The organism is Aquimarina sp. AU119 (assembly GCF_900312735.1).
GTDB lineage: Bacteria > Bacteroidota > Bacteroidia > Flavobacteriales > Flavobacteriaceae > Aquimarina > Aquimarina algiphila.
In genome coordinates this window covers 748565-806235 of sequence record NZ_OMPF01000001.1, presented here as the reverse complement: position 1 = coordinate 806235, position 57671 = coordinate 748565, and the positions used below count along the sequence as shown (strand labels likewise).

Below are 57671 nucleotides of genomic sequence, written 5' to 3'. Positions count from 1 at the left end.
AAAAAAACCTTAAAACAGAAAGTAGTATATTTATAACCTATTAATTAACTATAGAATAAGACTTAGAACCTTGTGAAGCTAAAAAATCCATATACCTTTTTTGACAAATTTTGTCTTAGGACGCCACTTTTATCACTAAACTTTTATCATCATCTCACTAAAGATCAAGAGATCTCTATTGACAGTTTTAAAGATATTTGGAAAGATGATAGTATAAGAGAAGCCATTTTTCTGGCCTCACCAGAACTATTTTCCGAAATAGAAAAATGGTTGTCTGGTCAGTTAAAGGATACAAAAAAGAGTAAGCGCCTAGAATCTTCTTTATTAAAGTATATATCCAGAATGAGTTCTCGTTGTACTCCGTTTGGGTTATTTGCAGGATGTAGTATTGGAGAGTTTGGAGAAGCTAATAAAATCGAATTGACCGATTATAAACATCATCAAAGGCAAACCCGTTTTGATATGAATTTTTTGGTGGCCTTTTCACAGAAACTAGCCAAAGAAGAAGTTATAAAAAAACAGCTATTATGGTATGCAAATAATAGTCTCTATAAAATTGGAGATCAATACCGATACATAGAATATAAGTACAATCAACACAATAGGCGAGAACATTCTATTGAAGCTGTAGCCTATGCAGAATATTTACAAACAATAATTGAAAGTGCCAGATCAGGTAAAAAGATTAAAGAGTTAGCTAATTTATTGGTTGATGATGAGATTACTTATGAAGAGGCAGAAGAATTTATAGGTGAGCTAATTGAAAATCAGATTCTGGTAAGTGAAATAGAACCCTCTGTAACTGGGGAGGATTTTTTAATGCAGTTAGAAAAGTGTCTTAAGGCATTAGACGGTACAGAATCTATCTTAAAAGAGATCAAACATTATCAGGTGTTCTTGGACCAAGTAGATCAAAAATTGGGTAATACAGCAGAAGACTATTTACAGTTAAGTGAACGGGTATCACAACTAGAGACCCCTTTTGAACTGAAATATCTATTTCAGACTGATATGTATACCAAGATACAATCTAATCAACTGGATAAGCGATGGGGGTATAAATTTAAAAGGGCTTTAACACTTTTAAATAAAATAAGTACTGCTCCTTCAGAAACCCATTTACAGCGATTTAAAGATGCATTTACAAAACGATATGAAACCCAGGAAATCCCTTTGGCTACAGCATTAGATACCGAAGTAGGGGTTGGTTATCTGCAAAACCAAAATGCTGGAGATTCTACTTCTTTTTTGGATGATTTGTATATTCCTTTAAAACCTGTATCTCGTCAGGAAATATCATGGAGTCCTATTCAGGAAATCCTAAATCAAAAATTGCAGCATATTCATAAAGAAAATAAATATACATTACACTTTGAAGATAAAGATGTAGAACACCTGGAGCTTGATTGGAATGATTTACCTGATACTATGTCATCTATAGTACAGATTGCAAATGTTGATGGAGAAGAAAAAATGATGTTTTCCTCTGTAGGAGGGTCTTCTGGAGCTAATCTTTTGGGTCGATTTTCGACAGGTAATGATAGTATTCTTGATCATGTTCAGCATATTGCAGCAGTAGAGCAAGAAATGTATCCCAATCAAATTCTGGCAGAGGTAGTTCATTTGCCAGAGTCCAGAACCGGTAATGTGATTCGTAGAGCTACGATTCGAGAATATGAAATTCCGTATTTAGGAAAATCTAATGTACCCAAGGAGCAACAGCTTGATATATCTGATCTGATGATATCTGTTCGATATGGTCGTATTATTTTACGATCTAAGACGCTTAATAAAGAAATTATACCACGATTGACCAATGCTCATAATTATAGTGCTAATGCATTACCTGTATATCATTTTTTATGCGATGTACAGAAACAGGGAGGACGATCTGGTTTAGGGTTTTATTGGGGGGAGGCATTAGATAAACACGCTTTTCTACCCAGGGTAGTATATAAGGATTTTATATTGGCAAAAGCCAGATGGAAAATTATTACAGCAGACCTTCCTTTTCTAAAGGAACATATAGACAAAGGCAACATTAAAGTTATACAGGGTTGGAGAGAAAAACACAACATGCCTGCATTAGTTCAGCTTATTGATGGGGATAATACGTTATTAATTAACCTAGAGAATAGTAATTCTGTACGTATGTGGTTAGATGCTATTAAAAATAAGAAAGGATGTATTCTTGAAGAGTTTTTCTTTGCCGAAGAAGGTCGGCCTGATGGACAAAAAGGTGTAGTACAACAACAAGGTAATAGTTATACCAATCAGTTTGTTATATCACTATACAATCAGGAAAAACTAGAGCATGCTCAATCACAAAATCAAGTGTCAAAGGCAGTTGAGGTTTAGAAATTTCATTTTGCACATTCAGTGATCCGATGGCTTAATAGGAAAGAAAAATTAGAACAAAGAAAAGACTACATGAGTACAAAACGAACATATATATTAGGAGATGAATGGGTATACTATAAAATCTATTGTGGTGCCAGAACCTCAGATGTGCTCCTTACAGAAACCATAAAACCTCTTACAGAGCAGTTGCTGCAGCAAGGATTGATAGATTCCTGGTTTTTTATACGGTATGGGGATCCTGATTTTCATATCAGAATACGATTTCATTTACCAGATATAAAAGCCATAGGAACGGTAATTTTACAAATGAATGCAGCATTACAGGATTATGTAGAGCAGGGTGTAGTATATAAAATACAGACTGACACCTATTTGAGGGAATTAGAGCGATATGGCACCCGCACAATGGATATATCTGAAGAATTGTTTTTTTATGACAGTGAAATGTTATTGAATGCCATAGCATTGATAGAAGACGAAGAATTGTATTTTTTGTTTGTGGTAAAGGCAATAGATCGATTGTTAGAAAGTTTTAACTACGGACAACAGGAAAAATTAACATTGGTACATCGAAACAGTCAGTCTTTTAAGAAAGAATTTCATGGGGATAAGACTTTAAACAAACAATTAGATAAAAAATACCGAGGCATAAAAAGCAAGCTTTCTGCATTTTTGGAGACTACAGAAATGCCAGAAGAATATCAGGTTTTGGATGACTTAATAGATCACAAAACTCAAAAATCGACCGCTGTGGTACAAATGATCATGAAAATGCAGCAAGACAACAGTTTAGAAATGCCACTGGATGATTTGATGAGTAGTTATATCCATATGTTAGTAAATCGAGCTTTTCGATCCAAACAGCGTTTTTATGAATTGGTGTGTTATGATTTCTTATTACGCTACCAAAAAACAAAAGTAAGCTATAGCAAAGCATGAAAAGAGTACTACTTGTCTTTAGTATCATTTTTCTAACTATTATCCATGGATTCGCTCAGGATAAAGGGTTTCAAATCCCTGATTCATTGAAAGCAAAGAGTTTTGAGGAGATAGATAGTGTGTTTCTAAAATCTCTTGGAGATTCTATCAAACAGCCTTTTTATTCACAAGTATTATTAGCTAAAGCAAAGCAGGATGACTATGAATTAGGATTAGCCAAGGCGTATCGATATATGTCCTTTAATTATATAAAAGATTTTCCTAAAAGAATATTATACCTGGATAGTTCTATTTCCATTGGTGAAAAAATTAAAAAGAACGATTATCCTGAGGTTTCGTATTCGAATTTAGGATGGGTATATTATCATACAGGAAGTTATAGTAAATCAATTGAGAGTCATCTTTTAGCATTAAAGTATGCTGATATATCTAATAATAAAAGGTTGTCTTTTGTTGCAAAACATAACGTAGCCTTCATGAAGACAAAGATTGGAGAATATGAAGATGCGATTAGAATACTTAGAGAAGTGATGAAGTATTATGATGAAAATGAGAAGACTAATCGAACTAAATTGTTAGTGGTTCTTACATTAGCCAATACATATAGAAAAGTCAATATTTCTGATTCAGCTACTTTTTACAATAAAAAAGGCGCTTATTTGGCAAACAAAAATAATTTAAAAATTCGCAATTTTTTCACCTTGAATGAAGGTGTAAACCTGTTTCAAGAAAAAAAATATCAAGCGTCTTTAGATAGTATTCTTAAAGGAATCCCTGGAGTTCTAAAGGATGATACAGTGGATAGAGAGTTTTTAATTAGTGGATATTTGTATTTAGGGAAACTTTTTAAAATATTTAATAAAGACGAAAAGTCTCTTCAGTATTTACTCGAGATAGATAGATTTTATGAAGAAACCAATTTTACATCTATCGAAATACGGGAAGGATATGAGATGTTGATTAATTATTATAAAAAAGAGAACAATAAGAATAAGCAATTATATTTTATCAATAAATTATTTACGATTGATAGTGTTTTGGATCTTAATTATAAAAATCTGAGTAAAACAATTGTTACGGAATACGATACACCAAAGTTATTAAAGGAAAAACAAAATTTAATAGATGATCTAGAACAAAAGGAAAAAAAGACGAATATAAAATTTTGGATAGTATTGGCAATTGCAGTCATACTTATCTTTTTTATGATGTTGATTTACACTAAAAATATAAGGTATAAAAAACGTTTTCAAGAATTAATGAATGTAGAAACTAATGTGGTTTCTATTAAAAAGGAAAATATTAATAAAAGTTCATCAACTACAGAATCTATAGGAATTTCCGAAGAAATAGTAAATTCGGTATTAGAAGGACTTCAAAAATTTGAAAAGAAAGAAAGTTTTTTAAGTTCTAATATTACCACAGGAGATTTAGCAAAGCAATTAAAGACAAATTCTAAATATTTGTCTAAAATTATTAACACTTATAAAAAGAAGAGTTTTAGTGTTTATATAAATGAATTGCGTATCGATTATGTAATAAATAAACTCAAAAACGATTCCAAATTTAGATTATACACTATTAAAGCAATTTCTCGTGAGATTGGATTTAATACAACTGAAGCTTTTTCTAAATCCTTTTATAAAAAGACAGGGATTTATCCATCTTATTTTATTAAACAAATTGGCAGGTAAAATGTTGTTTATTAGTTGTTTGCTGGTCTGTTTTCTTAGAAAGCAGACCAGTACTAAATTTTTCATTCACATTTCTTTAAGAGTAATACCTATATTTGTTTCGAACTCAAAACAAAAAACTCATGGAAAATAAAAAAGGGAAAAAGAAATTGGATTTAAAGAAACTTAAGATTACTAAATTAAATATTGAAGCACTTCAACAGGTAAAAGGAGGAAGTGACCGTACAGTATGTAACTGTACCAGTGATTTAATCGAATGTTCGCCTACTACTGGTAGTGGTGCTTTGTTTTTTGAAGGCAATATTCAATAGAATTACTTTTGAAAGATGGGATTAAAAGGATCAATATGAGAGTCTCTGTTTATGCTCTTCTTGTTTTATTAATAGTAGGAGATGTGAATTTGAGCTAATTCTTCTTGATTGGTTGATTTTTATTCTGTTTTCTGAAAAATGAGATGTGAGCCCATTTTTCTTTATATTTCGTTAAGAGTAATATTCATAGAGAACAAAAAACGAAATTATTTTTTGGAGGCAGACTTTAAGTAGTGACCTAATTGTATCTGGCGATGATTTAACTTTAGAAGGAACTTGTTAAAATCAAAAAAAATCCATTTAGGAAACTTAAATTAAAGATTAACATAATTGAAAAACTCAACTTAACTAAGTTGGGTTTTTACTTTTTAGAGGTTTGCTAATATTTTCAATACTTTTGATCTTTAACTCTAAGAACTACCTATGCGATCGGTTTATCTTACGGCACTATTTCTTTTACTATCCTATTTTGGTTTTGGACAAAAATTTCAAATCCCTGATTCGTTGAAGACAAAGAGTTTTGAGGAGCTTTTTAAATTGTGTATATCGGATAAACCAGACTCTCCTACTTTTTTTACATATACAAGCACATTGCTTAGTAAAGCAAAAGAAGGAAAAGATAATATTGAAATAGCAAAAGGTTATATGTCTATATCTTATAATTACTTAAATGATGTTCCGGTGAGATTGGCTTATTTAGATAGCTCTATTTCAATTAGTAAAGGTCTGAAACATAAAAGATACCCCGCAATTTCTTATTCTATTAAAGGAGGCGTATACAAACAAACAAAAGAATACAATAAATCAATTGACAGCTATCTAGAAGCTTTAGAGTACTCCAGAAAGGCGAATAATCTATTTTTATATTATATAACTAAACATAATATTGCGACTTTAAAACAGCAAATTGGAGAATTTCAAGAAGCGGCAAAAATATTTAAAGAGGTATTAAAATATGAAGAAGAGAATAATATTAAACGAGAAGAGCATTATACTTCGATGCTACAATTATCAATTACTTTTAGACAACTTCAACTTATTGATTCATCTTCATACTATAATAAAAAAGGAATTAAACAGTCATTAAAGGATAGTATGGATATATATTATTATTTCGTACTAAACGAAGGAATAAACCTATATCATAAAAAACAATATAAAGCCTCTTTAGACAGTATTAATAAAGGGATGTTTTTTCTTGAAAAATATTATCCAAATAGTATATTAAAAGTTAGTGGTTATTTGTATCTAGCGAAACTGAATCGAAAATTTAATGACAGCAAAAATTCTTTAAAATATCTAAGAATACTTGATGAAACTGCAAAAAGTGGATATGTGTATTTAGAAATGAGAGAGGGGTATAAGATGTTGATTGATTATTATAAATCAGAAAATGATAAGGATAAACAGTTGTATTACATTAATAAATTACTTAGCGCAGATAGTATCTTAGATAAGCAATATAAAAATCTAAACAAAAAAATCATAAAAGAATTCGACACTCCCAACCTGCTTAGAGAAAAAGAAGAACTTATTGTTTCTTTAGAAGCAGAAAAAGGTGTCAGTGCTAAGACCATTGCAATCATCTCATTGTTATTGGTTCTAAGTCTGGGAGGAGTGAGTTATTATTACTATAACCAACGACGCTATAAAAAACGATTTTTGCAATTGGTGGAGACCAATGCCCGGCAAAGCAAGTTTAAAGAAAAACCACCAAAAAATAAGACCGAGATATCCTCAATTAATCCAGAAACGCTAGAGCATTTACTTAGTCAATTACAATTATTTGAGGAGCGACAAGGATATCTAAGCTCAAAAATCAATTCTAAAGACCTGGCAAAGAGTTTTGGGTCTAACTCCAGTTACTTGTCGCTAGTAATCAATACCTATAAGAAGAAAAGTTTAAGTCAATATCTTAATGACCTACGTATCGATTTTGCGGTAGAAAAACTACAATCAGATGCTCGATTTAGAAAATACACTATCAAGGCCATTGCACAAGAAGTGGGGTTTAAAACAGCAGAGGCTTTTGCTAAGACATTTTATAAGAAAACAGGGATATATCCTTCATACTTTATAAAAAAACTCGAGAAACAAAGTTCAGGGACTAGTACGTAAATGAATATTTAGCTTCACCATCTTTATCATGAACATGATATTCTAAATACGTGTAAGCGTCTCTAGGTACAATCTTAACCCATGGTTTATGATTCATTCATCACTTTGTAATTCATTTTGATAAAATCCAAACCTAAATCCTACCGCTTCGGCATAGATAAAATTTTGAGAATGTAAATCATATAGTATAGGAGCATCAAGGTCTTTCATAAATTTGATGATACGATAGACTTTAGTTCTTGAGATACCTAATCGCGACGCTAACTGATCTGGAGTACCTGTTGCTTGTAAATGGATCAATTGATCAATACGTTGAATAAGTTGCATAGTTTGGATTAGAATTTTCATAATCTTTATATTCTTAATTAATAGAGAATATTTATTCTTTTTTTGACCTTGTTTTATGTTGTAGAACATTGTTTTTTGATAGAAACAAATATATCCCCAATATTAAGGAAGAAACAAGGAGAGTATTCTGCAATTCGGGAAAACACGGCATAGATTCTTAGAATAACAAGATTCTTTTTTGTATTAAAGTGCTGTTTTTTAAATATTTAGATTTGTTTTTTTAAGAAGTCGAATAAAAAACAGAAAATGGTATATTTACTTCTTGTTTTGGAAGAAGATGAAGTGTAAATCATAGTATTTTTAATATAGCATTCATAAATTTTGAAGAGAATAATGTGCAAGAGTTTTTATATCGTAGCGATTCTTTTATTTTATCAAATACAAAGTATCACTGCATATCAAAACACCGAGAAAACCTTAGATGATAGTTATAAGTTTTTATTAAATAAATTTTATGAAAATGAAGTGGATTCTGTAATTGCTGTTGGGTATGCCAATAAATATCTTTCTAAAGCAAAAAAAGAAAAGGATACGTTAAGAATTGCAGATGGATATTATTTCTTATCCAGCATAAGTACAGGGGAGACATCAATCAAATATTGTGATACTATAATAGCAATTACAAAAAATCACCAGACAGAAAGCTACCCTACCTATGCCTATTTAAATAAAGCGCTTAAGTATTTTGACATGGGAAATTTTAAGAAGGCTTTTGATTATTATTTAAAAGTATATGACGAAACAGAAAAATATAATAATATATTTCTCCAATATTCTTGTAAGAAAAATATAGGTATTCTGAAGGCTATTCTGGGAGAAAATGAAACAGCTTTAGTGACCTTACGAGAATGTTATGCATTTTACTCAAAATATAAAGAAAAAGCTCCCAATGACTATTTAACTACACTTTTTGCTTTGTCAGAATCTTATAATTTTAATAAAGTGCTAGATTCTGCTTCTATGATAAATAGAATAGGGTACAAAGAATCTATAGAATTAAAAGCAGAACAGTTTACATGTTATTTTGTACTAAACGAAGGAATAAATCAATTTAGTAAATCGAATTATACTGTAGCCAAAGATAGTTTAGCAAAAGCAATTAAAGATTTAGAGTTAAATGGTGATAAAACTAATTTGGGGCAAGCCCATTTTTACTTAGGAAAAACATTATCATCATTGGATTTTGAAGAAGAGGCTATAGAAGAACATAAAAAAGCAGATAAAATTTTTCAGGAAGTTACCCAGATTATTCCAGAAAATAGAGAAAATCATGAGATTTTGATTAGTTATTATAAAAGCATAAATGATACGGATAGCCAATTAGAATATATTGAAAAACTTCTTAGAGTGGATAGTATATTAAATAGTAATTATAAATACCTTATCAAGAATGTGGTCCAAAATTATGATACCCCGAGACTTCTTTCTGAAAAGCAAAAAATTATAGATTCATTAAAAGGGGATAAAAAATCATCTACAATAATTATCATTTTTTTGGTTATTCTAAGTATGATGTCATCTGTTTTTTTGGTTTTTAATTATCGAAAAAAGAAGAGATATAAACAAAGATTTGACGAATTATATAATTCTAGTTCTGCTAATAAAAAGAATCAGAAAACCTTAAGTACTACATCGGTTGATTCGATTGGAATTTCTGAAGATATTGCGAATAAAATTTTGAATGATTTAGACGAATTTGAACGAAAGCAAGATTTTTTAAAGCCAAGCATTACCACTAATGAATTGGCAAAAAAAATGAATACAAATTCAAAATATTTATCCCGAGTGATTAATCACTATAAGAAGAAAAGCTTTATTGTATATATCAATGAATTAAGAATAGATTATTGTATTGAAAAACTTAAAACAGACAAAAAGTTTATGAATTATACCATTAAAGCCATAGCAAGAGAGATAGGTTTTAATTCTACAGATGCTTTTTCTAAATCTTTTTATAAAATAAAAAAGATACAACCTTCATACTTTATTCGAGAGTTAGAAAAACAACAGCGTAATTGATTTTTGTTAAAAAATTGGTTATTAAGATCTTATGTTCAGTGATTCTGGAAAACAGGGTGATAGTTAAATAAAAAAGTAACATTTCAGAATTATTCTATTTATGTTTGCCAACGGAAACAAATAAAAAAAGAGAATTATGAAAAAAAAGTCAATCACAAAAAAATTAGGATTAGAAAAGTTGGAGATCACAAAATTAACAAACCCGAGAGTGATTATGGGAGGAAGTGAGCATTGTCCTTTAACAGACCCACCTAAACCTGAGCCTTCAGGTGCTTTTACTTGTACATTAACAGTTACTGATCCAAAAAACAATGGAGGGACTAACAGACCTACTCAAGGATGTTTTGGCCTATAAATAGTGAGTATTAAATCTTTAATATAAGAGGAGATTATAAAACCAAAAAGCCCGGTACTTTTACAAGTCCGGGCTTTATTTTATTTTATCACTTCACCATCTTTATCGTGAAAATGATATTCTAAATACGTGTAAGCGTCTCTAGGTACAATCTTAACCCATCGTTTATGGTTAAAATACCATTTGGATCGGGTGGATGGAAATCCTTTTGTTAAAAAAGCTGCAATAAAAGGATGCGCACTTAGCGTTATCTTTTTATGTTCTTTCTTAATTAATTTTTCTAATTCGACCTTTATTTTTTCTACCAAAACTATAGGTGCCTCAACTTCACCATTTATTCCGCTTGGATCATCCTCGCGGGTTTTGATATTCATTTCTGGTCGTACGCGTTGTCGCGTAATCTGAATCAAGCCAAACTTACTTGGCGGTAATATTTTGTGCTTCGCTCGGTCGTCTTTCATCTCTTCTCTCAATTGATTAAAGAGAGTTCTACGGTTATCAGCATTATTCATATCGATAAAATCGACTACAATAATACCTCCCATATCTCTTAGACGTAGTTGGCGAGCTACTTCAGCTGCACTGATTAGGTTAACTTCTAGTGCAGTATCTTCTTGGTTTTTGGCTTTATTAGACCGGTTGCCACTATTGACATCGATTACGTGCATCGCTTCTGTATGCTCGATAACCAAATAGGCGCCCTTACTCATAGATACCGTCTTGCCAAAACTTGTTTTGATTTGCCGTTCAATACCATATTTTTCAAAAATTGGTATTTTAGGATTATGAAGTTTTACAATTGATTCCTTTTTTGGAGCAATTTCTTGCAGATATTCTTTAATTCTACTGTAGAGATCTTCATCATCTACAATAATAGAAGTAAAAGTGTCATTAAACACATCTCTTAATATAGAAGATGCTCTGTTCATTTCACCTAATACTTTAGACGGATGATGCGCTTTGTACAATTTCTTGCACATGGTTTCCCAGCGTCCCATCAGATTTTGTAAATCTTTGTCTAGTTCTGCTACTTTTTTGCCTTCTGCTACAGTACGTACGATAATACCAAAACCTTTGGGCTTGATACTTTTAACAAGCCTTTTTAAACGTTCTTTTTCTTCTGAAGATTCTATTTTTTGAGAAATAGAAATTCGGTTAGAAAAAGGAACTAATACAATATATCGACCAGCAATCGATAGCTCTGAGCTAATTCGAGGGCCTTTGGTTGATATAGGTTCTTTAACTATCTGTACTAACAGTGATTGATTTGATTTTAACACATTGGTAATAGTACCGTGTTTATCAATATCGTCCTCTACAGGAAAATCCTTTAGAGAATAATTTCTTAATTTACCTGTGCTTACACGTTTTATGAATTTAAGTAAGGAAGACACTTGAGGACCAAGATCATGATAATGCAAAAATGCATCTTTTTCATACCCTACATTTACAAATGCAGCGTTTAAACCTGGGACGGATTTACGGATTTTGGCAATAAAAATATCACCTACCGAAAAATCACTATCGTCTTCTTCCTTATGTAACTCAATTAGTTTTCCATCCTTTAGTAAGGCAAAATCTGTAGAGGAACCTGACCTAATGATCAATTCGTTGTTCACTCTGATTAGATTTTTATCCCGATAAATCGGAATGGATTAAACAATTTTTTTCACAGGAATTTTGCAATTCCGTTGAAATAAAATAATCCTATCGGTAGTAGATAGTATATTTTATTTCGATTTCAAAGAACATTACTTTTAAACAAAAAAAGTAGTTAGAAACTACTTTTTCTTGTGGCGGTTGGCTCTTCTGCGTTTTTTACGCTTGTGCGTAGCTACCTTGTGTCTTTTACGTTTTTTACCACTTGGCATAGTGTGTGTATTTTATTTATTGTTATTAGTTTATTTTACTTCTACATTAGTTTTTACGCCTTCTACAAAAACTTTTGCTGGCTTAAACGCTGGTATATTGTGTGCAGGAATTTTGATAGTAGTATTCTTAGAAATGTTACGACCTGTTTTTTCTGCTCTGGTTTTGATAATAAAACTACCAAATCCTCTAAGATAAACATTGTCTCCACTTTCTAGTGAACTTTTTACTTCTTCCATAAATGTTTCAACAGTTGCCTGAACATCTCCTTTTTCTATTCCCAGTTTTTCTGAAATTTTTGCTACAATATCTGCTTTAGTCATTATAATACCTATTAAGGGGTTTTTAAATTTTCAAGGGGGCAAATATAACAATTTAAAATCCAAAATATCAATACTTAAGATGATATTTTCATCTTTAAACGTTTAATTTTGTAAAACTTATAATTTTATTATGATTTTTTCTAAAAAACTCATTTCGTGGTACTTACAAAACAAAAGATCAATGCCATGGAGAGAAACCAAAAATCCATATCATATTTGGCTTAGCGAAATTATACTTCAACAGACCAGAGTTGCGCAAGGATTACCATATTATATGTCATTTACAACTACTTTTCCAACGGTATTTGATTTGGCAAATGCAAGTGAAGAAGAAGTGCTTAAATTATGGCAGGGATTAGGCTATTATTCTAGGGCTAGAAACCTGCATGCTACAGCAAAATATGTGGCCAATGATTTAAAAGGTGTTTTTCCAGCTACATATAAGGACTTATTGCAATTAAAAGGAGTTGGTGATTATACGGCTAGCGCCATTGCTTCTATATGTTATAATGAAGCCGTACCTGTAGTCGACGGAAATGTGTATCGCGTATTATCCAGGTATTTTGGAATTGATACTCCTATTAATAGTACAAAAGGAATTAGTGAGTTTAAAAAACTGGCAATAACATTAATGGATCATGATGAGCCTGCAGAATACAATCAGGCAATTATGGAGTTTGGAGCATTGCAGTGTAAGCCCAAAAGTCCGTATTGTATTGTTTGCCCTTTACAAGATAGTTGTGAAGCACTTAAAAAAGGTAACGTACCTTCTTTACCAGTAAAACTTAAAAAACTAAAAGTCAAAAAACGGTATTTTAATTACCTGGTATTTTCTTCATCAAATCAGGAAACCATATTACAACAAAGAGTAGGGAACGGAATATGGAAAGGCCTATATGAATTTCCTTTAATAGAAGGAGAAGTTGTAGGTGTTGATGAAATAGTGTTAAATGATATTTTTCAGAAAATAGTAAATACTAAGGAGTATGAGATTACACCCTATAAAGAGGAGTTAATAGTGCATAAATTATCTCATCAACATTTATACACTAAGTTTTACATTGTAAAATTAAATGATAGTCTAAATGGTAGTGAAGATCAGAAAAAAGTAAATTTTAAAGATGTACATTCCTATCCGGTTCCTATTTTGTTAGGTAATTTTATAGAAGCGTTTTTTAAGAAAGATTTAGTTTAAAAAAAGATACGTTAAGACGATTCTAAGAGTATTGTATTTATTGATTTTTTATTACATTTACTAGATAACAATGTTATTTTAAGGTATAGAAGAAAATAAGAACTATTCTGATAGCGTTATTTATAAAGGTTTGTTATTTCTTTGCAAGTATAAACCCTAACAACAAACTATAATTAAAATGTCTGGAACACTAAATAAAGTAATGCTTATTGGGCATACAGGAGATGAGGTTAAGATGCATTATTTTGAAGGAGGTAATTGTATTGGTAGATTTCCACTCGCAACAAATGATTCTTATGTGAATAAAAGTACAAATGAACGAGTGACTACTACGGAGTGGCATAATATTGTTGTGAGAAATAAAGCGGCAGAGATTTGTGAGAAATACCTTAATAAAGGAGATAAAATATATATAGAGGGGCGTTTAAAGACCAGAAAATGGCAAGATGAACAAGGAAAAGATAGATATAGTACAGAAATACAGTGTACTGATTTTACTTTTCTTACCCCCAAAAATGAGAACCCATCTTCTGAGCCAAGACCTCAGAATACAACTCAGCAAGTGACCCCTTCTGTGAACAATCCGCAAGAGGCTTCACCTGATTCACCAGCAATGGAAGACGACGATCTCCCATTCTGATACGTTTAACTAAACAGAGATAATTTGGACCCTGATCCTGAACCTTTATTTATTTTACTATTCGCTTTTGATCCAATGCAAACCGTTAATTTGGTGGCACTTGTAGTTTTACTTGTTTTTTCTGCATTAATATCCGGAAGTGAAGTGGCGCTGTTTTCATTAACTCCTGCTGATCTAAAAGATGAAGAAAATGGATCTAAGAACCTTAAGACGATATCCAGATTATTAGATAATCCCAAGAAATTACTAGCAACAATATTAGTAGCGAATAATTTTATCAATATTGCGATCATATTACTTTTTGATACTTTGGGGAAAGTATATTTTAGTAGCCTTGACTATGTGTGGTTTGGCTGGATTAGTGTGCGGTTTTTAGTAGAAGTCGGACTAGCAGCTTTTTTGATCTTATTATTTGGTGAGATCTTGCCAAAAATATATGCCAGTAGAAATAAAATGAAATTTGCCATGTTTATGGCACGTCCTCTTAGGGTTTTGGATTGGATTATCACTCCAATCAGTATCCCTATGCGTAGCGTTACTATTGGGATTCATAATAGATTGGGAAAACAAAAATCTAATTTAAGTGTAGATCAATTGTCACAAGCACTAGAACTAACCTCTGATAAGGATACTACTGATGAAGAAAAGAAAATCCTGGAGGGAATAGTGTCCTTTGGAAATACAGATACAAAACAAGTGATGCGACCCAGAATGGATATTTTTGCATTGAATAACCAAGCGTCCTATAAAGAAATTCTGCCAGAGGTTATCGAGAATGGATATTCACGTATTCCTGTTTATGAAGATAATATTGATAAAGTGATCGGGATTTTATATGTAAAAGATCTTTTACCGCATATTAATGAAACCAATTTTGATTGGATACCGTTATTAAGAGATCCCTATTTTGTGCCAGAGAATAAAAAACTCGATGATCTGCTTAATGATTTTAAAAACAAAAAGAATCATCTGGCTATCGTGGTAGATGAATATGGAGGGACCAGTGGATTGATCTCTTTAGAAGATATTATCGAAGAAATTGTTGGTGATATTAGTGACGAATTTGACGATGAAGATTTGGTGTATTCTAAACTCGATGATCAAAATTATGTTTTTGAAGGAAGGACGGCGTTAAAAGATTTTTACAAAGTATTAAAGCTCGAAGACAATGAAATTTTTGAAGATAAAAAAGGAGATGCAGAAACCATCGCGGGATTGTTGCTGGAAATATCAGGAAGTTTTCCAAGACGAGGTGAAATGATTAATTTGAACCAGTATACTTTTAAAGTAGAATCATTGGATAATAAACGAATAAAACAAGTGAAATTAACCATTAATGAAAAGGAAAATAGTTAGATTTTGTTTAGTAATAGGTGCAGTGTTATTACTTTCTTGTGGTGGTGAAATCCTACCTAAACCAGAAGGAATGTTGCGATTAAGTTATCCTAAACCAGAGTATAAAGAAGTGATGCTACCTTGCCCTTATTCTTTTGAGAAAAATGATTTTTCAGAATTTCAAAAAGCCAGAAGGAATAATCGATGTTGGTATAATCTGGAGTATAAGAAATTAAAAGCAACCATGTATATTTCTTATTTTAAAATTAATAACAACCTTGATTCGTTGCTACGGGATGCTCAAAATCTTACTCAAGAACACGTGATTAAGGCAGATGGTATTTTACAAGAACCTTATATTGATGAAAAAAATCGTGTGTTTGGTATGTTTTATGAGGTGTCTGGCAATGCGGCTTCACAGTCTCAATTTTATGCTACTGATAGTATTAATCATTTTGTAGTGGGGTCTATGTATTTTAAAGTAAAACCAAATTATGACTCTATTCTTCCGGCTGCAAATTATTTACGTAATGATATGAAACAATTGATGGAAACCCTTCGTTGGAAAGAATAGTTAATTTTCTTCCAAAACTACACTCATACATTTATAATTTCATCACTTTTGCAGTTTACTTTTTGAAAGATGCAAAACACAAAATTAAAATGGTTATATCTTGTTATACTCTCTCTGGTTTGGGGTAGTTCATTTATTCTTATTAAGAAGTCGCTTATTGGTCTTACCCCACTGCAACTAGGGGCGTTAAGAACTCTTTTTGCAGCTGTGTTTTTATTTCTAATAGGTTTTAGGAGCATGAAAACTATAGCAGCATCTGATTGGAAATGGATTGCGATATCAGGCTTTTTGGGGACGTTTATTCCAGCTTTTTTGTTTGCTTTTGCCGAAACAGAAATTGATAGTGGGATTGCATCAATTCTCAATTCCACAACACCACTTGTAACACTTATTTTGGGAGTACTAATTTTCTCTATTCGATTTAATAAAAACCAGTTGATAGGGGTGATAGTGGGATTTGTAGGTTGCCTCGCATTAATTTTGGAAGGAGCTTCAGTAAACCCTGGTCAAAATTATTGGTATGCTTTATTAGTGCTTTGTGCTTCGGTTTGTTATGCAATGAATGTAAATATCATAAAACGATATATGCAGCATATTTCTCCTATGGCTATTGCAAATGGAAATTTTATTGTGCTTGTTATCCCAGCATTAATCGTGTTATACGGGTCTGATTTTTTTAAAGCTGAAGTAATTTCTAGCCCAAAAGTACATGCAAGTTTGATATACATATCGATACTTGCAGTAGTAGGAACAGGTATTGCCAAGGTTTTGTTTAATAAATTGGTGCAGATTAGTACCCCCGTCTTTGCAACTTCTGTGACTTATACAATTCCTATTGTAGCGTTGTTATGGGGTGTCTTAGATAATGAACAATTTACTTTTTATCAGGTATTAGCTTCTGGAATTATTATTTTAGGAGTTTATCTGGCGAATAGGAATAGGTAAGCTCGTATTCTTCTGTTAAACAACAAATTAACAACCTTTTAAGGTTAAAGAACTCTTAAATTTCATATTTTTAAGTAAGAATTTAAAAGAGAGAAGTTATGAAAAAGTCAACCATCCCAGTTAAATATGGAGTCTTAATTGCAATCGGGCTCATCATATATTTTTTAATTCTTTCGTTAATAGGAGTACAAACTAATCCTGTTTTTAGCCTTGGTAATGGTGTTATTGTTGCTTTTGGGTTATATAGTGCAATGAAAAATTTTAAAAAAGAAAAGGGAGGTGACTTTGATTATCAAAAAGGCTTCATGGCCGGACTTTTTACTGGTTTTAATGCAACACTTATTTTTACAATTTTCTTTGCTATATATGTAACCAATATTAATACTACTTTTTTACCAGAAATGCTTGCGAACTGGAGTTCCCACTATCATGTTGGTGTGGGTATAGTGGTTTTCATTGCTGCAATTATGGGGTTTGCCACTACTTTTGTACTTACTTTATCCTTTATGCAATTATTCAAAGAAAGTTGGAATCCGAAGAAAAATGGAAATTCTCGTCCTGTAGAAGCATAAAATGTTTGTCATTTAATTAATTAGCAGTATATTTGCACCCGCCTATTGAGAAATAGGTACAGTTCTTTATTTACAAAATAATTAATTAAACGTTACGCTATGTACGCAATTGTAGAGATAGCAGGGCAGCAATTTAAAGTTGCAAAAGACCAAAAAGTATTCGTACATCGTTTAGCTGGAGAAGAAGGAGACAAAGTTTCTTTTGACAAAGTTCTTCTTGCAGCAGATGGTGAAAAAGTTACTTTAGGCGCCCCAGCTATAGATGGAGCTCAAGTAGGAGCAAAAATCACAAGACACCTTAAAGGTGATAAAGTTATTGTTTTCAAGAAAAAGAGACGTAAAGGATACCGTGTTAAAAATGGTCATCGTCAATCTCTTACAGAAATTGTAATTGAAAGCATTGTAACTTCTGGAGCAAAGAAAGCTGCTCCTAAGGCAGAGGCTAAAAAAGCTGAGCCAAAAGCAAAAGCTGAAAAAGAAGTAAAAGCTTCTGCTCCTAAAGCAGAAACTAAAACTAAAGCAGCAGCTCCTAAAAAAGAAGCAAAAGCAGCAAGTACTGAAGATTTGAGTACTAAAACTGTAGCTGAATTGAAAGACATGGCTAAAGCTAAAGGAATTTCTGGAATTTCTTCTATGAAGAAAGCAGATTTAATAGCAGCTTTACAAGGATAATAAATTTAGACAGCAGAACATCCTGCTAGTAATAACAATATAAAACCGAAAGAAAATGGCTCATAAAAAAGGAGTTGGTAGTTCGAAAAACGGTAGAGAATCAGAATCGAAACGCTTAGGTGTTAAGATTTTTGGTGGACAAGCTGCCGTGGCTGGTAACATCATTGTAAGACAAAGAGGTACAGCACACAAACCAGGTGAAAATGTATATGCAGGTAAAGACCACACACTACATGCTAAGGTAGATGGTATGGTGAAATTTACTAAAAAGAGAGATAATAAGTCCTATGTTTCTATAGTTCCATTTGAAGCATAAAGGACCTTTCCTTTGTAATATATTGACCCTTTTCAGAAATGGAAAGGGTTTTTTTATTTTCTGAATAAAACCTTGTGGTATTATTTATTCAAAACTAATATCACAGATATTCTGAGTAGTACTTTTTTGGAAAGTTAGAAGTAGCTGATATTTTTTTAAGATCAGCTTCATAGAATTTTTGTCGCAATCTACCTCTTTGTTTTTTTTGGCTTCTGATAGTGTGGTTTCGCCTTTGTTTGGTTGATCAACAGATTTTTCAGTATAGACCTTACGTAAACATTTTATGGGCACTTCTTTGACGAAATAGATTCGTTGTTCATCATAAGTCCAAATTTCGTTAGTAAATCCTTGTTCTTTAGGGGTGCCTTCATAATCCCATCTCCATGACTCATGCTCAGAGAAATAAAAGAATAATTTATTGTCATTGATATAATAATGATTTGTGTAGCTGCTATGCCCTTCGGCATACGTATGTTGTATATGTACTAAATTGTCATTGTTATAATAAAATGTCAGAAAAGCTTCAGTTTGGCCATTGCTATTGCATTTGTTTTCAAGAGCTAACGCTGTTAGTTTGTCTTGTTCTAACAATTTTGTAATTGAGGAGTACTCCTCTTTTATGTTTTTGATATCTCCCTTGGTTTGCGCAAGACCTTTAGGTATAAAAAGGATAAGAATAAGAAGTGTTTTTATTAGTATGTTCATTGTTTTGTACATTAAACTAATTGCCTAAATTTACTTCTAAAGAATGATAAACCAAATCAATTTATATGAAAATTTCAATAATAAGTGCTCTGTGTAGCGCTCTCCTTGTGTTGTTTATAGGCTTTGAGGGATACTCGCAAGATATCCCTAAATATGATTATCTAGAAGTAATTGTAATTCAAAAAGCAAATAATAGTGGAAGGGTAAAAAGAATAAAAGTAGAAGAACAAACATCTTTACAGGGTAAACAAATAACAATAGATAAATTAGAAGATTTAGAAAGCACTTCAGATTTATTAAATTATATGAATGCCGCCAATTGGGAATTTGTAGATCGACAATCTATAGTTTCTGAAGAAAATGATCCCGTATGGATGAGTTATATCTTTAGAAAAAGTAAATAATAACACAACACAAAAATAATAAACAAATAACGCAAAAAAATTGTGAGCATATTAAATTTGTAAGATTTTTCAATAGTTAAGGGAGCTATTTTTCACACAAGTTTTATGAAACAATTACAAAGGTTTATTTTCCTTGTTTATTTTTTTGTAGCCACAATTCCTTTTTGTTTTGGGGCACAATCTGATTTAGTAGAGCAACAGCAAATAGATAAAGTACTTTTAAGCCTAAAACTCGAACTAGAAACTGCAAAAAAAAATAGTGCTTCTGTGATCACCGCTCAAAAACATCTGCAATTAGGGAAGTATTATCAAAAAGCAAGAGTATATAATGAAGCATTAGAACAGTATAATAACGCGCTTACTTTAGTTCAGAAATATGATACACTTACTGTATTCCTAAAAAATGAAATAGGAGTAATCTATTTATCATTAAAAAATAGTAGCAAAGCAAAGGATTATTTTAATGAAAGTATATTAATATCATCCAGAATCAAATATGTAAAGGGAGAGGCAAAAGCAAGAAGTTTTTTGGGTTCATGCTACGAGAAAGAAGGAGAGTATTTAGAGGCACTCCAATATCAAAAAGAGAGCCTTTCACTGTTTAAAAAACTTGGAAATAAGGAAGGGCTTGCAATAGTGAATGAAAATATTGGAAGTATCTATGAGGACCTTGAACAATACAATCTTGCTTATGAATATTTTAAAAAAGCAGATGAGTATTTTAAAAAGATAAATGAGAATAGTCGTATTGGTGTTTTGAATAACTTAGGGGATATCAATCGAAAGACAGGTAATTATAGTGTTGCTCTTACTTACACAAATGATGCATATAAGCTAGCGGTTCAGTTTCAAGATATGTATGAATTAAAGAGTGCTCATAAGGATTTATCAAAGACCTATGGGCTGATAGGAGATTTTAAAAAAGCTTTTGATCATCTTTTAGAAGCAGAACGTATTAATGAAGAATTAATATCTTCTCAAAATATTAATCAATTAAATACATTGCAGGCGGTTTATGAAACCAAACAAAAGGAAACTCAAATTAACTCACTTTTACAACAAAAAAAGATAAGCCGAGCTAATCAAGATCTTCTTTTGGTTATTTTTGGGACAACAGTACTAATGGTAGGTATTCTGTTTGTGTATTTTAGAAGAAAGAGAAAAGAAAACCTAAAACTTCAAAAATACAAACAACGAATGTTAAAAGCAGAATTAGAAAGAAAAGCCTTCGAAGAAAAGAATTTACAACATGAAGTGCATGTAAAAACATCTGCATTATCCAGATACAGTTTACATATATCACAAAAAAACAAAATACTATCAGATTTGTCCCTTACACTAACAAATATGGTGGATAGAAAAAATATTGATGTAAATGCAAATATCAAAAAACTGATAAAGGAAATTAATTTTAATTTACACCAGGAACGAGAATGGGTCGAATTCAATAATTTTTTTGAAGAAATCCATCCTGATTTTATAAAAAAACTATCCTTACTTTCCGAAGAAAATCTATCACCAGCAGAATTACGTTTGGGAATGTTGTTGCGACTTAATTTATCATCTAAAGAAATTGCATCTATTTTAAGGGTGACTCCAGACAGCGTCAGAGTCGCTAGATATCGTTTGCGAAAAAAACTTCCAATAGATCAAAAAGAAGAACTTGTAAATTTTATGATTGCTCTATAGGTTTTTTAAGAAGATCATGCTTTCTTTTTTGTAAATGTTATTGCAATGTAAATTAATCTTAATTGTTGCTTTATTGTTTCTATGATTTTAGTAAAATGTTTATCCTTTGTTGCCTTGCGTTTTATCCGTAAACCTCTGTATTAATATAGCTTTGTGTTGATTTTTAAACTCAAAGAAATGATACCGTCAAATTTTTTTAAATTAATTTTTGTAACGCTTTTAACCGTTCTAACTTCAGGGGATTTACTCGCTCAAAATGGTTTTGTCAAAGGAACAGTAACCGACGAAAATGGCATTTTTATGCCAGGGGCTTCAGTACGAATAGCTGCAATAAATAAAGCTACTGTTTCTGACTTTAATGGAAAATTTATATTGGTAAATATTCCAAAAGGGAGTTATACATTGAAAGTAGAATATCTTGGTTTTTCAGATATTGAACAAGAAGTAAATATAGTCGAATCTAAAGCAACTTTTGTATCTCTGGTTTTAACATCAAAAAGTGTAAAACTAGACGATGTGACTGTTTTGGGATATGGGAATAGTGGACAAGCGAGGGCGCTTAATACACAAAAAAATAATATAAATATCACCAATGTAGTGTCTACAGACCAGATAGGTAAATTTCCTGATGCTAATATTGGTGATGCTGTAAAGCGTATTCCTGGAATAACAATGCAGGTTGATCAAGGGGAAGCCCGTAATATAATTGTAAGAGGACTTTCTCCTCAGTTAAACTCTGTAACCCTTAATGGTAGTCGAATTCCGTCAGCAGAAGGAGATAATAGGAATATTCAGATGGATTTGATTCCGTCAGATATGATACAGACAATTGAAGTAAATAAAGCAGTTACTCCAGACATGGAAGCAGATGCACTAGGAGGTTCGGTTAATCTAATTACAAGAACAGCTCCAGAAGGATTTAGACTTTCTGCAAACTTGGGGTCTGGGATTAATTTTATTACAGATAAAAGAATACTTAATGGGTCATTTCTGGTCGGAGATCGCTCAAAAAACAAAAAATTTGGATGGATGCTTTCTGCTTCTATTACTGATAATGATTTTGGTTCTGATAATATTGAAGCAGAATGGACTGATGAATTCGAGTATTATACAGGTGTTGACGATGCTGATGGAGAGCCAATTTTAGAAGAAGTTTCAGTTCGTCCATACACCAAAGAATTTCAGATTAGAACATATCTTGTACAACGTATTAGAAGAAGTTTTGCAGCTAATTTTGATTATCAATTTGATAGCAATCATAATATGTTTTTAAAGACTATGTATAACTGGAGAGATGATAGAGAGAATAGATTTCGCTTAGAACATGAAATCTTAGATGCCGAAGATATCGAAATAGATGATTTTACAGTGACAAATAATGTGCTTACTCGTTTCCCTGTAGAGGTAAAACGTCAAACCAAAGGAGGGATTGATAATAGTCGAAATAAAAACACAAGATTAGAAGATCAGCGTATGCAAAATTATAGCCTGGGTGGAGATCACCTTTTTGGAAATGTTAAAGTGGATTGGATGGCTTCTTTTGCAAAAGCATCTGAAGAAAGACTTAATGAGCGTTATGCAGAATATGAGTCTGAGTATAGTGTAAATAATGATAATTCTAATCCAGAGTTTCCAATATTCACTTCTGTAAATGGTATAGAAGCCAATGATCTTTCTAATTTTGAATATGGGGAGATTACCGAAGAAAATCAATACACAGAGGAAGAGGATATTAACTTCTTTGCTAATGTTGAAATACCTTCGGATTTATTTGGGAAAGGAGATGGGAGTATCAAATTTGGAGTAAGAAGTCGTCTGAAAAAGAAACTTAGAGATAACAGTTTTTTTGAGTTTGATTTAGAAGATAGTTTTCCAACACTTTCAGGTATCCCGACAAGGGATTATACAGATCCTGATTTCTTGGCTGGGAGTGAATACCAAGCGGGAGTTTATGCAGACGAAAGGTGGTTAGGAGGGCTTAATCTAGAAAATGGTGAATCTGTACCGGATGAATTTTTAAGAGCAAATTTTGATGTTGAAGAAGATGTACTGTCGGGATATGCAATGGCAAATCAAAAATTATCAGAGAAGTTTAGTGTTTTAGGAGGTGTTAGATTAGAACATACAATGATTAAGGCTACTGGAAATCAAATAGAAGATGAAGAAAATGTGATTGGCGAAATTACTGAAGAAAAATCGTATACAAATATTCTACCAGGTGTACATCTTAAGTATGATTTATCTCGTCAAACTATTTTTAGATTTGCATGGACAAATACTTTAGCACGGCCTAATTATGCAGATTTAGTGCCTTCTTTGGATGTGGTATCTAGCGATGAGGAAATTTTTGTTGGAAACTCTGATCTTGACCCTACAACTTCTATGAATTTTGATTTGATGGCAGAACATTATTTTAAATCAGTAGGTATCGTTTCTGGAGGATTGTTTTATAAGAAGATAGATAATTTTATATATACTTTTAGAGGAGAGACTACTAATGATAACTTTGGTAGTGGTACTGCTGGATTTGATATTTTTCAGCCGCTTAATGGTGATGATGCATCAATCTTTGGAGCAGAAATAGCTTTTCAGCGACAATTGGATTTTTTACCAGGGTTTGCCAAGAACTTTAGTGTTTATCTTAATTATACATACCTTACTTCTAATGCAGATGGAATTCGTAACGAATCTGGAGAAGAACGTGAAGATTTAGACTTGCCAAACACTGCCCCAAATATGTTTAACGGCTCTCTTGGATATAATGACACTAAGTTTAGTATACGGTTATCTGCTAATTTTTCTGATGCTTATATTGATGAGATTGGAGGAAATAGTTTTGAAGACCGATATTATGATCAACAATTTTTTCTTGACTTTAGTGCAAGTTATGCTATCACAAAAAACCTTAGGATTTATGCAGATTTAAATAATATTACTGATCAGCCTTTGCGTTTTTATCAGGGGATTTCTGAGCGAACAATGCAGGCAGAGTATTATGAAAGAAGACTTACTTTTGGTTTAAAGTATGATCTATTCAAAAACTAATAACGGCTTAATAAAATTTTGAATAGATGAAAAATACAATTATAGTAGCAATAGCGATTTTATTATTTTCCTGTACTAAAAAACTACATCCTGTACATCCTAATATTATTTCAGAGAAAGTGCAATACGATACCGATGATCCTGCGATTTGGATTCATCCTACTGATGCTTCAAAAAGTATTGTTTTCGGAACTGATAAAGACACAGACGGAGCAATTTATGCTTTTGATTTAGAAGGGAAAATAATTCTGAGTAAAGTAATCGAGAACATAAAATATCCCAATAATATTGATTTAGAATATGGTTTTAAACTAAATGATTCTGTAACAACTGATATTATTGTTTTTACAGAAAGAGAACGAAATCGAATTCGTCTTTTTTCAGTTCCTGATATGAAACCGATAGATGATGGAGGTTTTCCTGTATTTGAGGATGAGACTACTTTAGAATTAAGGAGGCCAATGGGTATTGGGTTGTATAAAAACCCTGTAGATCATAGTATTTCTGCTATTGTAAGTAGAAAGTCGGGACCAGAAAATGAATATCTATACCAATATCAAATTATAAGTGATAGCTTGGGTGTGCGTACTAAACTTATTCGAAAATTCGGAAAATTTAGTACCAAAAAAGAGATTGAAGCCATTGCTGTGGATGATGAATTAGGTTTTGTTTATTATGCTGATGAAGGAGTGGGAATTAGAAAGTATTATGCAGATCCAAAAAAAGGTAACGATGAATTAGCATTTTTTGGAGGAGAATATTTTGAAGATGATATAGAAGGGATTGCTATTGCTAGTAAACCCGAAGGGAATGGAGTACTTATCGTATCAGATCAACAAAAAGGGCAGTTCAATGTGTTCTCAAGAAAAGATAATAGCTTTATTAAAGCCATTAACCTAGGGACTAATGAGACCGATGGTTGCGAAGTAACTACAGTGCCGTTAAATACTACTTTTGGTAAAGGGCTTTTTGTGGCGATGAATAATGAGCAGAATTTTTATTTTTATAACTTAGAGAAACTAGGTCTTTAATTTATATAAAAGAGCCTCATCAATTGATGAGGCTCTTTTATATAAATTAATACAGTTTTTAGTACCTGTAATATTCTGGTTTAAATGGTCCTTCAACCGTAACACCAATATATTCTGCTTGTTCTGGTCTTAGGATTTCTAATTCTGCTCCAAGACGAGCTAAGTGTAATTTTGCTACTTTTTCATCAAGATGTTTTGGTAACATGTATACTTCGTTCTTGTAATTGTCAGAATTTTTCCAAAGCTCGATCTGAGCAAGAGTTTGATTTGTAAATGAGTTACTCATTACAAAGCTTGGATGTCCAGTAGCACAGCCAAGATTTACCAAGCGTCCTTCAGCAAGAATAATGATATCTTTTCCATCGATAGTATATTTATCAACTTGAGGTTTGATTTCATCTTTGGTATTTCCGTAGTTATCATTTAACCAAGCCATATCAATCTCATTGTCAAAGTGACCGATGTTACATACAATCGCTTTATCTTTTAAAGCTTTGAAATGTTGTGCTTGTATAATATCTTTATTTCCAGTTGTAGTAATTACGATATCTGCGTTACCAACTACAGTTTCCATTTTTTTAACTTCAAAACCGTCCATAGCTGCTTGTAATGCACAGATAGGGTCAATTTCGGTAACAGTTACAATAGAACCAGCTCCTCTAAAAGATGCGGCAGTACCTTTTCCTACATCTCCATATCCGCATACGATTACACGCTTACCGGCAAGCATAGTATCTGTAGCGCGGCGAATAGCATCTACTGCACTCTCACGACATCCATACTTATTATCAAATTTTGATTTAGTTACCGAGTCATTTACGTTAATCGCTGGCATAGGTAGCGTTCCGTTTTTCATTCTTTCATAAAGACGGTGAACACCAGTAGTAGTCTCTTCAGATAAACCTTTAATACCATCTACTAATTCTGGATATCTATCTAATACCATATTAGTAAGATCTCCACCATCATCAAGAATCATGTTTAGAGGCTGACGATCTTCTCCAAAAAATAAAGTTTGTTCTATACACCAATCAAACTCTTCTTCATTCATACCCTTCCATGCGTATACCGGGATTCCAGCATCTGCAATAGCAGCTGCAGCTTGATCCTGAGTAGAGAAAATATTACAAGAACTCCATGTTACTTCTGCACCAAGAGCCTGAAGTGTTTCTATTAACACTGCAGTTTGGATAGTCATATGAAGACACCCAGCAATACGAGCACCTTTAAGAGGTTGTTCATCTTTGTATTCTTCACGAAGTGACATAAGCCCTGGCATTTCTGCTTCTGCTAATTCAATTTCTTTTCTTCCCCAGGCAGCTAACGAAATGTCTTTTACCTTGTAAGGAACGTAAGGTACTGTTTTGGTACTCATAGTTTTTATTTTATGTTTATGAAGCGCATTTTGGTATTTCGCACTAAATTGTTCTAAATTCGTTTTTCGAAAAAAAAAAGGATATAACTTTCTTTTTTCGGTTTGCAAAGATACATAATAACTTTAAGAATTTAGATGCCTCTTTACAAAACTATAACAGTAGATGAAAGTACTAATCTGTTGATTTGGAAGATCGAAGAGTCTTATGAGCAGCTTAGTCAAGGAATAGAATTAACAGACCATTGTCAGGATAGAGTTGATAGTATGAAGTCTGATATGCATCGTAGAGCTTTTATGAGTGTACGACATTTATTGGCTGTATTTGGTTATATTGATCATGATCTGTATTATGATGAGTTTGGAAAACCACATCTTAAGGATGGGAAACATATTTCGATTTCACATTCTTTTAATTATGCAGGGATTATAGTGAGTGATAAGCTGGTAGGGATAGATATAGAAAAGCAACGAGAAAAGATTCATATAATTGCACATAAATTCGTTAATGAATTTGAAAATGGGTATATAGAAGAAGATGTAGATAAAACACGTTCTTTAACCGTTATATGGGGGGCTAAAGAGTCTTTATACAAATTATATGGGACTGCAGGCTTGAGCTTTAAGCAACATGTTTATATTTCCCCTTTTACCATAGATCATCCATTTATCTATGGGGCGATTAATTACAATGACAGTATCAGTCATTATGATATGTCGTTTATAGAATTTGATGGATTTACTTGCGTATATGCCCAACCCGCTACTGATATTTAGTTTAAAAACAGAAAATAACTTGAAGAGGTTCTATTTGTGTGTATCATAACAAGAACGACAACCAAAAAAATACCTAAAGTCATTCTTTAAAATATAAGCAATACGTACCTTCGTGTTTCTAAAACCATAATCCCAGTTTTATAACATGCAAGTATCAATAGAGCTAACCCTTACCCCACTTCAGAACGATTTTGAAGAGCATATTATTCGTTTTATAAAACAGTTACGGGCTTCAGAATTTACAATCTTAGAAAACCCATTAAGTACACAGATATATGGTGAGTACGATAAAGTCATGCCTTTTTTGACACAGGAGATTAAAAAAACATTTGGTGATATGGATCAGGTTTTGGTATTTATGAAAATGGTGAAAAGTAATAGAAGCGATTATGAACCCCATTTTTGATTTTTTCTTTGGACAGTACTCAGAATACTCCAATTTACATATCATTCTAGAGATTATTGCTGTAATTTTTGGTTTACTCAGTGTAAGTTTTGCCAGAGCGAATAATATTTGGGTGTATCCAACAGGTATAATAAGTACATCAATTTATGTATACTTGCTTTTAAAATGGTCGTTGCTGGGAGATATGATGATCAATGCCTACTACTTTGTTATGAGTGTTTATGGATGGTATATTTGGACCAGAAAAGTAGATCAAACCCATGTCACTCCTATTTCAAGAACAACTTCTAAGGAAAAGATCATAGAAATATTGATTTTTGTAATCACCTTGTTCTTTGTCTATATCGTATATATTACTTTTGATAAATGGAATAATTGGACAGCATATATAGATACGTTAACAACAGCAATATTCTTTGTTGGAATGTGGTTAATGGCAAGAAGGAAAATTGAAAATTGGATATTTTGGATTGTAGGAGATATTATATCAGTACCATTGTATTTTTATAAAGGATTTACATTTACAAGTTTTCAATATCTACTATTTACTGTCATCGCAATTTTTGGATATCTAAAATGGAAGAAAAACTTAGACAACAGCCCAGTCATTGTATAAAAGTAGTACTGTTTGGTCCTGAATCTACAGGAAAAACAACTCTAGCCAAACAATTGGCAGAATATTATAATACCGAGTGGATTCCAGAATATGCTCGAGAATACCTTCAGGAAAAATGGGATAGGACTAAAGAAATCTGTACATATGATGACCTAATATTAATTGCAGAAGGTCAAATGAAGCTGGAGAATGAAGCTGCAAAAAAAGCAAATAAAGTTTTGATTTGTGATACTGATCTATTAGAAACTAAAGTCTATTCTGAGCTGTACTTTAATGGTTTAGTTCATCCTGTTTTGGATAAAGTTTCATTAGAAAATGTTTATGATTTGTATCTTTTGACTTATATTGACGTTCCTTGGACACCAGATGATCTAAGAGATAAACCCCACCAACGAGAAGAAATGTTTTTAAGCTTTAAAGAATGTCTTGATAAGCATAATCTTCCATATATCGTCATAAAAGGAGATAAAAATTCTCGTTTTGAGAAAGCAGTAACAAATATTAGCCAATTAATAAAGAAGAAAAGTGAATATAACAGATAAAGATATTAAGTTAATCAAATCAAAGGGGTTAACAGTTGAAAAGGTACTTGCTCAAGTAGAAACTTTTAAGAACGAAATTCCTTTTGTGGCATTAAGAAGTGCAGCTACTTTGGATAATGGGATTCTTAAATTTTCAGAACACTACCAATCAGAGCTGACCAAGCTGTACGATTCTAGGTTATCTAATCTTGATACAATAAAATTTGTTCCTGCATCAGGAGCTGCTACGAGAATGTTTAAGGATTTGTTTCGATTCCTGGATAATTATGATTGGGAAAAAGAAAGCTTAAACTCATATACAAACCATGAGAAAGCAAATGCAATACGATTGTTTTTAATTGGGTTAGAAAAATTTCCTTTTTATACTCCCGTAATGGAAAAAGTGAAGAGTGTATACCCTAAATTCGAATCGTTATCAGAAGGGCGACAGTTGTATATATTTGTTGAAATGATGTTAAAAGAAAAAGGCTTAAATTATGGGAGTTTTCCTAAAGGTTTGTTGCCTTTTCATGACTATACAGATAGTATTGCAACTTCTTTTGAAGAACATTTATATGAGGCAGCCGGGTATAATACAAATGATAAAGGAGATTCAAAATTGCATTTTACGATTTCTAAAGAACATTTAGAAGCGTTTAAGGGCGAATTTGAGAGGATAAAGAAAAAAGTAGAAGAAAAAACAAATACTAATTTTAGTATAACGTACTCATTTCAGAAGTCAGAAACCGATACCGTAGCAGTAACAGAGGACAATGAACCTTTTAGAACAGAAAATGGAACATTATTGTTTAGGCCAGGAGGACATGGGGCATTAATAGAAAATCTTAATGATCTAGACGGTGATATAATTTATATTAAAAATATAGATAATGTAGTGGTGAGAAAATACCAGGATGAGGTTTCGGGATATAAAAAAGTATTGGCTGGTAAATTAATTGAAATACAGGATGAAGTATTTCGAATATTAAATGCGATTGATCAAAAAAAGCCATCAGAGGCAGAATTAAAAGATATTAAAAAGTTCCTAGTACAACAGCTCAATGTTAGACTGCCTCTTGATTTTGATAAATTTTCTGATAAATACAAACTTCAGTTTTTACGAGAATCTTTAAATCGTCCTATTCGTGTTTGTGGTATGGTAATTAATGAAGGAGAACCTGGAGGAGGGCCGTTTTGGATTAAACAAGAAAATGGAAGATTAGTGTTGCAGATTATTGAAGCACCCCAGATTGATATTGCAGATCGTAGACAAGAAGATATTCTACATAGTGCTACCCATTTTAACCCGGTAGATTTAGTCTGCGGTGTAAGAGATTATCACGGAGAGAAATTTAATCTACTTGATTTTGTAGATCCTGATTCTGGATTTATTACACAAAAAACAATGAATGGTAAAATACTTAAAGCACTAGAGCTTCCAGGATTGTGGAATGGGGCAATGGCAAAATGGATTAGTGTTTTTGTAGAAGTTCCTCTTACTACATTTAACCCAGTGAAAACAGTAAATGACTTATTAAAATCTGCACATCAGGTAACTCTTTTCTCGTGAATACTTCAGTAATAATTAATGAATTAAAATTTAAAGCAGTTAGAAGTTCTGGAGCAGGAGGTCAACATGTAAATAAAGTGTCTTCAAAAATAGAACTCAGTTTTGATGTCATGGCTTCTATGGGATTAACCGATGAAGAAAAACTAGTGTTAACTCAGAAATTGGATTCGCGACTCACCAAATCAGGGATTCTATTATTACAGTGCGGTGAGAGTAGAAGCCAACATCGAAATAAAGAACTGGTTATTAAACGGTTTTTGGATATGCTAAAAACGGGTCTTCATATTCCTAAAAAAAGAAAACCAACTAAGCCTTCTAGAGCGGCGATCAGAAAACGTTTGGATAATAAGCAAAAGCAAGCTTTAAAAAAAGCAAATCGTAGAAAACCACCTTTGTAAATTTATTCCTATATCAAAAAACGTGTAGTATTTCTACACTTTTATGTGGATTCCACGGTTTTTAGTCACTTATTCTTTATCGTGGCAAAAACTTAAACAGTTGGTATGTAGTTGTTTAACGTATTTTTGGATTGGTTTCTGTTTTTGGAACAATTATTACTATTTACTATAGTGTAGAAATAATTTTACCAATTAACCCAATGAAAAAGTTACCAATGATAGTAGCAATTGTAGTAAGTATCTTTTCGGCACAGGGTGTTTTAGGACAGGATGAATTAGCCGTTCTTACTGATGATGGTTTTGAGTATATGGATTATGAATATGAGCAGCAAGAATATACAGAAATAAATATTGTTGAATTGCCATTATCAATTCAGGAATCAGCCGCTAAAGATTATGAAGAACTTAGGATTGTAAAAGCTTATATGTCAAAAGATAATACGTATAAAATCATTTTGCAAGACAAGGAGAATAACACAAAAGTTGTATTTGCAAGCGCTAATGGCGAATGGATAAAGCCAAACAATAAATCTTAAATCTAGGGGTAGAAAAGGATATCGTTTTGCAACCAAGGACGATATAAAGTTGTTTAGTGCTAAAAAAGAGACTCAATCCCAAGGGTCTCTTTTTTTATGTTTTTGTTCCAACTAAGTGTTTTAAATTGTAATTTTATACAATAGCTTTTTCAGATTATAAATTATTAAATATGCCTAAGATACTTATTGTAGAAGATGATGTGGCCTTTTGTACAATGCTTAAGACCTTTTTGAAAAAAAAGGAATATGATGTTGCTACTGCGTTTTCGGGAAATGAAGCTATTCCAAAGATTAAAAAAGAGATTTTTGATGTTGTATTGGCAGATGTACGATTACCTGATAGTGATGGGATTACTTTATTAGATGAAATTTTAAAACATAATTCGAGTACTCAGGTAATTATCATGACAGGGTATGCAGAAATCAATATGGCAGTAAATGCAATAAAACAAGGTGCTTTTGATTATGTTTCTAAACCGTTTAACCCAGATACTATATTACATACTATAGAAAAAGCACTTCATGGAAATGGTGTTAATCTTAGAGTTAAAGAAAAAGAAACGAATACAATAATATCCAAAACTCCAAAAACTACAGGTTCTTCTTTTGTAAGAGGAGTAAGCGATGCTTCTAAAAAATTAAATGAATATGTTGCTTTGGTAGCTCCTACGCGTATGTCTGTTTTGGTAATAGGTGATAGTGGTACAGGTAAAGAATATGTTGCAAGTAGTATTCATAAAGCAAGTAAGCGAGCAGAAAAACCTTTTGTTGCTGTTGATTGCGGAGCTATTCCTAAAGAAATTGCTTCTAGCGAGTTTTTTGGCCATATAAAAGGATCATTTACGGGTGCTGTAAATGATAAAGTAGGACATTTTGAAGCAGCAAACGGAGGAACGTTATTTCTGGATGAAATTGGTAATTTAAGTTATGAGTTGCAAGTTCAGTTGCTTAGGGCTCTTCAGGAACGAAAAATAAAACCAGTAGGTAGTAATAAAGAAATCGAAGTGGATATCAGAGTTATTGTGGCGACTAATGAAGATTTAAGTCATGCTGTAAAAGAAGGAGAGTTTAGAGAAGATTTATATCATAGGCTTAATGAGTTTTCTATCAAAGTGCCACCGCTAAGAGATAGAATTGAAGATTTAATGCTTTTTGCAAATCATTTTCTAGAAGAATCAAATATAGAACTCGAAAAACATGTAGTAGGATTTGCTGATGAAGTGCTAGAAGCTTTTAAAAAATATAATTGGCCTGGTAATCTTAGAGAGTTAAAAAATATGGTAAAACGTTCTGTACTTCTTTCTCAAAGTGATATGATCACCTTAGATGTTTTACCAAACGATATAGCTTATGCTTCTCATAATGCAAAACAGACCTATGGGCTATTCAAAAATCAAAATGAACAAGAACTTATCCTGGATGCTTTGGAGAAGGCTAATGGAAATAAAGCTAAAGCAGCAAGAATGCTTTCAATAGATCGTAAAACTTTATACAATAAATTAAAGCAATACGATATCAGCCTTTAAACATACTTTTCTTTAGTTCTCTACTTTAAGCTTATCTATTAGAATTTCAATTTTTTCAATACCATCTTTTGTTAATTCTAATATCGAAGTTTTGTTAAGATTGTATTGATCTGGGTGTTCTAATTTTTCTAATACGGGTACTACTTCTTTTGCTTTTATTTGTTTGAACATTGGAAGCATTTTATGAGCAATTTTTGAAATATGATGAATGTCTTTTTTCTTCATTACCATTTTTAATTCTTTAACATTATCAATAGTACTTTCATAAAATGTATCTAAAATGGCGTAGAGTGAATCAGAATCGCCTTGGGCAAAGAGCATGAGGTCACTAAGAGAGTATTCTTCTTCAGAATAACCATTTATAATTGTATTCTGATAGCTTCCAAAATCAACACGAAGCACTTCGCTAATAAGATCAATGAGCTCTGTTGGGGCATATGGTTTACGTAAACTCCCAGAAAATCCAGCTTCCTGATATTCTAAAAAAGAGGTATCTGTTCTTCCGGATAATGCAATCACGGGTAAATTAGTGTGGTTTGGGTTGTTTCTTATAGTTTGTAATAACTCAAAACCATCCATCTTAGGCATCTGAATGTCGGTGAGAACAAGATCATAGGAATTTATTTGTAGTAAAGAGTTTGCCTCTATACCGTTTTTACAGATATCATAAGTTAATCCAGCTAGTGAGGCTACTTCACTTGTTAAGGCCAATTGACTAGGGTCGTCGTCTACAATAAGAACTTTTTTGTTGGTAAAATTTTGTATTTCTGCTATTTCTGGTTCTTCCTCGGGGATTAATAAACCAGAAGTTTTAATCGGAATTGTAAAGATAAATTCACTTCCTTTATTAGGTTCACTATCTAGCTCGATTTTACCTTTAAGAAGTTTTATGATCTTTTTTGTGATAGCTAATCCGAGCCCGAAACCTCCATATCTTTTTTCGGTTGTATCATCACCCTGAGAAAACTCTTCGAATATATGCTGTTGTTGTTCTTTTGTTATTCCTATTCCCGTGTCTTTAACAGAGATAATTAATTGTTTTTCGGATAAACCATTTTCAATGATTTTACTATCAATAGTGATCGAGCCTTGATCAGTAAACTTATAGGCGTTATTGATAAGGTTTGTTAATATCTGTTTAATTCTAAAAGGATCTCCTAAATGTTGTTTTTTTAATTGATCATCAGTGATAATTCTGATATCAAGGTTTTTTTTATCATTTATCGGAAGTACACTCGAAATCGTATTTTCAATTAATTTTTTAGGAGAAAAAGGTAGTTCCTCAATTACCATTCTGCCGGCTTCTAGTTTTGATAAATCCAGAAGATCATTTACCAGATGAAGGATATAGTCTGAAGACTTTTTAAGATGATCCAAATAATGCTTTTGCTTATTGTCAAGCCCGGTTCTTTCTAATAAATCAGAATAACCTATTACAGTATTTAATGGAGAACGAAGATCATGAGTAACCGTATTGATTAAGGATTCTCGGGTTTTAAGCAATGATTCTGTATATGTTTTTTCAGCTTCCAGCTCATTACGATATTTCTGACTTTTAGAAATATCTTTAGTAATTAGAAAGAGAAATATTATTGCAATCAATAAACTTATGGCAGCAATAATTAAAATAATATTAGAGGTTTTATTCAGTAATTTAGCAGATGCTCTTATAAGATCATCATATTGTTTTCTTTCATTACGTTCTATAGCGGCAAGAACATCCCTTAATTGTTTGGTTATGATTTGATCTTTTTTAAGTAAGTTGTTTTCTTTTACAGATATTTTCTGCTTGTCTTTTTTTTCTTTTTTTTCTAATTCTGCAAGAACCTGTTTTACAGATGTGGCTAAAGAATCAACAGTTTGATTGGTTAGAAGTTTAGCGTTGTCTTTTTTTGTATATTCTAAAATATCAATTAATGCTCTTCGGGTTCTCGGGTCATATTGCTTAAATCGTATGTCGTAATCAGTATACCCGCTACCAAAACTTTTATTTATCTTCTCTAATTCATTAATAGCTGTTTCGTATACGCCTTTTTTCTTTCGCTGTTCATAGATCTTGATGAGCTCTTCCAGGTTTTTGTTTTTACTATCAATAAGATATTTTATACTATCTATTTTTCGAGTCTGTAGTGTGTCAGATGATATTTGTGAAACTTTATTGATGGTGTAAAGTATAGTGTCTATTTTGTTTTTATACGTTTCAAACTTCTTGGTATCTGAGGTTTGGATTATATTTCTGGTTAAACTTTCTGCTTCATATAGTCCAGTTATAGTTTCGCCTACAAGGAAGAGTTTTTCATTATTGTCATTTTTGATTTTAGTGATTTCAGTATAGTTATTTAATTGTTGATAAATAACCCAAAAAGCAGTTACTGCCAGTACACCAGCAAGAAGGTAGCCTGCAATAATTTTAAAGGTAACTGATCTCTTTGTATTCTTCATATTCTTTTATAACTTCAAAAATGCTCGGGCATTGTTTTACATCAAATAAATTTACGATAAATCAATAAAACACAGTACTTTTGCCGAGAAATCTCAAAAGGGGTGCTTTTTTGGTTTTGAATACAGAATGTTAAGTACACAAGTGTTCATAATTTCAAAAAGGCTGAGATCATACCCAATGAACCTGGGCAGGTAATGCTGCTAAGGGACGATGGAGCAAAAAGGAGCAGTGTATACCTTTTTGTGACGATTAAGAAGGCAAGGTAAGGAAAGTATGATTTTTGGTCAAACCTGCTTCAATGATTCGTCAAAAATGTTACTTTATCAAATTAATTTTAAAACAGAATAATAACCCCTTTTATTCGTAACCAGTTTTTACGAATGAAAAATGTATTATTTTATCTCGTCATTTTAATTTTGAGTATTCCATTAAATGCTCAGGAAAAACAAACAGATTCTATTAGTTCTGAGGTTGAAAAGCTAGATGAAGTTTTAGTAAAATCAGTACGTGTAGAAGCAGATTCGCCGATTACACATTCTAATGTGTCCAAAGAAGAATTAGCAACTCGTAATCTAGGGCAGGATATTCCTATTTTATTAAACTATCTACCAGGGGTTGTTACCACTACTGATGCTGGAACCGGAGTTGGATATACTTATATTAGAGTGAGAGGAAGTGACGCCTCCAGGGTTAATGTAACATTAAATGGAATACCGTTTAACGACGCAGAAAGCCAGGGAACTTTCTGGGTAAATCTACCAGATTTTGCATCTTCAATAGAGAATTTACAATTACAAAGAGGAGTAGGAACTTCTACAAATGGTTCGGGAGCTTTTGGAGCTAGTTTAAATTTACTTACCGATGCTGTTTCTGAAGAAGCAAGTGCTGAAATCTCAAACTCTTTTGGATCTTTTGGTACCAGAAGACACAATGTAAAATTTAGTACAGGTTTACTTAATGAGCACATAGAAATTGCAGGTCGTTTATCTGCCATTGCTTCAGATGGTTATGTTGATCGTGCTTCTTCTGATCTCAAATCTTATTTTTTACAAGGGTCATATGTAGATGATGGTACCTTAATTAAAGCAGTTGCATTTGGAGGACATGAGATCACATATCAGTCATGGAACGGAATTGACCAGGCAACTCTTGACAACAATAGGAGATTTAATCCAATTGGTTTTCAATATGATGGAGAAGGAAATCTTCAGGGGTTTTATGAAAATGAAGAAGATAATTATAAACAAGATCATTATCAGTTACACTGGAATCAAAAATATAATAATAATTGGTCAACAAACCTTGGATTGAATTATACTTATGGCCGAGGTTTTTTCGAACAATATGTGGATGAATGGTATTATGCTAATGTTTTATTTTCAGATCAGGCTACTTTAGAATTTTTAGGAGTTGATCCGGTAACGGTAAATGGTCAGGAAATTACAGCTACAGATTATATACGTAGAAGATGGTTAGATAATGATTTTTATGTTATCAATGCCTCTGCAAACTATAAGAATAATTCATTTGATATTGATTTTGGAGTATTTTATAGTCATTATGATGGTGATCATTTTGGTGAAATCATTTGGTCAGAAAATCCTATAGGATTCAATGCGGGGGATAATTATTATTTTGGTAATGGTAAGAAAGATGAGTTTACCATTTTTGGAAAAACTACATATAGAGTTAATGATAAGTGGAGTGCATTTTTAGATCTGCAAGGACGTTTTGTAGGATATGAAACTTCTGGATTAACATCAGATCGAGTTCCACTAGAAGTAGATGAGCGTTATGACTTCTTTAATCCAAAATTGGGAGCAACTTTTCAACTTAATACAGCTAACCAATTATACGCTTCATACGCTCGAGCCAATAGAGAGCCAAGAAGAAGTGATTTTGAGAATGGAGTTAATACAGCAGAAAGACTTAATGATATCGAATTGGGTTGGAGGCTTAAGGCTAATAAAACAACTGTGAATACCAATATATATTATATGTGGTACAAAGATCAATTGGTGTTAACCGGCGCATTGGATGATGTGGGGGCTCCAATACGTACTACCAGTGGAGAGAGTTATCGTCTGGGGATAGAAATTGATGCGAATATTATAATTTCTGATGAGTTTACAATAAAACCTAATGTGGCGTTAAGTACTAATAAGAATAAAGATTTTATAACATCCAGAGATGGAAGTTTGGTTAATCTGGGAGATACAAATATCTCATATTCACCAGATATCGTAGCGGGAAATATGTTTATTTATCAACCTATAGAAAACCTTCAACTTGGGTTTCTTTCTAAATTTGTTGGAGAACAATATATGGGAAACATTGATAGCGAAACTTCTAAGTTAGATAGCTTCTTCATAAATGATCTTAATATCGTGTATGAAATTAAAAGTATACCAGTTTTTAAATCTATTGTACTAACAGGATTGGTTAACAATATTTTTGATTCAGAATATGTGTCTAATGGATACTTTTTTACATTTGATGATGATTTTTCTAACCCAGGAACAATTACAACTGTCGAAGGAGCAGGCTATTATCCACAAGCAGGAATCAATTTCTTACTTGGGGCTACATTAAAATTTTAATAAAAACTCAAGTCTAAAAGCAATTTTAAACTTGAGTTTTATTACTTTTATAACCTAAACTTTAGGGGTGTCTTCGTTATGACGAATTCTGAGAAAAACCCTTTGAACCTGATGCGGTTAGTACCGACGAAGGGAAAAGTTAATATCACAGGGTGTATCATGTGATTTTTCTTGTCAAATAGGTAGTCTTACCTAAAGTTTATGGATTTAATCTAAAAAATGATGACCGTAAACGTTAACAATCAAAATCAGTCCATTTCAGAAAATAGTTCTATTTCAGCATTGTTAGAACAATTAGATATTGTTGCTAAAGGAATTGCTATTGCTATCAACAATGAAATTATTTCAAAAGAGAAATGGAATGAAATACAAGTACAAAAAGAAGATCAGGTAACTATTATCAAGGCTACACAAGGGGGATAGAAATTCTTTTAGAAAACTAATGATTTATCCTATTCGAAGCTATTAATTATTCATGCAAAATATTATAAAATGAAGAAAAAAGATACTGCACCACAAGAAAAAGTAATTTCTACAACACCATTTCCAAATTCTAAAAAGATATATGTATCAGGAAATATCCACCCACAAATCAATGTGGCTATGCGAGAGATTTCTTTGGATGATACTACAGATAGTTTTACGGGTAAAAAAACACCTAATCCTGCAGTAACGGTGTATGATACCAGTGGCCCTTATACCGATCCTTCAAAAGAGATTAATGTGCATGATGGTATAGAACCCATACGCGAACAATGGGTTTTGGATAGAGGTGACGTCGAGGAGTTGAGTGGTTTTTCTTCAGAGTATTGTAACCAAAGGCTTAATGATTCTAGTTTAGATCACTTAAGATTTAATCATTTACGTAAACCAAAGAGAGCAAAACAAGGAAAGAATGTTTCACAGATGTATTATGCAAAGCAGGGCATTATAACCCCAGAAATGGAATATGTTGCAATTCGTGAAAATCAAAAAATACAAGAAGTTAAGCGTCTCTCCAAACAACATCCAGGACAAGATTTTGGAGCTAGTATTCCAGAGGTAATAACTGCAGAATTTGTAAGAGAAGAGGTGGCAAGAGGTAGAGCTGTAATACCATCTAATATAAATCACCCAGAAAGTGAACCTATGATTTTAGGGAGAAACTTTTTGGTTAAAATAAATGCTAATATCGGTAACTCTGCGACTACTTCTAGTATTGAAGAAGAAGTAGAAAAAGCAGTTTGGGCATGTAGATGGGGAGCAGATAATATTATGGATCTTTCTACGGGTAAAAATATTCATGAAACTCGCGAATGGATTATTCGTAACTCTCCTGTTCCAATTGGGACTGTTCCTATTTATCAGGCATTAGAAAAAGTAAATGGTAAAGCCGAAGATCTTACCTGGGAAATTTTTAAAGATACATTGATTGAGCAGGCAGAGCAGGGTGTGGATTATTTTACGATTCATGCAGGAGTACGTCTGGCGTATGTACCGATGACTGCAAAGCGCATTACCGGGATTGTTTCTCGTGGAGGATCAATAATGGCCAAATGGTGTTTGGCACATCATAAAGAAAGTTTCTTATACACACATTTTGAAGAAATATGCGAAATCATGAAAGCCTATGATGTTGCTTTCTCTCTTGGAGATGGATTACGACCAGGTTGTATCGCAGATGCTAATGATGAAGCACAGTTTGCAGAATTAGAAACGCTTGGTGAATTAACCAAAATAGCATGGAAACATGATGTGCAAACCTTTATAGAAGGACCTGGTCACGTACCAATGCATATGATTAAAGCGAATATGGATAAGCAGCTGGAAGCTTGTGGGGAAGCTCCTTTTTATACATTAGGACCATTAACTACAGACATTGCTCCAGGTTATGATCATATTACCTCGGGAATCGGGGCTGCAATGATTGGGTGGTATGGTACTGCTATGTTATGCTATGTAACACCAAAAGAGCACCTTGGATTACCAAACAAAGAAGATGTACGAGTTGGAGTAATTACATATAAATTGGCAGCACATGCTGCAGATTTGGCCAAAGGACATCCGGGAGCACAACATAGAGATGATGCATTAAGTAAAGCCCGTTTTGAATTCCGTTGGGAAGATCAGTTTAACTTAGCCTTGGACCCAGAAAGAGCAAGAGAATATCACGATGAAACTTTACCGGCAGAAGGTGCAAAAATAGCTCATTTCTGTAGTATGTGTGGTCCAAAATTCTGTTCTATGAAGATATCTCAGGAAGTAAGAGAATATGCTGCCAAGAAGGAAATAGATGACCAAAAAGCACTGGAAGCAGGAATGCAAGAAAAAGCAGAAGAATTTAAAGAAAAAGGAAGCGAAGTATACTTATAAATAGGTTGTAGGTTTGAGAGGGGTGGTTGTGAGATTGTCACACTGAGCTTGTCGAAGTGTATCCTATCTCGCCTCTCAAACTTCCTTCTTTAAGTTTGAAATTATGATAATAGTACTAACCTCAGAGCGAGAATTAGAAAATGAAGCCGACTACATTAATTTGTTATTTCAGAATGGTCTGGAAGTGCTCCATTATAGAAAGCCAACCTTTGATATAGAAGGGTATAGAGCACTACTTCGTAAAATTGATTCCAAGTATTATAATCGTATTATGATACATCAGTTTCATGAGCTATGTGAGGAGTTTAAACTAAGAGGGATTCATATTCAAGAACAACCGAGATTAGATTTAGATGAAAAATTGGAAGAATATGTCAATGGTTATACAGCAAATAACTTTAAAGTGAGTAGTTCTTTTCATGCTAAAGATGATATCAAAAATTGCAGTATTGATTTCGAATATGTGTTATTGAGTCCCGTTTTTAGTTCAATTTCTAAAGAAGGTTATAAGGGAAAAGGATTTGATGTCACAGATCTGGATGAATTCGTTGTGGGCATGGGAGGTATTAATGATGAGACGTTGCAGGCAACATTTGATCTTGGATTCGAAGGAGTTGGTGTTTTAGGAGGTATTTGGAATACGAAAGATCCAATAGCTAGTTTTTTGAGAATAAAAGATGCACATTCTAAAGTAATAAAGGATACCTAGATATGAAGAATAGACCATATATCCTTACTATTGCAGGTTTTGATCCATCTGGAGGAGCTGGACTTGTAGCAGACGTTAAAACTATTGAAGCGATAAAAGGATATGGTTTGGCTGTGTGTACTGCAAATACGATTCAGAATGATATTGAACTTAAAACGTGTTATTGGGTAGATGTTGAAGTGATTAAGCATCAAATTGAAATACTTTTTGATCGATTTACTATAGAATTTGTAAAGATTGGAATTGTTCAAAATTGGAAGGTATTGAATGAGATCATTGATGTTCTGATAGAAAAAAATAAAAAGATCAAAATCGTATTGGATCCGATATTAAAGTCAAGTTCAGATTTTGATTTTCATAAATCAAACAATGATTCTAGTGATCTGGATGTAAAACAAAATAATTTTGAACAGATATTAGAAAAAATCTATCTGCTAACACCAAACTATCAGGAAATAGAAAAGTTATATACAGATAAAACTATTGAAGAAACAATAGTGCATATTAGTGATAAAACAAATCTATTTTTAAAAGGAGGTCATCGAAAAGAAAATGTAGGTAAAGATGAATTATATACCAGAAAAGGAAAACGTTTTACTCTTAACGCTAAAGAACAGAATGTATCAGAAAAACATGGAAGTGGTTGTGTTCTTTCTTCAGCAGTAACAACATATTTAGGATTAGGTTTTCCATTATTAAAAGCTTGTTTTAGAGCAAAAAGATATACAGAAAAAGTATTGAGTTCAAATGACACTTTGTTGGGATATCATAGAGTTTAGAAATTGAAATTATGAAAGAGGTTAATTTACAATATATATCCCAAGGAAAAACACCTCAAGAGCACCTTGAGAATATAGAAGAAGTTTGTGCTGCAGGATGTAAATGGGTGCAATTTCGCCTTAAGGATGAGGATATGGCTACGTATTTACATACTGCATTAAAAGCTAGAGATATATGTGATCAATATGGTTCTATTTTGATTATTAATGATAATGTAGGTGTTGCTAAAGCAGCTATGGCTGATGGAATTCATCTGGGTTTAAATGATATGAACCCTCGAGAAGCTAGAAAAATTCTTGGAGATAATTTTATTATTGGAGGAACAGCAAATACAGTAACTGATTGTATGCAGCATATACAGGATGGAGTTGATTATATTGGTTTAGGCCCATTTAGATATACAACCACCAAAAAGAAATTAAGCCCTGTACTGGGATCTGAGGGATACAAGGCTATTTTAAAAGAAGTTAGTAAAAACTCTAAAATACCGATTGTAGCTATAGGAGGAATTGTCGAAAAAGATATATCAGATATTATAAAGACCGGGGTTTCTGGGATTGCCGTTTCAGGAATGTTAACAAATCAAGAGGATTTGGAAAAAAAGATTCAAAACATAAAAATACAAATTGCTAAATAATGGATGTATTAAGAATTGCCGATAAAGAATTTTCGTCTAGATTATTTACAGGAACGGGAAAATTTAGCGCAGCCCAAGTAATGCGTAAAGCTTTGCTTGCCGCAGAAAGTGAACTGATTACTGTGGCATTAAAACGTGTAGATGTTAATGATAAAAATGATGATATATTAAACCATCTGGATCATCCTAGAATTAATCTATTGCCTAATACATCTGGAGTTAGAGATGCTAAGGAAGCGATTTTTGCTGCGCAATTGGCAAGGGAAGCTCTAGAAACTAATTGGATAAAATTAGAGATTCATCCAGATCCAAGATATCTATTACCAGACCCAATAGAAACTTTAAAAGCAGCTTCAGAATTGGTGAAACTTGGATTTGTAGTAATGCCATATATTCATGCAGATCCTGTATTGTGTAAACGATTAGAAGAAGTAGGAACACAGTGTGTTATGCCCTTGGGAGCCCCTATAGGTAGTAATAAAGGGTTGAAAACGCTAGAATTTTTAGAGATTATAATTGACCAAAGCAATGTTCCCGTGATTGTAGATGCAGGTATTGGAAGTCCATCTCATGCTGCATTGGCTATGGAAATAGGAGCAGATGCTGTATTGATTAATACTGCTATTGCAGTATCTCAACAACCAATAACCATGGCAGAAGCGTTTAAAATGGCTGTACAATCCGGACGTATGGCATATAATGCAAAATTGGCACCAGTTAGTCACAAGGCAGAAGCAAGTAGTCCGTTAACCTCATTTTTAACTGAAAGCTAAAAATGGGCTTCGGCTATCAGGTATCAGTAATCGGGTATTTTAGAAAACTGAGAAGGAAAATCTATAAAGATGAGAGATTTTAAAGAATTAAAAGTTTGGAAAAAAAGTCATGAGCTTTGTTTGCTAGTTTATGATGTAACAAAGCAATTTCCTAATGAAGAAAAGTTTGGTATTGTCTCTCAAATACGTAGGGCTTCAGTTTCAGTGCCAACAAATATATCAGAAGGATGTGGTCATGACTCTAATAATGAATTTAAGCGATACTTAAGAATCGCTTCTGGTTCAATTTCAGAAGTAGAATACCTTTTGATTTTATCCAAAGATTTGAATTATATTTCGAATGAGCAATGGAGTAATCTTTCTGATGAAGTAATATCAATAAAGAAAATGCTGTTTAATTTGGTTAAAGCTATTGTATAATGATTGATACCCAATACCCAATACCCAAAACCAGTTTCAAAGAAACTTTTGATCAATACGATTGGGATACATTACTATCTGGGATTTTGTCTAAAACAGAAGATGATGTAATTCATGCACTGGGAAAAGACAAAAGGGATCTCGAGGATTTTAAAGCGCTAATCTCTCCTGCCGCAAAGCCATATTTAGAACGTATGGCACAAATGAGTAAAGTAATTACTAAAAAAAGATTTGGAAATACTATTCAAATGTATGCGCCAATGTATTTAAGTAATGAATGTCAGAATATCTGTACATATTGCGGATTTAGTATGACCAATAAAATCCCTAGGAGAACATTGACAGATGAGGAAATTCTAAAAGAAGTGGATTTTTTAAAATCTAAAGGATATGATCATATTCTTTTGGTTACAGGAGAGGCTAATAGGACAGTTGGAGTTGATTACATTGATAATGCAATACAATTGATAAGATCAAAATTTGCAAATATTACAATAGAAATACAGCCATTAGATCAACCAGATTATGAACAGCTTATCGATAGTGGCCTATATGCAGTATTAGTATATCAGGAAACATATCATAGAGGAGAATATAAAAAACATCATCCAAAGGGAAAAAAATCTAATTTTGATTATCGATTAGAAACTCCCGATCGATTGGGACGTGCCGGGGTTCACAAAATAGGTCTGGGAGCACTTTTTGGATTAGAAGACTGGAGAGCAGACAGTTTTTTTACGGCATTACATCTTAACTATTTGCAGAAAGTGTATTGGAAAACAAAATATTCAATATCATTCCCAAGGTTAAGACCATTTAGTGGCGGAATAGAGCCTAAGGTAGAAATGACAGATGCAGATCTGGTTCAACTTATATGTGCTTTTCGATTATTAGATGAAGATGTAGAGCTGTCTATGTCGACTCGTGAAAGCGAAGTGTTTAGAGAAAATATTGTTAATTTGGGCATCACTTCAATAAGTGCAGAATCCAAAACTAATCCAGGAGGGTATGCGGTAGCACCACAATCTTTAGAACAGTTCGAGATTTCTGATGAGCGTTCAACAGAAGATGTTGTTAAAATGTTAAAAAGTAAAGGATTAGATGTGGTCTGGAAAGATTGGGCTCATAATTGGCAATAACATCTTTCTTAGAATCATAAAAACATGTTTTCAATGCGATTTAGGTGTATCTAATTGGTTATAAATAAGGTGTTTCCGTCTCTTCGTATATTGTATCGTCTTAATCCAAATTGACCTTCTCCAGAAGTTTGCTGTCCTGTTACGATATTATAACTATTTCCATCATCACATTCACATGTAGAAGTAATTCCTTCAACGGTTTGAGTAGAACAGTCATTAGGAGAGTGATTAGGGTCACTAAGCTCAAAAGCACTATACTGTGAGTCATCAATATTATAAATTATAATCCCTTTTATACTCCCATTTTCAGTTCTGTCAATAAGATGATTCCCAGGGAATTTAAGAGGATTGAATTGAGGAAGATTAAGGTTAATCTGATAGTTGATACTAGATGGAGGTAAAAATTGATTGTTATCACTTCGATCATCACTGCTGCAAGATAGAATCAAAAAAATTTGTAATAAAAATATGCTGTTTTTCATGTATTTTTTCATTGTTTTAGAGGTCACATATACTCTTAAACGATTAAAATAATCATTCCTTTTCATAACACTATTAATGTATTGCCAAATTACGTAAATTTGTAGTCTTCAGTAAATTTTTTGTTATCTTTGAATAACAAATCCCATTCCTATGGGATTTTTTGTATTTATATAAACGATGAAGTTATGAGCAAAGTATCTTATTATACTGCAGAGGGGCTAAAAAAATTAAGAGATGAACTAAATCAACTCAAAGATATAGAACGTCCAAAAGCTTCTCAGGCAATCGCTGAGGCACGTGATAAAGGAGATTTAAGTGAGAATGCCGAATATGATGCGGCTAAAGAAGCACAAGGATTATTAGAGTTAAGAATTTCTAAATTAGAAGAAACTCTTGCTAATGCCCGTTTAATCGATGAATCCCAATTGGACACATCCAAAGCACTTATACATTCTACTGTAAAAATCAAAAACCAAACTAATGGTGCCGAAATGACTTATAAATTAGTGGCGCAAAGCGAAGCAGATCTTAAAACAGGAAAAATATCTGTAGATTCTCCTATTGGTAAAGGTCTTTTGGGAAAAAGTGTAGGCGAAATAGCCGAAATACAAGTTCCCAATGGAATTATGAAATTTGACGTTGTAGAGATTACAAGAGAATAAATAATAATATTTTTTTAAACAAACTAAAAGCCTTCTTTAATTTTTTAAAAAAGGCTTTTTTATGGGTTTAATTTAAAGATAAATAAACTATATTACCAATCCGTAAACCAACTAAAATTTTAAGAATGCCTACCCTGTTTACAAAAATTGTAAATGGCGAGATTCCGTCGCACCTAATTACCCAAGACGAGAATTTTTACGCCTTTTTGGATATTAATCCTAATGCAAGAGGACATACGCTTTGTATTCCTAAAAAAGAAGAAGATAAAATTTTTGACCTTGAGGAAGATATGTATCTGGAATTGATGCGTTTTTCTCGCAAAGTAGCCAAAGCTATAGAGAAAACAGTTTCCTGTAAACGTGTGGGAATTGCTGTTGTAGGGTTAGAAGTGCCTCATGTGCATGTACATCTTATTCCGATAAATGAAATGAAAGAAATGACTTTTCAACATAAAATATCAATGTCAGATTCTGATTTTCAATCATTAGCAGCAGAGATTCAATCGAATATGTAACTTTATGCAGGATTCTGATTTTAAATTATCCTTGAAGCTTCGAATTGACTGGAGTGAAATGGATACTTACCAACACGTGAATAATGTTAATTTTATGAAATACATGCAAAGTGCACGTGTTCAGTTTTGGGAAGTTACAGGATTAGGGAAAATGTATGCTGATACTAAAAAAGGTCCCATGTTGGTGTCTACAAAGTGTGATTTTAAACACCCTTTATTTTTTCCGGGAAATGTGCTCATCAAGACCAAGGTAGAATTTATTAAGAACTCTAGTTTTGGATTATACCATAGATTATATAACGATGACGGTGTTTTATGTGCAGAAGGTCATGATGTGGCGGTCTGCTTTGATTTTAATATAGATAAGACATTTAATATTAACGATGAACTCCGAAAAATAATGGAATCCTATTAGTCTAAGTTGCTAATCCTAGAAGATCTGGATTAGATATATAGATGTATCCAAAAACAATGAAAATCAAGACTAAAAGTAATAGGATATAAAACAAACTTGTAAAACGTATAGATGGAGATTTACGAGTAATGGTTTTTTTATGATAATCATAGACACGTTCTATGTCAATAGTCCATTGCCCTGGAAAAATTTTGTTTTCACATTTATTACATTCTATACTTTCAATAATATTGCCTTTTGTTTTTACCAGGAGTTTTGATTTTATTCTTTTTTGTTTAAAAGAAAGTATCATGCCATCTGTTGAATAACATTCTGGACAATTGTTATTAAGTGTTGCCTCTTTTAATGTAATATACTCTGTTTTCACTTTTGTTAAGATTTGGTGTTTAAAACTGGTATATTCTATAACGTTGCGAAAAAAATATTGTTATACTGAGACTCCGGATTTACGAAGTGTGATCTGAAAAGTAGTGCCTTTTCCAATATCAGATTTTAGCACTTTTATTCTTCCTAAGTGATATTCTTCTATAATTCTTTTTGATAAGGATAAACCTAATCCCCACCCTCTGCTTTTAGAAGTATAACCAGGTTCGAAAATTTTAGTGAATTTACTTTTTGATAATCCTTTTCCTGTATCTTTTATTCTAATAAAAACTCGTTTTGCATCATCTGTAAGATCTATTTTAAGATCTCCTTTTCCTCTCATTGCATCGATAGCGTTTTTTACAAGGTTTTCAATAGTCCAGCTATATAATTGAGAATTTAAAGATACAGTGATGGGCTTTTCGGGTAAGTGAAGGGAAAAATTAATCAATTTAGAACTTCTGGATTGAAGATAAGTATAAGCATTTCGAGTTTCTTCTACAATATCAACATCTTCAAGGTTAGGAACAGAACCAATTTTAGAAAAACGTTCTGTAATAACTTTTAATCGCTCAATATCCTTTTCGATCTCTACAATATATTCTGGGTTTACGTTTTCGGTCTTAAGAATCTCATTCCATCCTACTAGTGAGGACAGTGGTGTTCCTATTTGGTGTGCGGTTTCCTTTGCCATACCAGCCCATAATTTGTTCTGTTCACTAGCTTTAGAAGTGGTAAAAAAGAAATAAATTACTCCAATGAGTAAAAATATAATTATTGCGATAGTCATCGGATAATATTTTAACTTATTTAAAATATCCGAATTTCCATAGTAAATGTATTGAACGGTGTCTTTAAGATCTAGCTCAATAGGATCATTTTCTGATTTTAATTTTTTTAAAAAAGATTGAAGCCTACTCTCACTGTTTGTTACATTCTCAGATAAGTTTTGAAAATAACTGGGATCTGGTTTTCCTAAAGAATCTCTAACAAAATCCCCTTTGGAGTCAGTAATAATTATAGGGATAGATTTATTGGTAGCTCCAATGATAATAGAGAGTTCTAGGTAATCGTCTGATTGCTCGCTATTTAAAGCCTTTTGCGATTGCGCCCATATCTGAACCTTAGTTCTTTCATCATCTTTAAGACGCTGCATAAATAATGATGTGTTCCATAAAACAAGGCCAGTTATAAGTAAAACAGCTATAATGATAAAATAGCTTGAAAAATTACGCTCATCAGAAAAATTCATATAGACTTGTTAACTAAATCTTAAATATAAACGTTTTAAAACGTTTTTATTGTTTATAAAAAGGGATTACTAAAACCAATTTGAATAGCAAATCAAAGACTAAACTTTGGTTATCTTTGTTCAATATAAAACAAATTATGGTTACAATCGATCCATCACAGGTCTCTACAGGAAAATTACATAGTTTACTACTTGGAGCTATTGGTCCAAGACCTATTGCTTTTGCTAGTACTATTGATGAAAATGGAAGGGCTAATTTATCTCCATTTAGTTTCTTTAATGTATTTAGTGCAAATCCCCCAATCCTTATTTTTTCTCCAGCCAGAAGGGTTAGAGATAATACGACGAAACATACGTTAGAGAATGCAAAATTAACAGGTGAAGTAGTAATTAATATAGTAAACTATGATATTGTGCAACAAATGTCATTATCTAGTACAGAATATGCTGAGGATATAAATGAATTTATAAAATCAGGACTTACGATGATAGCTTCAGAGAAAGTTAAGGCCTATCGCGTTGGAGAATCTCCGGTACAGTTCGAATGTAAAGTAAATCAGATTGTGCCTATGGGAGAAGAAGGAGGCGCAGGAAACCTAATTATTTGTGAAGTTTTGCTTATGCATATTAATGAAGAAGTGCTTGATAAAGAGAATAAAATTGATCAGCACAAGATTGATCTTGTGGCACGTATGGGAGGTAATTGGTATTCTAGAGCCAATATGGGAATGTTTGAAGTGCCAAAACCATTAAGTTCAATAGGAATTGGAGTTGATTCTTTACCAGAAGAAGTGATAAGAAGTGATATTTTTACAGGAAATGATCTGGGGAAGCTTGCTAATGTTGCAAAAATCCCAGAAAAAATAGCTGCTTTGGAGTTTGTTAATAAACATAATGATATTAAGGATAAAATTCAGCAGGCTAACCTAATAGAAATTCATAAATTTGTAAAGCAGTATTTGGATCAAGATGATATAGATACAGCATGGAACATTTTAGCAGCAAAATAATAATAACAGTAAGATGGAAGTACAAGGTAAAGTAAAGATGATCGGTGAGACACAAACCTTTGGGAGCAACGGTTTTAGAAAGAGAGAAATTGTAGTTACAACTGAAGAGCAATACCCACAACACATTATGGTAGAGTTTGTTCAGGATAAATGTGACTTATTAAACACGTTTCAGGTAGGTCAGGATGTAAAAATAAGTATTAATTTAAGAGGTCGTGAATGGGTGAATCCTCAAGGAGAGACTAAATATTTTAATTCTATCCAGGGATGGAGAATCGAAAACTTGCAACCTGCAGCTCAAAACGCTTCTGCTCCTCCAGTTCCACCAGCAGATACTTTTGAACCAGCAACAGATTTTTCTAGTGAAGAACATGATGATTTACCGTTCTAAATGAATCTCTAAATACAAGAATAAGGTAATAAAAGAAAAAAGTCCGATATTTATGATATCGGACTTTTCGTTATTGTGGTTTTAGGTTAACCTTTTAATAAAACTCAAAAAAGCAATGATGAACAAAATTTATCTTAAAAGGTCCTAACAAATATTGCGATTTTTTTAATCAATTCAAACAACTGATTGATATTTAACGTTGTATAAACATATGATAAATATATTTTGTACGTTCTAACAGATGCAATAGAATTTCCACCAGTAACTTATGCAGACAGTGATGGGTTATTAGCCTTAGGCGGAGATCTTTCTACAGATAGACTATTAGAGGCATACAATCATGGTATTTTTCCCTGGTATAGTGATGATCAACCAATTCTTTGGTTTAGTCCTGATCCTAGAATGGTGTTATTTCCATTAAAACTTAAGGTGAGTAAAAGTATGCGTCAACTTATCAGGAAAAATAGATTTGAAGTAACATTTAATAAAGATTTTGAAAGTGTTATAGAATCCTGTGCTATGATCAAAAGACCAGAACAAGAAGATACCTGGATTACAAGCGATATGAAAAATGCATATAAAAAACTTCATGAGTTGGGATATGCTATTTCTGTTGAGGTTTGGGAAGATTCGACTTTGGTAGGAGGCTTGTATGGGGTTTTTTTAGAAGATAAAAAAGTATTTTGTGGAGAGAGTATGTTTTCTAAAGTAAGTAATGCTTCTAAATATGGATTTATTACCTTGGTAGAGTGGCTTAAGCAAAAAGAGGTACGACTAGTAGACTGTCAGGTGTATACCGATCATCTGGCTAGTTTGGGTGCTGTAGAAATTTCTAGAGATGAGTTTATAGAGTATTTAAAATAATTTTAAAAGATAAAATAATGACTGTTCATGATTTAGGGTTAAAAAAATCAGTTTTAAATCAGTTTGTTCTAGAGCTCAGAGACGTTAATATACAGAAAGATACGATGCGTTTTAGGAGGAATATAGAACGTATTGGTGAAATTCTAAGTTATGAACTTAGTAAGAATTTAGATTATGAAAATACTACAGTTGAAACGCCTTTAGGAAATAAAGATATTTCGATTCCTAATAATGAATTGGTATTATGCTCTATACTTAGAGCAGGATTACCATTGCATCAAGGAGTACTTAATTATTTTGATAAGGCAGAAAATGCATTTATTTCTGCATATCGGGATCATCAAGACGGAGATGATCATTTTGAAATCGTTGTAAAGTATTTAGCATCTCCTTCAATACAAGATAAAACTTTGATTTTGGCAGACCCAATGTTGGCAACAGGTAAGACACTTGAGAACACTTTTGCTGCTATAAAAAATCATGGAATTCCTAAGCAAATACATATTGTGTCTGTGATTGGTTCAGAAGAAGGAATAGCATATATAAAAGATGTATTTCCAGAGAGTACGCAGTTATGGATTGCTGCAGTGGATGAAAAATTAAATCATAAAAGCTATATTGTTCCAGGTCTTGGAGATGCAGGAGATTTAGCATTTGGAGTAAAGCTATAATTCTTTTTGAGATTATCCTTTATAGGTTTCGGATAATGTTTTTAAGGCATGAATTGCTTGATTTTCATCTTTCTTGCTAACAAAGATATGATCATGGTAATACCCTGCAATTACATTACAACTAATATTGTGTTTTGCAAGTTCACTAGAAAAAACTGCAGTGAGTCCTACGGCATCTAGAGAAGAATGAATTTTTAGAGTTATCCATGAAGCAACGTACTCATAAGACAAATTAAAATGATCAGCTATTTTACGTTCTAGAATTATAGTGATCCCCTCAGGTTCTTTAAACTCTCCAATAATATCCTTTCTAGGAATTTGATTAACTTCATTTGTAGTACAAAAAACATAGTCGCCAGGATGCAGCTCTGGAGACATTTTTTTGATTAAAGTGGATAAATTGGTTTCTCCTGCCATACGTTGATGTTATTGATTTTTGAAGTGTTTTTTAATTAATACTCCTGATGAAACTAATGCCCAAGCTCCTTCTAATAGAATAAAAGGGATATATTTTAGTAATATTGATACAGTACAAGCAAGTCCAGTACCAACCAAATTCAATGGCGTATACATTAAGTCATTAGTTGATAATTTATTGCTAATATTTAGAAAATATGCCAACAATATTAAAAAAAACCAATAGACCCAATCCAATCAACTACACTCATCTGTTTCAATTATCAATAGCTAGGAGATTATACTTCGTTATATCTAAAACAACCGATTTCATGATCATTTACCATCCCTGTTGCCTGCATAAAAGCATACATAACCGTAGAGCCTACAAATTTAAATCCTCGTTTTTTTAAATCTTTACTTATTCGATCAGAAATCTCTGTCGTAGCAGGACAGTCTTTATAGTGTGGCCAATTATTTTTAATGGGGTTATCATTTACAAAACTCCAAATATATGTGCTGAAACTTCCAAATTCTTGCTGGATTTTCATAAAATTCTGAGCATTGGTTATTGCCGAATTTACTTTTAATTTATTGCGAATAATCCCTGCATTTTGTAGAAGTTCTTCCTTTTTTGTATCCCCATAATTAGCAATAATAGTATAATCAAAATTATCAAAAGCCACTCTAAAATTATCTCGCTTTCTTAAAATAGTGATCCAACTTAACCCGGCTTGAAAAGTTTCCAGCACCAAAAACTCAAATAAAAGGCGTTCATCATGAAGAGGTACTCCCCACTCATTGTCATGATAAGCTTCGTATAGAGGATCTCCAAGACACCAGCCACATCTATGTTTTTGCATATGTTATATAGGTTTTTTTATTGAATATCTAAAGTACTGCTTATTTTTAAAATTCAATCGAACAATTTGGAAGTAGTTGCTTGCTTCTTTCTTTTTCAGCTTCAGATAAATTGTTGCCAGATAGATATAGTGTTTTTAAGTTTTTTAAACCTTCTATGGCTTCTGGTAATGAAGTAAGCTGATTATCATTAAGGTTTAGTTCCTGTAAGTTTTTAAGTTTACCTACAAATTTGGGTAAGGTTATAATTCGATTAGAGGATAAAGAAAGGGTTTCTAGTTTTTTTAATTTTTCAATAGACTTTGGTAAATTTTCGAGTTGGTTATCTGTTAGATAAAGTTGTTGCAGGTTTTTGAGTTCCCCAATAGATTCTGGAAGCTCAGTCAGTTTGTTTTCAGAAAGATATAAAATGTCTACGCTTTTTTTGTGTTGCAATGCTTTTTGTAGAGAATAATAACTGTTTTCAAAATTGATATTACAATTGGGCAATAATTGCTTGCTTCTTTCCTTTTGAGCTGTAGACAATTTATTACCAGAGATGTTCAAATCTTTTAGTTTAGTAAGGTTTTCTAAAGCTTTTGGGAGTTCTCCAATTTTATTCGAATTTAAATACAAAAGCTTTAGTTTGAATAAATTTGCAATCGTTTCTGGGATATGGTCCAGTTTATTGTCTTTACAGATTAGCCACTCCAGGTTTTTTAGATTTCCAAAAGTTTCTGGTAAATCAGAAAGTTGATTATTAGAGATATTTATTGCTTCCAGACTTTTTAGGTTGCCAAAGGTTTCTGGTAAATCAGAAAGTTGATTACCTTCAATATAAAACTCTTGTAAGCTGGTGAGATTTCCAAAAGTTTCTGGTAAGTGGGTAAGCTCATTTTGTGTTACATCTAGCTTTTTTAATTGTGTAAGATTTCCAAAAGACTCAGGTAATGTTTCTATATGATTCTCTTGTATAAATACCCAACCTAAATTTTTTAAATTTCCAATGGATTCTGGTAATTTGTTAATTTGATTTTCAGATAATTGTAATACTTCCAGATGTTGTAGATTACAGAATGAATCTGGTAAGTTGACAAGTTTGTTTTTTCTTAAATTAAGTGTTTTTAGATTTTTTAAATTTCCAATTGCATCAGACAATTCATTTATTTTGTTTCCCTCTAGGTTAAGATATTGTAATTGTTCTAATTGTACAATAGATTTTGGTATTTCAGTGAGGTTGGTATGGCTTAAATTTAATTTATAAACTTGATCTTTGTTTAGAAGAGCTTCTTGTAGTGATGTATAAATTTTGTGTTCTTGAGCTCTCCCTGATATATATGCGATAAGTACTATAATTAAGGTAATTAATTTCTTCATACGTTTGATGTTTTCTGTCAGATGCTTGTAGAAGAATGCTAAAAAGGAATGTATGGGGATAAATGTACATTCATTTTTTAAGCCCCTTTCTTGTAAAGTTATTATTTAAAAATTAAAACATAGGTGTTTACAAAGATTAAAAACAAATAATATTGCTAGTACACTATTAACAGTAAAAAGATGATCACTGTTTTCAGGGTATTTACTTTATTTGTAAGTTTTTGAAATGATTTTCGTCATATTAGAAGATAATCGTAATAAATAAATTTACAATCTAACTATTTTTGAGATTAAACATTATGGAACCTACTACTATGACAATACCCGAATTAATTGAACAAGGAATTGCTAATTCATATACCTATGAAGAATATAAGAATTTGGTAAGTGACTTGTTGGCAGAAGGTAAATCTACAGGTCATGATCAAACAGAAGCGTTGACAAATTATAGTATGCTTAATGAGCGCAGAATGAAGCGATTAGATAAGACTATAAAAATTGATGAATCAGTTGCAGCCAAATTTTCTAATGCTGATTTAGATTTAACCTGGGTTGTATTAACTGAGGGTTGGTGTGGAGATGCAGCGCAATCTCTTCCGGTAGTGAATAAATTAGCAGAACTAAATAATGGAATAGACTTAAAAATTATTTCAAGAGATGACCATGATGAGCTAATGAATAATTTTTTAACAAATGGAGGAAAGTCAATACCAAAATTATTAGTGTACGATAATAAAAGTAAAGAAGTATTGAATACTTGGGGTCCAAGACCTTCTGTTGCTACGCAAATGGTAAATGATTATAAGGCAGAGCATGGTGCTTTAGACCCGCAATTCAAAGAAGATTTACAAGTTTGGTATAATAAGGATAAAGGAACAAATATCGTAGAAGATTTGATAGACCTGTTATAATAGTATTTAACCACCATAGTTAAAATAATACGTAATAGAGCCTTCTTGCTTTTCTATATCTGATCGAGAAAATAAAGCCTGACGAGCATAATCCATTGCATTGTCAAAGAGACACTCGTTTCGAGTGGTTGATTTTCTTTTGTCGACCTTGGTATCGATTACATATCCGTTTTTATTTACCTCTATTTTCACAACGACTTTACCACTTCCATTACAAGTGTATACAGGATTTGGTAAATCAACAGATTTTCTACCTTTTAAACTATAGGTAAGGGAACTGTTTCTATTATTAGTTTCTTCATCTTCTGATTTTGCTTCCTCTTTTTTGGTGTCATCACTATCTTTCTTCTCTTCTTCCTCAATAGGGACTTCACCTTCATTTGTTTGAGTTTCTTCGCTTTCAGAGGCTTGCTCAGCTTCAGTTAAGGATTTAATTCTCTCTTCGATTTCATCGTGATCCTCAAAATCTTCATTAAATGCATCATGTGTTCTTCTGGCATTATCAAGTTGCCTGTCTTCTTGAGCGATGAGCTCCTCTTCTGGTTGTTGCTCTTCTTCCTCTGCAAGGAATTCCTCGGGAATTTCCATTAAAATTTCAGACTGTTCTTTTTGCTTATTAATCATATTGATATTATAAAGACTAAGAACAACAATTCCCATTAACATTGATGTGATAATCAGAGCTTTATGTTTTTCTATAAATTCCATAGGTATCTATAACTGCTTTTATTCTACAATATTTTATGTAGTTTCAATTTTTACTTGTAACTGATTTTCAAAAGATTGAACTGTAGTAGCATCTTCGACAGAAAATGATCCTATTTTAGTTCTTCTCAAAACCGTTAAATGAGCCCCGCTATCTAAAGCTTTTCCAAAATCATGTGCTAGTGATCTGATGTACGTTCCTTTACTACAAACTACTCTAAAATCGACTTCAGGTAATTCAATCCTGGTAATTTCAAATGTATCAATGGTTATTTTTCTAGAACTAACCTCTACAGCTTCACCCTCTCGAGCATATTCATATAATCGTTTACCATCCTTTTTTAAAGCCGAAAAAATGGGTGGATACTGCTCGATTTCTCCGGTAAATTGAGTAGTCACTTTTTGTATTGATTCGTTAGAAATGTGATCGGTAGAGAATGTCTGATCAATTTCGGTTTCCAGGTCATATGATGGAGTTGTAGCTCCAAGCATTATTGTACCTGTGTATTCTTTAGCCTGCCCTTGAAATTCCTGAATACGTTTTGTAAATTTTCCTGTACAGATAATAAGTAACCCTGATGCAAGAGGATCTAATGTTCCTGCATGTCCTACTTTTAATTTTTTAATATTGAATTGCTTTCGAATAAGCCAACGAAGTTTATTCACAACTTGGAAAGATGTCCATTGCAATGGCTTATCGATCAAAAGAATTTGACCGTCCTTATAGTCTTGTTCGGTTAACATTATAGATGGGGCTATTTAATAAAACCAAAGATGATGGCTAATAAGCCAACAAGAATACAATATACGGCAAAATAAGTTAACTTACTCTTTTTTACCAACGAAATCATCCATGTACAGGCAAAGAGCCCAGAAATAAATGCTGCAATAAAGCCCATAGCTAATGGGATACTGTTTTCTGATGAGAATGTAAGATCTCCACTAAGTAAGTCTTTTGCTATTTTTCCCAGAATCAAAGGAATAACCATTAAAAAAGAAAAGCGTGCGGCTTTAGTTTTATCATTCCCTAATAAAACCGAAGTAGAGATTGTAGCTCCACTTCTTGAAATCCCAGGTAACATTGCAATTGCTTGTGCGATACCAATCACAAGGGCGTTTGAACTACTTACTGGTTTTCTGGTGCTTTTGGCCTTATCAGCAAACCATAGTAATGCTGCTGTAATGATCAACATAAAACCTACAAACATAATATTACTACCAAAAAGCTTTTCTAGCTGTTCTTCAAAAAATAAACCAACAATTACTGCTGGAATCATAGAGATAATGATCTTTATAGAGAATAGAGTTTCTTCATTTTTTTTAAAAGCAAATAATCCCTTTATGATTCTAAATATATCTTTTCTAAAAACCACAATCGTACTAAGTGCTGTAGCAAAATGTAATACAACAGTAAATAGTAATGATTCTTCAGGTACACTTTTATCACCTAGAATAGCTTTCCCTAATTCGAGGTGGCCACTAGAAGAAACTGGTAAGAATTCTGTGAGTCCTTGTACTATGCCCAGAATGATTGCATCAATAGTTTCCATATAGGATTTTCGGTTTTCTTAAATTTGATGCAAATATATAATTACAGACTGAATTTGGATGTCTTATTCGTATTACTATTTTTTCTGCCTATCAGGATTTAGTAGAATAGCATATACTTCAATTCCAAAACCAATTAAAACAATGGTTGGAGCCAATCGTATTCTTCTGAAGTTGTAGATTTCGGGATTAAAAACATTTGGGTCATCACTTCCTCCTCCTGCCATGAGAAT

The 57671-nt window shown here is 32.5% G+C and carries 61 protein-coding genes and 2 riboswitches (1 of these 63 cut by a window edge); of the genes, 44 read left to right on the top strand and 17 right to left on the bottom strand.

Annotation, left to right across the window (positions count from 1 at the left end; translation table 11 throughout):
* Positions 1-72: 72 nt before the first annotated feature.
* The 5 genes from DK442_RS03535 (at position 73) to DK442_RS03515 (ending at position 7423) form a co-directional block, all read left to right on the top strand.
* Positions 73-2358: a lantibiotic dehydratase family protein gene (locus tag DK442_RS03535; protein WP_109434444.1), complete on the top strand. Its 2286-nt coding sequence runs from the start codon at positions 73-75 to the stop codon at positions 2356-2358.
* A gap of 72 nt (positions 2359-2430) precedes the next feature.
* Positions 2431-3300: a thiopeptide-type bacteriocin biosynthesis protein gene (locus DK442_RS03530; RefSeq protein WP_143915838.1), complete on the top strand. Its 870-nt coding sequence runs from the start codon at positions 2431-2433 to the stop codon at positions 3298-3300.
* Complete coding sequence (locus DK442_RS03525; protein WP_109434442.1) at positions 3297-4994, top strand: helix-turn-helix domain-containing protein; 1698 nt, start codon at positions 3297-3299, stop codon at positions 4992-4994. Before DK442_RS03530 ends, DK442_RS03525 begins: the two co-directional genes overlap by 4 nt.
* Before the next feature lie 122 nt (positions 4995-5116).
* On the top strand, positions 5117-5305 hold the full coding sequence (locus DK442_RS03520; protein WP_109434441.1) for a class I lanthipeptide: 189 nt from the start codon (positions 5117-5119) through the stop codon (positions 5303-5305).
* 423 nt (positions 5306-5728) lie between these two features.
* On the top strand, positions 5729-7423 hold the full coding sequence (locus DK442_RS03515; RefSeq protein ID WP_109434440.1) for an AraC family transcriptional regulator: 1695 nt from the start codon (positions 5729-5731) through the stop codon (positions 7421-7423).
* A 93-nt stretch (positions 7424-7516) separates the two neighbouring features.
* On the opposite strand, the gene DK442_RS03510 is transcribed toward DK442_RS03515, so the two are convergent.
* Positions 7517-7771, bottom strand: coding sequence for a helix-turn-helix domain-containing protein (locus tag DK442_RS03510; RefSeq protein ID WP_143915833.1), 255 nt, complete (start codon positions 7769-7771; stop codon positions 7517-7519).
* 321 nt (positions 7772-8092) lie between these two features.
* Between DK442_RS03510 and DK442_RS03505 the strand changes: the two genes are divergently transcribed.
* Positions 8093-9790 (top strand): AraC family transcriptional regulator, encoded by a 1698-nt coding sequence (locus DK442_RS03505; RefSeq protein ID WP_160114030.1) that lies wholly within the window; start codon positions 8093-8095, stop codon positions 9788-9790.
* 136 nt (positions 9791-9926) lie between these two features.
* Entirely contained in the window at positions 9927-10145 is a 219-nt protein-coding gene (locus DK442_RS03500; protein WP_109434437.1) for a hypothetical protein, read from the top strand.
* Between the two features lie 80 nt (positions 10146-10225).
* On the opposite strand, the gene DK442_RS03495 is transcribed toward DK442_RS03500, so the two are convergent.
* Both DK442_RS03495 and DK442_RS03490 read right to left on the bottom strand, forming a co-directional pair.
* Positions 10226-11764: a ribonuclease E/G gene (locus DK442_RS03495; RefSeq protein ID WP_109434436.1), complete on the bottom strand. Its 1539-nt coding sequence runs from the start codon at positions 11762-11764 to the stop codon at positions 10226-10228.
* 282 nt (positions 11765-12046) lie between these two features.
* Positions 12047-12337: an HU family DNA-binding protein gene (locus DK442_RS03490; protein ID WP_024768281.1), complete on the bottom strand. Its 291-nt coding sequence runs from the start codon at positions 12335-12337 to the stop codon at positions 12047-12049.
* Positions 12338-12467: 130 nt separating this feature from the next.
* Here DK442_RS03490 and mutY point away from each other — a divergent pair, with 130 nt between their 5' ends.
* The 8 genes from mutY to rpmA all read left to right on the top strand — a co-directional run bounded on the left by mutY (position 12468) and on the right by rpmA (position 18586).
* Positions 12468-13532 carry an A/G-specific adenine glycosylase gene (gene mutY, locus DK442_RS03485; protein WP_109434435.1) on the top strand — a complete coding sequence of 355 codons (1065 nt, stop codon included), beginning with the start codon at positions 12468-12470 and terminating at the stop codon, positions 13530-13532.
* Positions 13533-13710: 178 nt separating this feature from the next.
* Positions 13711-14172 carry a single-stranded DNA-binding protein gene (locus DK442_RS03480; protein ID WP_109434434.1) on the top strand — a complete coding sequence of 154 codons (462 nt, stop codon included), beginning with the start codon at positions 13711-13713 and terminating at the stop codon, positions 14170-14172.
* 24 nt (positions 14173-14196) lie between these two features.
* Positions 14197-15528, top strand: coding sequence for a gliding motility-associated protein GldE (locus tag DK442_RS03475; RefSeq protein ID WP_109434433.1), 1332 nt, complete (start codon positions 14197-14199; stop codon positions 15526-15528).
* Complete coding sequence (gldD, locus tag DK442_RS03470) at positions 15509-16081, top strand: gliding motility lipoprotein GldD (RefSeq protein WP_109434432.1); 573 nt, start codon at positions 15509-15511, stop codon at positions 16079-16081. The genes DK442_RS03475 and gldD overlap by 20 nt, the downstream gene beginning before the upstream one ends.
* Before the next feature lie 69 nt (positions 16082-16150).
* Complete coding sequence (locus tag DK442_RS03465) at positions 16151-17026, top strand: DMT family transporter (RefSeq protein ID WP_109434431.1); 876 nt, start codon at positions 16151-16153, stop codon at positions 17024-17026.
* Positions 17027-17124: 98 nt separating this feature from the next.
* Positions 17125-17598, top strand: a complete 474-nt coding sequence (locus DK442_RS03460) for a DUF4199 domain-containing protein (RefSeq protein ID WP_109434430.1) — start codon at positions 17125-17127, stop codon at positions 17596-17598.
* Between the two features lie 99 nt (positions 17599-17697).
* Positions 17698-18270, top strand: a complete 573-nt coding sequence (gene rplU / locus DK442_RS03455; protein WP_109434429.1) for a 50S ribosomal protein L21 — start codon at positions 17698-17700, stop codon at positions 18268-18270.
* Positions 18271-18325: 55 nt separating this feature from the next.
* Complete coding sequence (gene rpmA / locus DK442_RS03450; protein ID WP_109434428.1) at positions 18326-18586, top strand: 50S ribosomal protein L27; 261 nt, start codon at positions 18326-18328, stop codon at positions 18584-18586.
* Positions 18587-18670: 84 nt separating this feature from the next.
* Here the strand turns inward: rpmA and DK442_RS03445 are convergent, their stop codons facing one another.
* A complete protein-coding gene (locus DK442_RS03445) occupies positions 18671-19291 on the bottom strand; it encodes a hypothetical protein (RefSeq protein WP_160114029.1) in 621 nt (206 codons plus the stop codon).
* 65 nt (positions 19292-19356) lie between these two features.
* On the opposite strand from DK442_RS03445, the gene DK442_RS03440 reads away from it, so the two are divergent.
* The 4 genes from DK442_RS03440 (at position 19357) to DK442_RS03425 (ending at position 25460) form a co-directional block, all read left to right on the top strand.
* A complete protein-coding gene (locus DK442_RS03440) occupies positions 19357-19695 on the top strand; it encodes a hypothetical protein (RefSeq protein ID WP_109434426.1) in 339 nt (112 codons plus the stop codon).
* 105 nt (positions 19696-19800) lie between these two features.
* On the top strand, positions 19801-21384 hold the full coding sequence (locus tag DK442_RS03435; protein ID WP_109434425.1) for a tetratricopeptide repeat protein: 1584 nt from the start codon (positions 19801-19803) through the stop codon (positions 21382-21384).
* A 177-nt stretch (positions 21385-21561) separates the two neighbouring features.
* Positions 21562-24429 (top strand): TonB-dependent receptor, encoded by a 2868-nt coding sequence (locus DK442_RS03430; RefSeq protein ID WP_109434424.1) that lies wholly within the window; start codon positions 21562-21564, stop codon positions 24427-24429.
* 26 nt (positions 24430-24455) lie between these two features.
* Positions 24456-25460 carry a phytase gene (locus DK442_RS03425; RefSeq protein ID WP_109434423.1) on the top strand — a complete coding sequence of 335 codons (1005 nt, stop codon included), beginning with the start codon at positions 24456-24458 and terminating at the stop codon, positions 25458-25460.
* A gap of 58 nt (positions 25461-25518) precedes the next feature.
* Here DK442_RS03425 and ahcY read toward each other — a convergent pair whose 3' ends face one another.
* Entirely contained in the window at positions 25519-26835 is a 1317-nt protein-coding gene (ahcY, locus tag DK442_RS03420) for an adenosylhomocysteinase (protein WP_109434481.1), read from the bottom strand.
* Positions 26836-26970: 135 nt separating this feature from the next.
* Here ahcY and DK442_RS03415 point away from each other — a divergent pair, with 135 nt between their 5' ends.
* The 8 genes from DK442_RS03415 to DK442_RS03380 all read left to right on the top strand — a co-directional run bounded on the left by DK442_RS03415 (position 26971) and on the right by DK442_RS03380 (position 33182).
* Positions 26971-27609: a 4'-phosphopantetheinyl transferase superfamily protein gene (locus DK442_RS03415; RefSeq protein WP_109434422.1), complete on the top strand. Its 639-nt coding sequence runs from the start codon at positions 26971-26973 to the stop codon at positions 27607-27609.
* A gap of 145 nt (positions 27610-27754) precedes the next feature.
* The gene (locus DK442_RS03410) at positions 27755-28015 is read left to right on the top strand and encodes a thiamine-binding protein (RefSeq protein WP_109434421.1); all 261 of its coding nucleotides are present in this window, start codon (positions 27755-27757) and stop codon (positions 28013-28015) included.
* Positions 27999-28631, top strand: coding sequence for a nicotinamide riboside transporter PnuC (pnuC, locus tag DK442_RS03405; RefSeq protein ID WP_109434420.1), 633 nt, complete (start codon positions 27999-28001; stop codon positions 28629-28631). The genes DK442_RS03410 and pnuC overlap by 17 nt, the downstream gene beginning before the upstream one ends.
* Positions 28592-29173 (top strand): AAA family ATPase, encoded by a 582-nt coding sequence (locus tag DK442_RS03400; protein WP_109434419.1) that lies wholly within the window; start codon positions 28592-28594, stop codon positions 29171-29173. Before pnuC ends, DK442_RS03400 begins: the two co-directional genes overlap by 40 nt.
* Positions 29157-30722, top strand: a complete 1566-nt coding sequence (locus tag DK442_RS03395; protein WP_109434418.1) for a DUF4301 family protein — start codon at positions 29157-29159, stop codon at positions 30720-30722. Before DK442_RS03400 ends, DK442_RS03395 begins: the two co-directional genes overlap by 17 nt.
* Positions 30719-31120 (top strand): alternative ribosome rescue aminoacyl-tRNA hydrolase ArfB, encoded by a 402-nt coding sequence (gene arfB / locus DK442_RS03390; protein WP_109434417.1) that lies wholly within the window; start codon positions 30719-30721, stop codon positions 31118-31120. Before DK442_RS03395 ends, arfB begins: the two co-directional genes overlap by 4 nt.
* Before the next feature lie 200 nt (positions 31121-31320).
* A complete protein-coding gene (locus DK442_RS03385; protein WP_143915821.1) occupies positions 31321-31656 on the top strand; it encodes a hypothetical protein in 336 nt (111 codons plus the stop codon).
* A gap of 170 nt (positions 31657-31826) precedes the next feature.
* Positions 31827-33182: a sigma-54 dependent transcriptional regulator gene (locus DK442_RS03380; protein ID WP_109434415.1), complete on the top strand. Its 1356-nt coding sequence runs from the start codon at positions 31827-31829 to the stop codon at positions 33180-33182.
* 12 nt (positions 33183-33194) lie between these two features.
* On the opposite strand, the gene DK442_RS03375 is transcribed toward DK442_RS03380, so the two are convergent.
* Positions 33195-35624 carry an ATP-binding protein gene (locus DK442_RS03375; RefSeq protein ID WP_109434414.1) on the bottom strand — a complete coding sequence of 810 codons (2430 nt, stop codon included), beginning with the start codon at positions 35622-35624 and terminating at the stop codon, positions 33195-33197.
* An 88-nt stretch (positions 35625-35712) separates the two neighbouring features.
* Positions 35713-35851, top strand: a riboswitch (TPP riboswitch).
* A 154-nt stretch (positions 35852-36005) separates the two neighbouring features.
* Here DK442_RS03375 and DK442_RS03370 point away from each other — a divergent pair.
* The 9 genes from DK442_RS03370 (at position 36006) to thiH (ending at position 45035) form a co-directional block, all read left to right on the top strand.
* Positions 36006-38225, top strand: a complete 2220-nt coding sequence (locus tag DK442_RS03370; RefSeq protein ID WP_109434413.1) for a TonB-dependent receptor — start codon at positions 36006-36008, stop codon at positions 38223-38225.
* 53 nt (positions 38226-38278) lie between these two features.
* Positions 38279-38377, top strand: a riboswitch (TPP riboswitch).
* Between the two features lie 67 nt (positions 38378-38444).
* Positions 38445-38648 carry a sulfur carrier protein ThiS gene (thiS, locus tag DK442_RS03365; RefSeq protein ID WP_109434412.1) on the top strand — a complete coding sequence of 68 codons (204 nt, stop codon included), beginning with the start codon at positions 38445-38447 and terminating at the stop codon, positions 38646-38648.
* A gap of 69 nt (positions 38649-38717) precedes the next feature.
* Positions 38718-40577 (top strand): phosphomethylpyrimidine synthase ThiC, encoded by a 1860-nt coding sequence (gene thiC, locus DK442_RS03360; protein ID WP_109434411.1) that lies wholly within the window; start codon positions 38718-38720, stop codon positions 40575-40577.
* A 103-nt stretch (positions 40578-40680) separates the two neighbouring features.
* Positions 40681-41286, top strand: a complete 606-nt coding sequence (locus tag DK442_RS03355) for a thiamine phosphate synthase (protein WP_109434410.1) — start codon at positions 40681-40683, stop codon at positions 41284-41286.
* Positions 41287-41288: 2 nt separating this feature from the next.
* Positions 41289-42065 carry a hydroxymethylpyrimidine/phosphomethylpyrimidine kinase gene (locus tag DK442_RS03350; protein WP_109434409.1) on the top strand — a complete coding sequence of 259 codons (777 nt, stop codon included), beginning with the start codon at positions 41289-41291 and terminating at the stop codon, positions 42063-42065.
* 11 nt (positions 42066-42076) lie between these two features.
* Positions 42077-42703 (top strand): thiamine phosphate synthase, encoded by a 627-nt coding sequence (locus DK442_RS03345; RefSeq protein ID WP_109434408.1) that lies wholly within the window; start codon positions 42077-42079, stop codon positions 42701-42703.
* The gene (locus tag DK442_RS03340; protein ID WP_200825076.1) at positions 42703-43476 is read left to right on the top strand and encodes a thiazole synthase; all 774 of its coding nucleotides are present in this window, start codon (positions 42703-42705) and stop codon (positions 43474-43476) included. The genes DK442_RS03345 and DK442_RS03340 overlap by 1 nt, the downstream gene beginning before the upstream one ends.
* A gap of 69 nt (positions 43477-43545) precedes the next feature.
* Positions 43546-43896, top strand: a complete 351-nt coding sequence (locus DK442_RS03335; RefSeq protein WP_109434406.1) for a four helix bundle protein — start codon at positions 43546-43548, stop codon at positions 43894-43896.
* Complete coding sequence (thiH, locus tag DK442_RS03330; protein WP_109434405.1) at positions 43896-45035, top strand: 2-iminoacetate synthase ThiH; 1140 nt, start codon at positions 43896-43898, stop codon at positions 45033-45035. Before DK442_RS03335 ends, thiH begins: the two co-directional genes overlap by 1 nt.
* A gap of 50 nt (positions 45036-45085) precedes the next feature.
* Here thiH and DK442_RS03325 read toward each other — a convergent pair whose 3' ends face one another.
* Entirely contained in the window at positions 45086-45517 is a 432-nt protein-coding gene (locus DK442_RS03325; protein ID WP_235010896.1) for a hypothetical protein, read from the bottom strand.
* A gap of 186 nt (positions 45518-45703) precedes the next feature.
* Here DK442_RS03325 and greA point away from each other — a divergent pair, with 186 nt between their 5' ends.
* The 3 genes from greA (at position 45704) to DK442_RS03310 (ending at position 47110) form a co-directional block, all read left to right on the top strand.
* Positions 45704-46180 carry a transcription elongation factor GreA gene (gene greA, locus DK442_RS03320; RefSeq protein ID WP_109434404.1) on the top strand — a complete coding sequence of 159 codons (477 nt, stop codon included), beginning with the start codon at positions 45704-45706 and terminating at the stop codon, positions 46178-46180.
* 125 nt (positions 46181-46305) lie between these two features.
* Entirely contained in the window at positions 46306-46695 is a 390-nt protein-coding gene (locus DK442_RS03315) for an HIT family protein (protein ID WP_109434403.1), read from the top strand.
* A 4-nt stretch (positions 46696-46699) separates the two neighbouring features.
* Entirely contained in the window at positions 46700-47110 is a 411-nt protein-coding gene (locus DK442_RS03310; protein WP_109434402.1) for a thioesterase family protein, read from the top strand.
* Position 47111: 1 nt separating this feature from the next.
* Here DK442_RS03310 and DK442_RS03305 read toward each other — a convergent pair whose 3' ends face one another.
* Both DK442_RS03305 and DK442_RS03300 read right to left on the bottom strand, forming a co-directional pair.
* Positions 47112-47477 carry a hypothetical protein gene (locus DK442_RS03305; RefSeq protein WP_109434401.1) on the bottom strand — a complete coding sequence of 122 codons (366 nt, stop codon included), beginning with the start codon at positions 47475-47477 and terminating at the stop codon, positions 47112-47114.
* Between the two features lie 60 nt (positions 47478-47537).
* Positions 47538-48725, bottom strand: coding sequence for a HAMP domain-containing sensor histidine kinase (locus DK442_RS03300; RefSeq protein WP_109434400.1), 1188 nt, complete (start codon positions 48723-48725; stop codon positions 47538-47540).
* 137 nt (positions 48726-48862) lie between these two features.
* Here DK442_RS03300 and DK442_RS03295 point away from each other — a divergent pair, with 137 nt between their 5' ends.
* The 4 genes from DK442_RS03295 to upp all read left to right on the top strand — a co-directional run bounded on the left by DK442_RS03295 (position 48863) and on the right by upp (position 51661).
* A complete protein-coding gene (locus tag DK442_RS03295) occupies positions 48863-49735 on the top strand; it encodes a flavin reductase family protein (RefSeq protein ID WP_109434399.1) in 873 nt (290 codons plus the stop codon).
* A gap of 13 nt (positions 49736-49748) precedes the next feature.
* Entirely contained in the window at positions 49749-50126 is a 378-nt protein-coding gene (locus tag DK442_RS03290; RefSeq protein ID WP_109434398.1) for a DUF3127 domain-containing protein, read from the top strand.
* Positions 50127-50351: 225 nt separating this feature from the next.
* Positions 50352-50990: a leucyl/phenylalanyl-tRNA--protein transferase gene (gene aat / locus DK442_RS03285; protein ID WP_109434397.1), complete on the top strand. Its 639-nt coding sequence runs from the start codon at positions 50352-50354 to the stop codon at positions 50988-50990.
* 17 nt (positions 50991-51007) lie between these two features.
* A complete protein-coding gene (gene upp / locus DK442_RS03280; protein WP_109434396.1) occupies positions 51008-51661 on the top strand; it encodes a uracil phosphoribosyltransferase in 654 nt (217 codons plus the stop codon).
* Between the two features lie 12 nt (positions 51662-51673).
* Here upp and DK442_RS03275 read toward each other — a convergent pair whose 3' ends face one another.
* The 4 genes from DK442_RS03275 to DK442_RS03260 form a co-directional block, all read right to left on the bottom strand.
* Entirely contained in the window at positions 51674-52078 is a 405-nt protein-coding gene (locus DK442_RS03275) for an ACT domain-containing protein (RefSeq protein ID WP_109434395.1), read from the bottom strand.
* A gap of 9 nt (positions 52079-52087) precedes the next feature.
* A complete protein-coding gene (locus tag DK442_RS28585) occupies positions 52088-52234 on the bottom strand; it encodes a hypothetical protein (protein WP_235010894.1) in 147 nt (48 codons plus the stop codon).
* A 122-nt stretch (positions 52235-52356) separates the two neighbouring features.
* Positions 52357-52920 carry a DNA-3-methyladenine glycosylase I gene (locus tag DK442_RS03265; RefSeq protein WP_109434394.1) on the bottom strand — a complete coding sequence of 188 codons (564 nt, stop codon included), beginning with the start codon at positions 52918-52920 and terminating at the stop codon, positions 52357-52359.
* Positions 52921-52966: 46 nt separating this feature from the next.
* The gene (locus DK442_RS03260; RefSeq protein ID WP_109434393.1) at positions 52967-54274 is read right to left on the bottom strand and encodes a leucine-rich repeat domain-containing protein; all 1308 of its coding nucleotides are present in this window, start codon (positions 54272-54274) and stop codon (positions 52967-52969) included.
* 299 nt (positions 54275-54573) lie between these two features.
* Between DK442_RS03260 and DK442_RS03255 the strand changes: the two genes are divergently transcribed.
* Positions 54574-55185, top strand: coding sequence for a thioredoxin family protein (locus tag DK442_RS03255; protein WP_200825075.1), 612 nt, complete (start codon positions 54574-54576; stop codon positions 55183-55185).
* Positions 55186-55191: 6 nt separating this feature from the next.
* Here DK442_RS03255 and DK442_RS03250 read toward each other — a convergent pair whose 3' ends face one another.
* The 4 genes from DK442_RS03250 to DK442_RS03235 all read right to left on the bottom strand — a co-directional run.
* Positions 55192-55893, bottom strand: a complete 702-nt coding sequence (locus DK442_RS03250) for a hypothetical protein (RefSeq protein WP_109434392.1) — start codon at positions 55891-55893, stop codon at positions 55192-55194.
* Positions 55894-55926: 33 nt separating this feature from the next.
* On the bottom strand, positions 55927-56634 hold the full coding sequence (truB, locus tag DK442_RS03245) for a tRNA pseudouridine(55) synthase TruB (protein ID WP_109434391.1): 708 nt from the start codon (positions 56632-56634) through the stop codon (positions 55927-55929).
* An 11-nt stretch (positions 56635-56645) separates the two neighbouring features.
* Positions 56646-57440, bottom strand: a complete 795-nt coding sequence (locus DK442_RS03240; RefSeq protein ID WP_109434390.1) for an undecaprenyl-diphosphate phosphatase — start codon at positions 57438-57440, stop codon at positions 56646-56648.
* A gap of 75 nt (positions 57441-57515) precedes the next feature.
* Positions 57516-57671, bottom strand: the 3' portion of a protein-coding gene (locus tag DK442_RS03235) for a DUF3098 domain-containing protein (protein ID WP_109434389.1). 108 nt of this gene lie beyond the right edge of the window; the window shows 156 of its 264 coding nt (coding positions 109-264); the start codon falls outside the window, past its right edge; its stop codon occupies positions 57516-57518.

Coding starts and splice junctions, on each gene's coding strand:
- thiH (WP_109434405.1), top strand. CDS start 43,896: ATGATTGATACCCAATACCCAATACCCAAAACCAGTTTCAAAGAAACT.
- DK442_RS03355 (WP_109434410.1), top strand. CDS start 40,681: ATGATAATAGTACTAACCTCAGAGCGAGAATTAGAAAATGAAGCCGAC.
- DK442_RS03460 (WP_109434430.1), top strand. CDS start 17,125: ATGAAAAAGTCAACCATCCCAGTTAAATATGGAGTCTTAATTGCAATC.
- DK442_RS03310 (WP_109434402.1), top strand. CDS start 46,700: ATGCAGGATTCTGATTTTAAATTATCCTTGAAGCTTCGAATTGACTGG.
- DK442_RS03240 (WP_109434390.1), bottom strand. CDS start 57,440: ATGGAAACTATTGATGCAATCATTCTGGGCATAGTACAAGGACTCACA.
- DK442_RS03380 (WP_109434415.1), top strand. CDS start 31,827: ATGCCTAAGATACTTATTGTAGAAGATGATGTGGCCTTTTGTACAATG.
- upp (WP_109434396.1), top strand. CDS start 51,008: ATGACTGTTCATGATTTAGGGTTAAAAAAATCAGTTTTAAATCAGTTT.
- rplU (WP_109434429.1), top strand. CDS start 17,698: ATGTACGCAATTGTAGAGATAGCAGGGCAGCAATTTAAAGTTGCAAAA.
- DK442_RS03265 (WP_109434394.1), bottom strand. CDS start 52,920: ATGCAAAAACATAGATGTGGCTGGTGTCTTGGAGATCCTCTATACGAA.
- DK442_RS03525 (WP_109434442.1), top strand. CDS start 3,297: ATGAAAAGAGTACTACTTGTCTTTAGTATCATTTTTCTAACTATTATC.
- mutY (WP_109434435.1), top strand. CDS start 12,468: ATGATTTTTTCTAAAAAACTCATTTCGTGGTACTTACAAAACAAAAGA.
- DK442_RS03520 (WP_109434441.1), top strand. CDS start 5,117: ATGGAAAATAAAAAAGGGAAAAAGAAATTGGATTTAAAGAAACTTAAG.
- DK442_RS03430 (WP_109434424.1), top strand. CDS start 21,562: ATGATACCGTCAAATTTTTTTAAATTAATTTTTGTAACGCTTTTAACC.
- DK442_RS03530 (WP_143915838.1), top strand. CDS start 2,431: ATGAGTACAAAACGAACATATATATTAGGAGATGAATGGGTATACTAT.
- DK442_RS03275 (WP_109434395.1), bottom strand. CDS start 52,078: ATGGCAGGAGAAACCAATTTATCCACTTTAATCAAAAAAATGTCTCCA.
- greA (WP_109434404.1), top strand. CDS start 45,704: ATGAGCAAAGTATCTTATTATACTGCAGAGGGGCTAAAAAAATTAAGA.
- pnuC (WP_109434420.1), top strand. CDS start 27,999: ATGAACCCCATTTTTGATTTTTTCTTTGGACAGTACTCAGAATACTCC.
- DK442_RS03350 (WP_109434409.1), top strand. CDS start 41,289: ATGAAGAATAGACCATATATCCTTACTATTGCAGGTTTTGATCCATCT.
- DK442_RS03315 (WP_109434403.1), top strand. CDS start 46,306: ATGCCTACCCTGTTTACAAAAATTGTAAATGGCGAGATTCCGTCGCAC.
- DK442_RS03295 (WP_109434399.1), top strand. CDS start 48,863: ATGGTTACAATCGATCCATCACAGGTCTCTACAGGAAAATTACATAGT.
- DK442_RS28585 (WP_235010894.1), bottom strand. CDS start 52,234: ATGTATACGCCATTGAATTTGGTTGGTACTGGACTTGCTTGTACTGTA.
- DK442_RS03440 (WP_109434426.1), top strand. CDS start 19,357: ATGAAAATTTCAATAATAAGTGCTCTGTGTAGCGCTCTCCTTGTGTTG.
- DK442_RS03255 (WP_200825075.1), top strand. CDS start 54,574: ATGGAACCTACTACTATGACAATACCCGAATTAATTGAACAAGGAATT.
- DK442_RS03445 (WP_160114029.1), bottom strand. CDS start 19,291: ATGAACATACTAATAAAAACACTTCTTATTCTTATCCTTTTTATACCT.
- DK442_RS03340 (WP_200825076.1), top strand. CDS start 42,703: ATGGATGTATTAAGAATTGCCGATAAAGAATTTTCGTCTAGATTATTT.
- DK442_RS03250 (WP_109434392.1), bottom strand. CDS start 55,893: ATGGAATTTATAGAAAAACATAAAGCTCTGATTATCACATCAATGTTA.
- DK442_RS03515 (WP_109434440.1), top strand. CDS start 5,729: ATGCGATCGGTTTATCTTACGGCACTATTTCTTTTACTATCCTATTTT.
- DK442_RS03400 (WP_109434419.1), top strand. CDS start 28,592: ATGGAAGAAAAACTTAGACAACAGCCCAGTCATTGTATAAAAGTAGTA.
- DK442_RS03385 (WP_143915821.1), top strand. CDS start 31,321: ATGAAAAAGTTACCAATGATAGTAGCAATTGTAGTAAGTATCTTTTCG.
- DK442_RS03260 (WP_109434393.1), bottom strand. CDS start 54,274: ATGAAGAAATTAATTACCTTAATTATAGTACTTATCGCATATATATCA.
- DK442_RS03410 (WP_109434421.1), top strand. CDS start 27,755: ATGCAAGTATCAATAGAGCTAACCCTTACCCCACTTCAGAACGATTTT.
- DK442_RS03500 (WP_109434437.1), top strand. CDS start 9,927: ATGAAAAAAAAGTCAATCACAAAAAAATTAGGATTAGAAAAGTTGGAG.
- DK442_RS03480 (WP_109434434.1), top strand. CDS start 13,711: ATGTCTGGAACACTAAATAAAGTAATGCTTATTGGGCATACAGGAGAT.
- DK442_RS03335 (WP_109434406.1), top strand. CDS start 43,546: ATGAGAGATTTTAAAGAATTAAAAGTTTGGAAAAAAAGTCATGAGCTT.
- ahcY (WP_109434481.1), bottom strand. CDS start 26,835: ATGAGTACCAAAACAGTACCTTACGTTCCTTACAAGGTAAAAGACATT.
- rpmA (WP_109434428.1), top strand. CDS start 18,326: ATGGCTCATAAAAAAGGAGTTGGTAGTTCGAAAAACGGTAGAGAATCA.
- DK442_RS03325 (WP_235010896.1), bottom strand. CDS start 45,517: ATGAAAAACAGCATATTTTTATTACAAATTTTTTTGATTCTATCTTGC.
- thiC (WP_109434411.1), top strand. CDS start 38,718: ATGAAGAAAAAAGATACTGCACCACAAGAAAAAGTAATTTCTACAACA.
- DK442_RS03490 (WP_024768281.1), bottom strand. CDS start 12,337: ATGACTAAAGCAGATATTGTAGCAAAAATTTCAGAAAAACTGGGAATA.
- DK442_RS03345 (WP_109434408.1), top strand. CDS start 42,077: ATGAAAGAGGTTAATTTACAATATATATCCCAAGGAAAAACACCTCAA.
- gldD (WP_109434432.1), top strand. CDS start 15,509: ATGAAAAGGAAAATAGTTAGATTTTGTTTAGTAATAGGTGCAGTGTTA.
- DK442_RS03435 (WP_109434425.1), top strand. CDS start 19,801: ATGAAACAATTACAAAGGTTTATTTTCCTTGTTTATTTTTTTGTAGCC.
- DK442_RS03415 (WP_109434422.1), top strand. CDS start 26,971: ATGCCTCTTTACAAAACTATAACAGTAGATGAAAGTACTAATCTGTTG.
- DK442_RS03465 (WP_109434431.1), top strand. CDS start 16,151: ATGCAAAACACAAAATTAAAATGGTTATATCTTGTTATACTCTCTCTG.
- thiS (WP_109434412.1), top strand. CDS start 38,445: ATGATGACCGTAAACGTTAACAATCAAAATCAGTCCATTTCAGAAAAT.
- DK442_RS03425 (WP_109434423.1), top strand. CDS start 24,456: ATGAAAAATACAATTATAGTAGCAATAGCGATTTTATTATTTTCCTGT.
- DK442_RS03510 (WP_143915833.1), bottom strand. CDS start 7,771: ATGAAAATTCTAATCCAAACTATGCAACTTATTCAACGTATTGATCAA.
- truB (WP_109434391.1), bottom strand. CDS start 56,634: ATGTTAACCGAACAAGACTATAAGGACGGTCAAATTCTTTTGATCGAT.
- DK442_RS03375 (WP_109434414.1), bottom strand. CDS start 35,624: ATGAAGAATACAAAGAGATCAGTTACCTTTAAAATTATTGCAGGCTAC.
- DK442_RS03300 (WP_109434400.1), bottom strand. CDS start 48,725: ATGAATTTTTCTGATGAGCGTAATTTTTCAAGCTATTTTATCATTATA.
- DK442_RS03290 (WP_109434398.1), top strand. CDS start 49,749: ATGGAAGTACAAGGTAAAGTAAAGATGATCGGTGAGACACAAACCTTT.
- DK442_RS03370 (WP_109434413.1), top strand. CDS start 36,006: ATGAAAAATGTATTATTTTATCTCGTCATTTTAATTTTGAGTATTCCA.